Source organism: Kitasatospora sp. NPDC015121 (genome assembly GCF_055562955.1).
The window spans coordinates 115344-172089 of the sequence record NZ_JBVHEH010000018.1 but is presented as its reverse complement, the minus strand read 5'-3'; the positions used below and the strand labels follow the sequence as shown (position 1 = coordinate 172089).

The window sequence follows — 56746 nt, the reverse complement described above, 5'->3', positions numbered from 1 at the left end:
CGGCCGTGGCGAGGCGTTCGATCTCGGGCACCACGGTGGCCATGCCCTGCGGGTTGGTGGCGCCGTCCAGCAGCACCCGGCCGCGCCAGCCGTCCAGCCTGGCCTCGGCGAGCAGTTCGAGGCGGCCGGGCCAACGGGTGGCGGCCAGGGCCGAACGCAGCGGTCCGTCGGACGGCGGGCGGACGTGGCCGCGGTCGGCGAGCGCGGCGGCGGTGGCCAGGCCCAGGGCCAGGTTGTGGTGCTGGTGGGCGCCGGGCAGCGGGCAGGGCAGGGCGCGGTGCCCGCCGAGCGGGGTGGTGACGTCCAGGAGACCGTCGGACCGGTCGGTGTAGCGGACCTCCCGGTCGACCTGCCAGCGCGTCAGACCGCTGCGCCCGGCCAGCACCTCCTCGACGCCGGCCTGCGCCCGCGAGGACAGGCGGCCGAGGACGAGGTGCTCGCCGTCGCGCACCGCACCGGCCTTGGCGGCGGCGATCCGCTCCAGGGTGTCGCCGAGGATCCCGGCGTGGTCCAGGCCGATGCTGGTGATCACCTTGACGTCGAGGTCCAGGAAGCGGACCGCCGCGCCGCGCCCCCCGATGCTCGCCTCGGCCACCACCCGGGTCACCCCGGCCCGGCGGAAGTGCGCGGCGGCGACCGCGGTGCACATGGCGGCGGCGCCCAGCGGCAGCCGGTGCTCCCCGATCACCGCCAGCACCTCGCGGTAGGCCGCCGCGTACGCGTCCCGGCCGATCGGCCGTCCGCCGACCCGGATCCGCTCCCGCGGCTCCTGCAGGTGCGGACTCGGCATGCTGCCGACCCGCTCCCCGGACGCGGACAGCGCCGAGACCGCGAAGGCGGCGGTGGAACCCTTCCCGTTGGTCCCGATCACCATGGCCCCGCGCAGCCCGTCCTGCGGGCGGCCGAGCCCGGTGAGCACACCGGGGAGGTTCCGCCGCCGGGCCACCCGCTCGGCGGGGTCGAGTCCGTACAGCCCGGCGAGGTGTTCCGCGCACTGCTGGTAGTCCACGGGGGCCATGCTCCCACCGACCCCCCGGCGGAGCGGGGCGACAACGACCACGACCACCCGGACGGGCCACGCCTGGCGGCCCCGGCCCCGGCGCTCCGCCTGCGCGCTCTCCCCGCCGACCCGCCTTCGTGCCGCACCCGCCGCCGTCCGGGCAGGGCTCGGCCGCGCCCCGCGAGCGCCCGTTCCTCCGCGTCGGCCAGCCGGAAGCAGACCGGCGGCAGGGCGAGTTCGAGCACCGTCAGGACCACCTGGAACCAGTGCGCCCGGCACGCGCCCGGCACCGGCCCGCCAGGCGTGGCAGCCGGAACTGGCGACGCCCAGGACCTCAGCACGGCCGCTGGACGCCGGGCTGGCGGCGTGGGCGGAGGGGAAGTCCCAGCGGCGGGCCCTCACTTCCCCTCCCGCGCGAAAGAGGCTGCTGCCCGGCGCAGGACCTCCCCTCGGCCTGCCATTGGCGCGCGGCCTCGCGAAGCCGCGGGCTGTTCCGGGAAATCGACCCCGTCATCCGCGAACGCGTCCTCACGCTGCGGGTCACCCCGGGAGACCTCGTGGTGTTCACCCGGGCAGCCGCCCGCCGAGGGCGTACGACCTGTTGCCGCCTCGTGGCGCTTCGCCGGGCGTTTCCTCCCTGTGCTTTCTCCGGTCCCGGGGTCGGAGTCCTTCGTCGACGTGCCCTCGGCCTGTTGCGGGGTCAGTCGATGGTGAGGGTGGCGATGCTGTCGATCCGGGAGACCGTTCCCAGGCCGAGGGTGCACGCGAGGACGTCGGCCGAGGGGGCGACGAGCTGGTACACGGCGGTGTCGCCCGTGAACAGGCCGGAGGTGACCGTGCCCGTCACGGTGGTGGTGAGTGCGGCTCCGGCGAGGTTGACGGTCCTGGTTCCGGTGACGACGGTGGTGGCGCCGTTGTTCCAGGTGAAGCTGATGGTGGTGGGGGCGGAATTGAGGAGGGTGAGGCAGGAGTAGGAGGGGATGGTCACCTGGTGGACCGTCACGGGGGCCGAGTTGACGGCCGGCACACTCACCGAGGTACAGGTGTTCAGGTCCCGGGTGATGGTCACCGTCGTGGCGGCGGGTGTCAGACCCAGGGGCGGTGAGTAGGAGGAGGAGTCGTTGCTCGGCGCCGTGCAGAGGACGTCCCCTGCCGCTGCCTGGGCGGGCGGCCCGGCTGTGATCGTGGCCGCGGCCAGGGCGAGTGCGCCGAGCAGGCCGCCGATGACGGTGTGACGTCTCATCGCGGAGTTCCTTTCCTGGTTGTCCGATAGGGGGCGGGCGTTCCGGGTGGCGTGTTCTCCGGGCACCGCAGCGCGTCCGGCCACCACGGCGTTGTGTCGGGGGTGCCCGGCCCGGCGGCGCAGGCGGTGGGGTCGAGGATGCGGAAGAGGGCGGCCTGTTCGGCCCGGTGGCCGGAGAAGCGGCCGGCGGTGATCGTTCCGCTGCGGGCGGACGTGCCGGTGCCGTCGACGACGGTGAGGGTCACGGAGGGGGAGAGCGTGTTCGTCTGCCCGTCGTCCCAGGTGAGGACCCGGGTTCCCCTCAGCGTGGAGCGTGCCGTCGTGCACGGACGGGAGGGTTGTTGATGCTCTCGTCGTACCGTGCGGACAGCACGGTCGTGCCGACGGCGACGCGGAGGCCGGGCGAGCCGGCCCCGGCGCCCAGCGGCCCGAGCGCGCACACGGCTCCCGGGGCCGCGACGCCTGCCACGTTTCGAAGCGTATTCACGGACCGACTCCTCGGACTGCGTGCCGGGGCGAGAGGTTCCCCGTCCGCGGTACTGCGGGAAGGTCTCCGAAGCCTGGCAGCCCCCGAGCGCACAAGTACAGGAGGAATTCAGGACGAAAGAGATGTGCCTGGAAGGACGGTTGGTATTTCTGTGGGCCCGTTCTCCGGCGTGTTCGGCAACGACCGGGAAGGACGCGAGAATCCTTTCCGGCGCACCGCCCCGTGGCATTGTCCGGAAACGTCCCGCTCCGGTCGGGAGGCGGCCCGTCACCGTTTTTTTAACGCAGGCGTGAAACTGAACGAGAGCCCGTCCCGGTCCCCTGGTCGGCGGATCCTCGACGGGTCAGTATGGGAAGGTACGAGCAGCCGAGGTCCCGTCCCGCTCCTCCTGCTTCCTCCCGGGGCGCCGGAGCCCCGTCGAGCAGGTCGCGGCCGAGCCCCCCGCCGTCCGCGAGACGTGGGCCGACTTCCCGCCGCAGCGCGGGGGCGGTGACCCGCAGACCAGACCGGCCGTCACGTGCGCCGGTACCGGCACCACCACCTACACACCCGGACTGGCCGACACCCCCAGAACGTGGTCTGCGCGGTCCCGGAGCAGCCGTCCTCCGGCGCCTTCAACGGCGACTCCCCGGTCGTCGCCGACGTCTTCGTCAACGCCGACCTCACCGCGTGCGACAGTCCCGCCGGCCGCACCGGTCGCAGCGGACCCGCCGAGAGGCCGGTCTCGCGTCGCAGCCGCGCCTCCGGCCGGCGCGGGGCGCAAAGGCCGTCAACGCGCAGCGTCGCACGGCACCAGGTCCTGCGAACAGGAGAAGAAGATGCGCTTCATCAGCGGTGAGAACCCGCCGTACGAACTGACCTTCGCCGATGTGTTCCTGTTGCCCCAGGACTACACGGGGGGCTCCCGGCAGTCGGTGGACATCACCCCCACCGACCCGCTGCCCACCACCCTGCCGCTGGTGGCCTCCGACATGCTGGCGGTGACCGGTCGGCGCACGGCCGAGACGCTGGCCCGGCGCGGTGGGGTGGCGGTCCTCTCCCACGACCTGGCCGAGCGCGACGTGCGGGAGTGCATCGACTCGGTCAAGGCCGCGCACCCGTTGTGGCAGACGGCCCCGGCCGTGGGCGCCGACACCCGGGCCGCGGACGTGCGGCACCTGGCCAATGCCCACGGGCACGGCTTCACCGTGGTGACCGACGGCTCGGCACACGCGGTGGGAACGGTGCCCGCCGGCCGGCTGCGGGCGGCGCAGGGCCACGAGCGGCTGGGGGGCCTCGCCGTCGACACCCCTGTCCTCGACCCCGGTACCGCGCCCCGGGACGCCTTCGCGTTCCTGACCGAGCGGGGGGCCGACGTCGCCCTCGTGGACCGGCCCGGCCACCCGGGCACCATCGCCACCCCGCGCGGGATGGTGCGGTCCCTGGTGTTCGCGCCCGCCCTGGACGGCTCCGGCAGGCTGCTCACCGCCGTGGCGGTCGGCATGAGCGGTGACGCGGTGGGGCGGGCGGAGCGCTGTGTGGCCCACGGCGCCGACGTGGTGGTCCTGCACACCCCGCACGCCGCCCAGGCGCCCGCCCGCGAGGTGGTGGCACGCCTGCGCGAACGCATCGGCGACCGCGTCCTCGTTGCCGGTGTCGCCGTCACCGGGGAGGCCACGGAGGCCCTCATCGGCGCGGGGGCCGACGTCGTCAAGGTCGGCCTGGGTGGAGGCGCGATGTGCACGACCCGGATGATGACCGGCGTGGGCCGGCCGCAGTTCACCGCCGTCCAGGAGTGCGCCGAAGCCGCCCGTGCCCTGGGGCGGACGGTGTGGTCCGACGGCGGGGTGCGCCACCCGCGTGACGTGGTGCTGGCCCTGGCCGCGGGCGCGTCCTCCGTCATGGTGGGCTCGTGGTTCGCCCGCACCCTGGAGAGCCCGCCGCCACTGCTCCGCGGTGTCACGGGGGAGGCGTACAAGGAGTCCTTCGGCATCGCGTCGAGGAAGGCCGTGGCCGACCGGTCCGCGCACATGGAGCCGCTGGAGCGCGAACTGGCCTCCTACTTCGACGAGGGCCTGAGCACGAGCCGGCTCGGGATCGACCCGGAACGGCCGGGCCTGGAGGACGTCGTCGACCGCATCGCGGCCGGACTGCGCAGCGGCTGCACCTACGCGGGGGCCACCTCGCTCGCCGAGCTCCACGAGCGGGCCGTGATCGGCCTGCAGTCCGGCGCCGGATACGCCGAGGGCGCCGCCCTCCCCCACGGCTGGTGACGCGGTGCGACCGACCCGCCGCCTGGTCCTGTGGGACGTCGACTACACCCTGGTGGACGCGTCCGGCGCCACGCACCTCGCCTTCGCCCGCGCGTTCCGGGCCCTGTTCGGACGCCCCCTGGAAGCGCAGGTGGTGATGGCGGGCAGGTGCGAGGCCGCGGTGGTCCCTGATCTCCTCCGGCACAACGGAGTCCTCGACGCGGACCGGCACACGCCCGCGTTCCTGCGCGCCGTGCGGGCCGAGGCTGCCACGGTGCGGGCGCACACCGCGCGGTACGGACGGTTGATGCCGGGAGCCGACGAGGCGCTCGCGGCCGTGGCCGCCGAGCCGGGGACGGTGTCCGCCGTGGTGACCGGCAACTCGCGGACCGCCGCGGTCGCCAAACTGTCGGCGTTCGGCCTCGACGGCCGGATCCGCCTGGAGGCCAGCGCCTTCGGCGACGAAGCCGCCCGGCGCGGCGATTTGGTGCGTCTCGCGATCCGGCGCGCCGAGGACCCCGGCGCCGACGTGACGGGTGCGTGGGCGGTCCCCGCGGTCATCGGGGACACGCCCGAGGACGTGCGGGCGGCCCGCGAAGCCGGTGCGACGGCCGTGGGCGTGGCCACCGGCGTGCACGACCGGGCCGAACTGGAGCGCGCCGGTGCGGTGCACGTCCTCGGAAGCCTGCGGGAGCTGGAAGCGCTGAGGGCGATCGTGCGGCTTCCCGCAGTCGGCTGAACCGACGACGACCGTGCTCCACGCGGCCACCCGCGACGCTCGGCCCCCTCTCGGCGGCCCCGCCCCGCTCCCGAGCACGTCGGAAGCGGGGCGGGGCCGCCGGGCGGGCTCAGGGCAGGATCGACAGGGTTGCCGTGCCCGTCTGGGAGGACACGCCGGCGCCGGCGCAGGCCGTCAGGCTGAGCGCGGGCAGCACGATGACCCGAGTGGCCTCGCTTCCCTGGCCGAGGCCGGCGGTGACGGTGCCGAGCGAGGTGACGGTCGTGGTGCCGTCGACGGCACGGACCACGTTGCTCACGCCGAAGGTGATCGTCGAGGTGGCCGAGGTGTTCCACGTGTAGGTGGTCACCGCGGTGTGCGCGGGCTGGGCGGTGAGCAGGCACCCGGCGTCCTCGGCGAAGACGGCGCTGGTGCTTCCGCTGCTCACTCCGGTCGACAGCGACGTGCAGCTGTAGTTCTCCGTGATGCTCGCCGACGTGGGCTGCGTGGTGTTGGTCATCGCCGGGCTGTAGGAGGCGGTCTGGCTTCCTACCGCGCAGGTGATGTCCACCGGCGAGGCATGAGCGGTCGTGGAGACGCTCAGCACGCCTGCCACCAGGCCGACGGCGAGCGAGGAGGCGACTGCTGTACGCGGCAGGAGTGTCATCTTGACCTTCTCTTCGAGGGGGGAGGAACACGACGGGCGAAAGCCGACGGGAACGGGGACGGGGCGTCCTGACGCCCGGTCGGCTCGGTACCGGGTGTCGCCGGGGACCGGGTCCTTCGGCGCGGGTGGGTCAGGGGGCAACGGAGGGGGTCAGGGTTTTCCGCCGTCGATGACGATCTCGGTGCCGGTCAGGTAGCTCGCGGCGGGTGAGAGGCAGAAGGCGGCGGTGCGGCCGAACTCCTCGGGACGGCCGTGGCGGCGCAGGGCGGTGGCCGCGGGGCTCTCGCCGGGCCCGAGGGGCGCCCCTTCGGTGGGGAAGCGGCCGGGGAGCAGGGACAGGACGCGGATGCCGCGGGGGCCCAGTTCGGCGGCGAGGCTGCGGGCGGCCATGGCCAGGCCGGGGCGCAGTCCGGTGGAGAGGGCGAAGCCGGGGAGCGGGGCTCTGGCGGAGGTGGACAGGAGCAGGCCGAGGGCGCCGTCGGCGGGGAGTGCGGGGGCAACGGTCCTGGCGCACCGCAGCACCGCGAGGAACAGGAGTTCGAAGTGGGTGCGCCAGTCCTGGTCGGTGGCGTCCAGGACGGTGCCGCGGCCACTGCTCCCGGTGCCGAGCAGGCCTCCGTCGAGTCGGCCGAAGACCCGGTGGGCGGTTCGGACAAGTAGGTCGGGCGTGGCCGGGTCCAGCAGGTCGGCGGCCACGCCCGCCGCGTGCCCAGGGGGCAGCTGGTCGACGGCCCGGTGCAGGCGGTCGGGGTCGCGTGCGCACAGCACGACCTTGGCGCCGTCGTCCACCAGAGCCCGCGCGGCGGCGAAGCCGAGTCCGCTGCTCGCACCGGTGAGCAGGTAGCAGCGGCCGGAGAGTCCGAGGTCCACGGTCTCAGCGGTCCGGGTCCGCGACGGGGGCGAAGCGGTGTTCCTCCCCGTGCCGCCAGGGGAAGTAGTGCAGGGCCCAGCGGCGCAGGCAGTTGACGTAGAGGGCGAGGGCGGCCGTCACCGATCGGAACTCCTCCTTGGTGCGCAGGCCGGGCAGGACGCGGTGGGTGCGGTGCACGAGGTCGTGGAGGTCGTGGAAGCCGCAGTGGCCGAGGAAGTCGGTCTGCATGGCGGTGAGCCGGGGCAGCAGCGTGCGCAGCGCGCCGAGGGGGACGTCCGGGTCGAAGGTGGCGGCGACGAGCGGGTTGAGGGTGGTGGAGCCGAGCAGACGCAGTTCGCCGTTGACGTAGACCAGGGTGGAGAAGTACTGGCCGCGGCTGCCGAGCGGGACGTCTCCGCGGTGCAGGGCGAGGAGGTCGGGGGGTGGGGTCAGCCAGGCGCGTTCGGTGTGCGCGTGGAGGTCGTCGAGCAGGGCTTGGGCGTCGGGGTCGGTGACGCCGGGCTGGCGGGGCAGCCGCCAGTGGTCGGCGGGCTCGCCGTGGCGGGTGACGCGCACTTCGAGGACCCGCTTGGTGCGGTAGACCGATTCCCAGGATCGTTCGGCGACCTGGCGCAGGGTCGCGAGGTCCTCCTCGGGAACGCGGGCGACGCGGGCGCAGACGGTGGGTTCGAGGAGCGGCGCGTACTTGATCAGCAGGTGTTGGAGGCGGGAGAGGTACACACTGCCGTCGGGGGCGAGGCTGCGGTCCTCGGGGGTCCGGTGCGGTGCGTGGACGGGTTCGGAGCCGGGGGCCAGGTGGTAGAAGTGGCCGTCGGCCACGACGGCGTGGCTCTGGACGCTGCGGTAGGGGAGCATGTCCCACCAGACACTGGCGAGTTCGGGGTTGAGGTCTTCGGTGAGGATCGCGGTGACCTTCGCATCGAGCGCGGGCCAGGCGATGTCCACGCGTTTCACGGCTTCCTCCCGGGGAGGCGGGGCCGGGGCCGGCGGGCGGGCCGGAGCTCCGGCGTGTCGGTCAGAGCAGGTGTCGGGGGCCGAGGGCGGCCAGGACCCGGGAGGGGCCCCGGAAGACGCTGGCACGGCCGGAGCGCTGGGCGGGGTCGTCATCGGAGGTGCGCGCGCCGGGGAACCGGAGGGCGAGGGTGGAGAGCAGGGTGTCGGCCAGGGCGTACACGAGTGGCACGCCGACGCAGCGATGGGCTCCGTGGCCGAACTGGAGGTGGCGGTTGGGGGTGCGCTCCAGGTCGAGGCGCGCGGGGTCGGCAAAGACGGCGGGGTCGCGGTCGGCCAGGGCGAGCGAGACGATCACGATGTCGCCCGTCGCGATCGGGACGCCTGCCAGGACGGTGTCGGTGCGGGCGAAGCGCCACACCCCGCGCACGATCGGGCCGTCGAACCGCAGGTACTCGTCGGTGACCAGCCGACGGTTCCGCGGTGTGCGGCAGTACGCCGACCAGCCGTCCCGGGAGAGCACGCCCAGCAGCAGCGTGGCGAGGAAGTCGGCGGTGCTCCGGCGCCCGGCCCCGTACATCTGCAGCAGGACGTCGGCCCACTCGTCCGACGGCGTGTCACCGCGCAGGCCCGGGGCGCTCTGATCGCCGGACCCCGACAGCGGTGCGGTGCGGACGTGCCGACGCAGTGTCAGGCGCGCTTCGGTGATCCCGGCCCGCGCGCCGGCGCTCGTCATCGGGCGCAGGAGGTGGTCGGCGTGGGCGCGCAGTGCGGTGTCGGCCTGGTCCGGGAGGCCGAGGAACGCCGTGGTGGTCTCGTCGACCAGCGGCTCGATCAGGTCGGATAGGAGGTCGGTGGTGCTCCCGGGGGCCAGGGCATCGACGAGTTCCGCGCACCGGTCCGCGGCGTGCCGACGGAAGGCCGGCAGGGTGCCGCCGGAGGAGGCACGCAGGACTTCGGCGCGCAGCCTGGTGTGGTCGGGCGGGTCCTTGTCGATCAGGCCCAGGCGCATGGGCGACACGTGCGCGGCCAGGTCCGGATGGACGTGCCGTTGGTCGCTGGCGAGTTCGGGGGCGCTCAAGGCGGCGACGGCGGCCGCGTACGTGGTGACCCACCAGACGTCGAACCGTTCGTACAACCGCACGCGGACGACCGGTCCGACGGTCCGCAGGCGTTCCAGCACCGGGTAGGGGTCGATCAGGGACCCGGGGTCGTCGGACAGGTGGCGGACCGGGCACCGCTCATCGCGGTCCGCCTGACCACCTGTCGTCTCCTGGCGCATGAATGATCCCGTCGAGGATAGGGGACGGAGCCGAGCGAGCCGTCGTCCACCAGTGGTGCGCCGGGTACCCGCTCGCCTTCCCGTCCGTGCTGACGGCTCCGTCGTTCGCTGTCGACGGCGGAATGGAACCCTCCCGCCGCCTGCGCGCTTCTCCGAGCGGAGGGTGTTCGGTGGTGCTGTTCAACTGACCCCCGCGATCGAGACGGGTGCTGAATTCCCGGGTGCCGCAAGAAGCCCCCGCGCACGGGCCGGGAGCCGCGGGGTCGGCCGGGTCGGGTGGATCCGCCCGTCGCGCGGGTGCCCAGGAGGCCCGATGTGGTGCTCGCCGTTCGTCGCGACCGGAAGGACGTTCCCATGGTCACTCCTCCAGCGGCCGGTGACCAGCGGTCCGGGGCCGGATCCTCGCTAAGTTCTACGAGGGCGTTAAGGAGCCGCTCTCGTACTGGTTCCGGTGAGCGCCAGTCCGATCAGGACGACGCGGCGCTCGCGCCCTGCGACCGGGCGCAGGTGCGGGCGGGGGCTCGGTGGCCGGGGCGGTGACGTGGGGGCGGACAACGAGGCCCGGGGCGCCGACCGGCGATCAGCCGTCCTCCCGTCCTGCGGGAACGCTCCCCGGGCTGCGGGGAGCAGGGAGTCGGAGTGGGTGCGGGGAGGTGACCTGCCCGGGTCGGCGGCCGGTGGGACGCCGTCGACCAGGGCGAGGGTCCGGGTGGCGTCGTTGGCGTTGGCGGCGGTGGTGACCAGATGGAGCGGGACGCCGCCGCCGTCGCTGGTCAGGTGGTGTTCGCTGCCGCTCTGGTGGCGGTCGACCGGTGACGGGCCGGCGGCCCCGTCCTGCTCGTCAACTCCCCACTCCTGGAAGGCCGTCCGTGCGGCCTGCTGTCCCAGCGCAGCTGGGCGTGGCAGCGCGCCGACCCGCGCCGCACCGGCCTGCTGCCGCCCGCGCTGCGCGCCGACGTCAGCGCCGACGACATCGTCGACTGGGCGCTCGGCATCCCGCTCATCCACTACCGCACCGCCGACGGCCGCTACCACCGCGCCCCCGGCGGCACCTTCGCCGACCTGCTGCGCGACGGCCTGGACGACGGCACCGGGCCCACCGCCGCGCACTGGGCCGCCCACCTCTCCCAGCTGTGGACCGACACCAGGGTGCGCCGCACCCTGGAACTGCGCGCCGCCGACGGCCCGCCCGCACCCCACCTCGCCGCCCTGCCCGCGCTCTGGACCGGCCTCAGCTACCACCCCGAATCCCGCGAAGCCGCCTGGGAGTTGACCCGCGACCGGAGCGCCGAGGAACACCGCGCGGCCCGCGCCGAACTACCCGCCCGGGGCCTGGACACCCGCTTCGGTGACACCCCCGTCCGCCCGCTGGCCGTCGAACTGCTCCGCCTCGCCCGCACCGGCCTGGAGGCCCGCGTCACCGCCGGACTGGAACCCCCGCACGTCCCGGCGTACCTCGACCCGCTGGACGAGATCGCCGCCACCGGCCGCACCTTCGCCCACCAGCACCTGGAACGCTGGCACGGCGACCTGCGCACCGACCCCGCCCGCCACGTCGCCGCCCACCGCGTCTGACCCGGGAGCCCGCCGCCGGGCCGGTTCATCCCGCGGCGAGCGCGGCGGCCGCCCGCGGAGCGGCTCTTTCCGGGACGGGGAGGGAGCGGACGAGTGCACCGGCGGAGGCGAGGGAGAGCGCTGACGGCAGTACGCACCACCTGGGGCTGCTGGTCGAGTCCGGTGGGCAGGAGGAACTGCAACAGCCAGTCGTCGTACAGCAGGGCCGCGGTCGCCGGCAGCCCGGTCGCCGCGGCGCGGCGGCGCCTCCGCGCCCGGGGCTTAGCGACCACGCCGCCGGCCCAGGTTGCTCACGGCCGGCAGATCAGCCCCGCCCACCGCGCCCCCCCCGGCCGAACGCATGACCGCCCGGGCTCCGTCCCCTCCGTCGACCCAACTCCGTTGCGCCGTACGGTCGGACGAGGCCCGACTCCCGTCCGCTACGCCGCGCTCGGGGCGGTGACGGGCGGGGGGAGGGCTTCGCCTTCGCCGAACGGGTCGGCAAGTGCAACGGCCGCATCCGTGCCGTCGCCGCCGAAACGTGCCGTCCCCTGTCGCCCTTCGAAGTGGCCGACACGGCGGTCGAGTTCACCGCCGCCGAGCACACCTGGGATGGCACCCGCCCCGATCCCAACGGTGGGATCCGGGGCGCGGCCGCGTTCGCCGGCGTGCTCGCCCGCCGCTACGCTCCGGACATGCTGCGGGTGCGTACCAGCAGGGCGCCGTGCGGGTGGTTCGTGGTGGGCCCGGTCGAATTCCGGCCGTTGGCGACACGCCCGGGTCAGGGGGCCACGGGTGTTGCGGACATGCCCACAATGCGCCTAGCGTGAGCGGCCGTTGATCCACTTCCATGAAATGACCCTTGGGGCTTGGAGGGGCACGACCTGATGATCCACCACGTCAGAACGACCCTGCGGGCGGCGCTCGCGGCCGGTCTGCTCGTCACCGGCGCGCTGGCCGGGACGCCGGCCGCGTCGGCCGCCGCCGCGGCACCGACCGTGCTGAACGCGTCCGCGTACACGCTCAGCGCCGACTACCACCAGTTCGACGCGCTCAACTCGGCCCTGGTCTCGACGCTCGGGACCTCCCCCGTCCACACGGTGATGGACAACGCCAACCACGACCGGCAGGGCATGACCTCCGGCTTCTCGGTCGCCGGACTGTCCACCGGCTTCCGCTTCGACGACGGCGACGACTCCGACTGCCAGAGCTACCCCCAGGGCATCACCACCAGCCGGGACGCGGTCGGCACCGCGAACAGCGGCAACTACGACGGCCACCAGCTCGTGCTGGTCAGCTGGTACACCAAGGACGCCTGCGGCAGCAAGCAGCACGAGCGCAGCCGGATCACCCTGGCCGACTGGGACGCCACGTACCCCAACAAGTACCGCAAGATCCTGCTGGTCGAACCGACCGGTACCACCGCGGCACCGAGCTTCAAGGACATCCCGATCCACGCGGGCGGCGTGTCCTGGTACGGCGACTACCTGTACGTCGCCGACACCGGGGTCGGCATGCGGGTCTTCGACATGCGCAAGATCCTGAACACCGACACCGGCGGCACCGCCGACCAGATCGGCCGGTCCGGCTCGGTCTACTACGCGCACAACTACGCGTACGTGCTGCCGCAGGTCGGCACCCTCACCGCGCAGGCCGCCGGCACCGACAAGCTGGCGTGGTCGACGATCTCGCTCGACCGGGTCAGCAAGTCGATCGTGATGACGGAGTACACCTGCCCGGCCGGCTCCGGCTGCACCGACTACCCCAACCGCCCGCCACGGGCCGTCCGCTTCCCGTTCGCCTCCGGGGCGACCACCTTCGCCGCGACGACGACCGCGAGCCAGGCCCTCCAACTGCCCTGGTACAAGCTGAACGGCGTCGCCTCGCACAACGGCCGCTGGTGGTTCAACTCCTCCGGCCAGAAGCAGCTCTACTACTGGACGCCGACCGCGGGCCCGTCCACCTTCGCCTGGGTCGGCGGCGGCGAGAGCATCTCCTACTGGGAGGACGCCACCGAACCCGACCTGCTCTGGTCCCTGCAGGAGACCCCGGGCAGCCGCAACGTCTTCGCCGTCACCCAGGCCACCTACGGCGGCGGCTGAGCCCTCCCGGAACAGTGAGGCGGAGCCCCGGCCTCACCGACATCCGGACCGGCAGGCGGTGGCGCAACGGGTGGCACTCGCCGCCCAACGGCCGGAAGCCGGCACCTCCCGTCCACGCGGAGGTACCGGCTTCCGGCCCGTCGCCTCACCCGCGCGAGGACGACCGCATCCACACAGCCGACCGCCTGTGCGCAGGCGTGAGCACCCGCACGATCGCCGCCGAGCCGGGCCGCAGTCCCCCACCGTCAGCCGCGGGATGCGCCGCGACGGCCCGTCCCCGCGCGGAGACGGTTCCCGCCCCGCCTACCGGCCCCACACCGCCCACCGCCGCGCAGAACACCGCCGCCCGCGCCCCAAGCCCGGCAAGATCGCCCAGAACCCCGAGCTGCGGGACTTCACCCAGCAGCTCCTGGACCAGGGCGCCGAGATGGCCGGCCACGCCTCCTTCACCGCCGCCACCGCGTCCCGGTCCACTACTGCGACCCGGCCGGTCCGGGACGTTCCTCTTCCACGCCCTGGTGAACGTCGCCCGCCTCGTGTTCGCCGCCCGCAAGGTGCCGGAGACCGGAGGCCGTTCCCTGGAACAGATCGAGCAGGCGCTGCGCGGCCCGCTGCCCTTCGGGAGAGCTCGGGAAGGCCCCTGAGCGGACCGGGGCCCGCCCGACCTCGGTGGTCGGACGGGCCCCTCGTGTTCAGGCGGTCAGCGGTCGGACGGGCTCAGCAGGAGGTCTTCCAGGCCCACACGCCGGGGGCGCTCAGCCCGTTCCAGCCGGTGGCGGCCAGGCCGATCGCGATGCAGCGGTGGTAGTAGTACGCCTTGCTCGCCATGTGCTGGACGTAGCCGGAGTAGGCCAGGCCCGCCAGGGCGAAGCCCGCGCCGAACGGTCCGAGCAGCGCCACCCCGGCCCAGATCGGGCCGTAGATGTAGTGCGCGTTGCGGCCGATCTTGCCGGTCCAGGCGCGGTTGAAGTAGAAGACGACCTTGCCGGTGTAGCGCAGGCCGCGCCAGCCGAAGTGCGCCTCCAGGTGCACCCAGACGTGCCCCCACGAGTACCAGCGGGTCTTCGACCAGCTCCAACGGCCGTCCAGGTCGTACGTGTTGACCGGGTCGGCCGGGTAGCTGTACGCGGTGGCGTTGCCGCCGGGCACCGGGTCGAGCTGCAGGAAGCGGCCCAGGTTCGGGTCGTACAGGCGCGAACCCATCAGGACGATGCCGCTCGCCGCGGTGGTCTCCCGCTGCTCGCCGCCGACCCAGCCGTAGCCGGCCGCCGGGTCGCCCAGGTTGACGCCGTACTCGTCGAAGCTGCGCACGACGGGCGACTGGGCGGTGTCCAGGGGCAGTTGGACCGACACGTCGCCGTGCAGGTTCGTCAGTTGGAGCACGGTGCTGGTGGCGTCGGTGCCGGTGATGGCGACCAGGGTGTCCGCGAGGTCGGAGACGTTGCGGGCCACCGCGCCGTTGCCGGCCCTGGACCAGGTCGGGTTGTCGCAGCCGCAGCCGTAGTGGTTGAGGCTGGTGGCGGTGGTGCTCCAGGTGCCGTCGCCGGCCTGGGTCTGGGCGGTGCGGGAGGCCAGGCGGCCGGCCGCGTCCAGGGTCCAGGTCGAGCGCTGGGCGCCGGCGGTCTCGCCGCGCACCAGGTCGTTGGCGTAGTACTCGAACTGGGCGCCCCCGGGCCGGGTGGTGGTGCGGCCGAAGGCGTCGTAGCCGGCGCCGGTCAGGCGGTCGCCGCCGTCGTAGCCGTAGGCGGTGGTGGTGCTGGTGGCGTCGGCGGTGGCTGCGTCGCAGTCGTCCGTGGTGGTGGTGCGGCCGGTGCGGTTGCTGTTGCCGTCGAAGGCGTAGGTACGGGTGGTGCAGCCGGCCGCGGTGGTGTCGGCGGCGCTGGTGAGCCGGCCCGTCGCGTCGTAGCCGAAGGTGGTTCCGGTGGTGCCGCCGGCCGTCAGGGCGTGGCCGGCCTGCTGGCCGTGCACGGTGAAGTCGGCGTAGTCGGAGAGCACCACGGTGCCGTCGGCGGCGGTGTAGACCTTGCCGGTCAGGGTGCCCTGGGTGTCGTAGGTCTGGTTCAGGACGTAGCCGCCGGGCAGGTTCTGCCGGGTGAGGCGCCCGTCGGCGTCGTAGCTGGCGGTGACCGTGCCGGCGACCGAGTCGGTGAGCGACTGCGGGCGGCCGTACTGGTCGTAGCCGAGGGTGGTGGTGGACGGTGCGGAGTCGGTGGACTTCACCGGGCGGTCCGCGATGTCGTACTCGGTGGTGGTGACGGATCCCGCGCCGTCGTCGTAGCGGACGGTGCGGCCGAGCTTGTCGTAGCCGACGGTGACGGTGGCGGTGCCGTTGGAGGTGGTGAGCACCCGGCCGGTGGCCGGGTCGTAGCCGGTGGTGGTGCTCGGCACGGCCGTGCCGGTCCCGCCGGTCACCGCGACCGTGGTCGGGCGGCCCGCGTCGTCGGTCGTCGTGGTGGTGGTGCGGGTGACGCCGTTGGCGCTCTCGCGGACGACGGCCTGGTGGCCCCAGCGGTCGTACTCGACGGTGCTGGTGGGCAGGGCCGCCGGGTTGGTTCCGGCGTCGGCGACGGCCGAGGCCGGGCCGGTGGAGCAGGGCAGGTCCGCCCACTCCGGGCGGCCGGCGCAGGCGCCGGTGCCGGTGGCCGACCAGTAGGTGGTGACGGTGGTCCCGGCGTCGGTGCCGTTCGACTTGGGCAGCGAGGTGCTGACGGCGCGGCCCTGGGCGTCGTACGTGGTGGCCCGGGTGAGCTTGAGGCCGGCGGAGTCCTCCACGCTGCGGGTGGCCTGGCCGGTCGCCCAGTCGTAGCCGGTGGAGGTGGTGCGGGTGTCGGCGTCGGCTGCGTAGCCGTCGATCCGGGCGCCGACGGTGGCCGTGGTGGGCTGGTTGCTCACCGAGGCGTCGGCCGGGCGGCCCTCGTCGTAGGCGGTGGTGGCGTGGGTGCGGGCGGGGAGTTCGGTGCCCGCGGCCAGCGCCGGCTTGGTGCCGGACGCGGCGAGGGCGTGCTCCAGGGTGACGGTGTGCAGCGGGCCGAGCTCGTCGGTCTGCCGCTCGCCGTCGGCCGAGTAGCCGGTCAGCGTGGACAGCGCCTGGGCGCGGTCGGCGGTGCCGCTCTTGTCCAGGCCCAGCTCGCGCAGGCGGGCCAGGCCGTCGCCGGAGGCGGCCAGCGCCAGGGCGCGGTTCTCGGCGGTGAGTCGGCGCACGGTGTTGCCGAACGCGTCGTACTCGGTGGTGCTCACACCGCCCGCGGCGCCCTCGTTGACCTGGCGGCCGGAGGCGTTGGTGTAGGTGATGGTGGCCTTGGCGAAGTCACCCGCGCCCAGCATCCGGCCGTCGTGGCTGGCCGGCGGCGCGTCCGCGGGGAAGATCGCGGTGGCGTCGGTGGGGGCGTTGGTCTGGCCCCAGGCGGCGACGTCGGCGACGCCGAGCTGGAAGGGGGCGCCGGAGCCGCTGAGCGCCACGTCGTAGACCAGGTTGGTCATGGCGGTGCCGTTGACCTGGTCGGTGCTGCCCTGCTGGAGGGCGGGCCGGGAGACGCTCAGCAGCATGCCCTCGCCGGCGGTGGCCGCGTTGCCGGCCTTGCCGTAGGTGAACGTCCAGGGCAGTTCGCCGGGCGGGGTCAGGGTGATCACCCGGCCGGCCGCGTCGTAGGCGTACGCGGTCTTCAGCGCCGGGCTGGTCCGCGGGTCCCAGGTCTCGCGGAGCCGGGTCATGTCGTCGTAGCGGTACTCGGCGACGGCGACCGGGGTGGCGGCGGACGCGCCGGGCGCGGTGGACCACAGCCGGACCTGCTTGAGCTGGCCGTTCACGTCGCCGAGGGCGGCGGTGGTGGCGGTGGTGGCGGTCGCGTAGACGTACTCCAGCACCCGGCAGCCGGTCGCGGCCGGGTTGGTCGCGCAGGTCGAGGAGGCGACGGCGGTGGTCGGCGCGACCACGTACTTCGGCCGGGCCAGGGTCCTGCCGCCGACCACGACCTTCTCCGAGACCACGGTGGTGGTGGAGTTGGCGCTCGCGGTGGAGGAGGTGGCCACCTGCCAGGTGGTGGCGGCCGGGTCCACCTTGGCGAAGGTGGCGGTGGCGCCGTCGGCGTTCTTCAGCGCGAAGGTGCCGCCGAGCGAGCCGGTCAGGGTGAGCGTCTCGGCGCCCGGCTCGGGCTTCCAGCCGCCGCCGGTGGTGGCGGTGAAGCCGGTCTCGTGGCCGGTCGCGTCGACCACCGACACCGACGTGGCGGAGGTCTGGCGGACGTACGCCCAGTCGGAGGAGGTGAGTTCGGCCATGGTGCCGGAGCTCCACTGCGGGCCGAAGATCGCGGCCTGGCCCTCCTGGGAGGAGCCGTTCTCCGGGTGGCGCGAGGAGAAGGTGCGGCCGGTGCCCAGGCCGAACGCCGAGGCGTCGGTGGCGGCCAGGGTGAAGTCGCCGGTCAGGGTGTTGACCCGGCCGGGACCGGCCTCGGCGTCCGGGGCGTTGCCGCCGTTGCGGTCGACCGTGATGGTGGTCGCCTCGGAGGCGTCGACGGCGGTGCCGTCGGTGAACACCGCGCGCACGTCCACCGGGCCGTCGGCGGCCAGGGTGTCGGTGATGTTCCAGGTCAGGGGGGCGGGCTTGCCAGCGGTGACGGCGACCGGCCAGGACGCCACCGTGCCGCCCGCGGCGGTGGTGACGTTGCCGACCGGGACGTCCGTCCAGGCGTCGGTCTCGCCGCGCCGGTACTGGTAGCGCACACCGGTGGCGGAGGTCTGGCCCTCGGACTGCAGCGAGGTGCGGCGGGCCGGGCGTTCGCCGGCGCCGGGCGAGGTCAGGGCCGCGCCGTGGCCGGCCCTGAACACGTAGTTCGTGTCGGCGGAGACGTTGCCCGCGGCGTCCCGGGTGTGGGCGGTGACGGTGTGCTGGCCGCCCTTGAAGGTCAGCGCGCGGGTGACCGCCGCACCGGTGGTGGCCACCGTGGTCCAGGTGCCGCCGTCGAGGCGGTACTGGACGTCCTTCACGTCCGAGGACGGCGGGGTGAAGGTGAAGGTACCGGTGAAGTCGCCGTTCGCGTCCGGCAGTCCGGCCCACTGGCCGGCCGGGAAGTCACCGGAGGCGACCGCGGTGGCGGACGGCGCGGTGGTGTCGACGGTGAAGGTCTGCCAGGCGGACCAGGTGCCGTTGGAGGCCTGCCCGTCGGAGACCGTGGCTCGCCACTTGTAGGAGCCCGGGGCGAGCGCGGTGGTGGCCGTCCACGGGGCGTTGGCGCCCGAACCGACGAACGCCGACTTGCCGGTCTGCAGCGCGGCGGTGCCGTTCGCCGCCCAGATCTCGTACGTCAGCTGGACGGTGTTGCCGTCGGGGTCGGTCGCCTTGCCGGTCAGCGTCGGGGTGCTGTCGTTGGTGACGGCGCCGGACAGCGGGGACACCGGGGTGGCCGCGCTCGGCTTGGTGTTGTACGTGACCGACAGGTACGGCGTGTTGGAGGCGGCGTTGCCGGAGTTGAACTTCTTCCAGGCGTACTCGTCGGTCTCGTCGGTGGCCCGGATGCCCAGGGTGTTGGCCGAGTTGCCGTTGCCCGCCCAGGCCTGCACCAGGGAGGTGATGTCGGTGTTGGTCCAACCGGCCGCGCAGGAACTGGAGTAGCCCTTGGTCGCGGTGGTGGTCGCCCACTTCTTGTTCCAGCCGGGCTGCGCCGTCCAGCGGGTGGCGGTGGTGGCGGTGCCGGTGTCCCAGACGTCCCAGCTGCGCGCGGAGCAGGACCAGGCGTAGAACTCCCACAGGTTGAGCTTGGCCGCGGTGACCTGCTTGCCGCTGATCGCACCCATCGGGAACTGCAGGAAGGAACGGGCCACCTGGCTGGAGCCGTTGTTGCCGATCTTCAGCTCGGTCTGGCTGGAGACGTCGGTGCCGTAGCCCTGCTGGACGAAGGTGTCGAAGCCCACGCCGACGTTGACCGCCGGGTCGACGGTCACCGGGAACCGCGTCTTGGGGTCGTTCAGGAACGCCTGGTCGGGAGTGAGCGTCAGGTCGACGGCGTCGCCGTGCTGGACGACCTTGAGGCCGACCGGGGCGGTGCGCCGGTGGTCGCCGGTGTGCGGGTCGACCTGGGCGTCCCACATCACCGGCGCGGGCAGCAGACCCGCTTCGCGCCCGGACTTCGGATCGACGAAGGACACCGAGTCGTCCGGGTTGGCGCGCGCGGTCAGGCCCTTGGCGTTCAGGGTGAGGGTGACCGAGCCGTTGGCGGCCACCGCCGAACGGTCCTTCAGCTCCAGGTACTGCTCGAAACCGGTGCGGGTCGACTCGATCACCAGGTCCGTCGCGGTCAGCGCGTCGGCGTAGCGGGCCTTGGTGCCCTCCACCGAGGGGGCGGGCAGGGTGCCGCGCCAGGAGAGCTGCACCTGGTCGCCGCCCGCGCTGCGCAGCGAGAGCAGCGGGCTCGCGGTGCCCGCGCCGCTTCCCCCGCCGTCGGCCGGGGCCCCGCCGGGCTTCGATCCGCCCTTGGCGGTGGGCGTCGGTCCGGCCAGGGTCAGGCCGTAGGGGTGGGCCTTGGCCTTGACGGAGCCGTCCGGCTGCTTGGCGAGCGAGACGTCCACGTCCTGCCACCGGCCCGCGGCGTCCTTGAAGCGCAGCGGGCCGGCGGCCAGGTCCTGGGTGGTGGTGCCGTCCGGATTGGCCCAACTGGTGGTGGACTCGGTGCGGGCGTCCAGGATCTCGATCGGGCGCTTCTGCAACTGCGCCTTGAGGTGGGCGGACGCGGCGTCCTGGGCGCTGGCCGGCCCGAGCGGGGCCTGCTGCGCGGTGGAACCGCCCTTGGCCGACGCGACGGCCATCGCCTGGCCGGTGGACAGGACGACGGCCGCGGACTCGGCCGCGAGGACCACGGACAGGGCCAGTGCGACCTTGGGCAGAACACCCCGCGGCGCGGGTATCTGCCGGAGCCCGGCCGGTGGCCGGGCGGAACCGCCGAAGCGGCGTGCCATGGGAACTCCTTGATGAGGATCTGACAAAACTCGGAGCCGGAGGATCCGGTCCGCGGTACGGGGGCGTTTCGGGCAGTGGGCGAGACGGAGCGGCGGGCGAGACGGAGCGGTGCCGGGCCGCCGGAGGATCGCGGGCGACGATCAGGGGTGGACGGTGATCGGGACGTCGAGTTGCCCCCGCGCCGCCAGTGCGCGCACCAGCAGCGACCGGGCACTGGCCGCCGCGTCGGCGCGCGTCCCGGCCCGCACGTACGCGACGATGCCGATCCCCTCGGCCGTCACGCGTGCCCTCACGTGCTCCAGGCCGTGTTCCGGCCGGGCGTGGGCCCACAGCGAGTCATGGACCGCTGCGGCGTCGGCCGGACCGGGCCGACCGACGCCGCAGGGGCCCAGGACGAGGTGGATGGCGAACACGATGTCGTCGCCGTGCGGGGTCCGCGCGCTCAGGGACGGACGGTCTCGAACTTGTCCCAGCCGATCCCGTCCCCGGCGGGCCGGGTCAGGGCGGAGACGTGGGAGCGGGCCGGGGCCGGGGAGGGTGCGGGGTGGAGGGCCGGGGCGGCCAAGGCCGCCGCGACGGCGAGCAGCAGGGCGATACCCAACGGGCGGGTGGAGGTGGACACAGGGGTTCCCCGTTCGCAGTGCAGGTGGTGGTGCGCTGTCAGGTGACCATCATCGCGACCGCGGGGGCTGCTGAGGAGTTTCGGAGGACGGCACCAAGTGGACTGTCACCTTGCTGCCGTGACGCCCGATCAGGTTCCGCAGAAGATTCGGAGAAGGCTTGCAGGTGCACGGTCAATAGTGTGAAGATCGTGCCCGCTCGGTTGGAGCCGGTCGGTACGAGCCTGGGGCAGGGGCTGCGGGAATGCTGGAACTTCTGGGACTCGATCCGGTGTCCGAAGCCGTCTATCGCAGCCTGCTGGCAGACTCCCGCGGCGGCGTCGAGGAGCTGTGCAGACGTCTGGGCCGCCCTGAACGGGAGATCCGCGCCGCCCTCGACCGGCTTGCCGACCTCACCCTGCTGCGCGCCTCCCGCGACCTGCCGGGCCAGCTGACCCCGGTCAGCCCGGAACGCGGCCTGGAACTCATCCTGCGCCGACAGGAGGAGGAACTGCTGCGCCGCCAGCGCGAACTGACCCTGGGGCGGGCCGCCGCCGCCCGGGCCGTCGCCGAGTACGCCGACCTGCGCACCGAGAGCAGCCCGGGAACCTCGGAGCGCCTGGTCGGCCTCGACGCCATCCAGGCGAAACTGGAGGTCCTCACCGAACAGCTCACCGACGAGTGCTTGTCCGTCATGCCCGGCGGCGCCCAGTCCGCGGCCAGCCTGGACGCTTCGCGCCCCCTGGACCTGGACGCCATGCAACGCGGCGTGCGTCTGCTCACCCTCTACGAGAACAGCGTCCGCAACGATGCCGCGACCTTCGACTACGCCCGCTGGATGACCGGCCTGGGCGGAAAGGTCAGGACGGCCCCCCTCCTGCCGCCGCGGCTCCTGGTCTTCGACCGCCGCGTCGCGATCGTCCCCCTCGACCCCGCCAACACCCGGGCGGGCGCCCTGTGCACCTCCGAGGCGGGCATCGTCGCCTCCCTGGTCGCCTTGTTCGAACAGGCGTGGGCCACCGCCATCCCCCTGGGAGCGGACCGGAACGCGCCCGACAGCGGCCTGACGACTGCCGAACGCGACCTGCTCCGCCTGCTGTCCACCGGCATCACCGACGAAGCCGTCGCCAAACGCCTCAACGTCTCCCTGCGCACCGTCCGCCGGCAGATGGCCGGCCTGATGGAACGCCTGGAGGCCGCCAGCCGCTTCGAAGCGGGCCTGAAGGCCTCCCAGCGCGGCTGGCTCTGAGAGGACGTGCCCCGGGAAAGCCCGACGCGGCGCCCCGGTCGGCGGGGCGCCCCATCGCGGCGGCGGGTCAGGGGGTGACGACGGCGAAGTCGGGGGCGGTGAGGTGGCCGTCGAAGGTGATCTCGAAGGCGTCGAGTGCGGCCTTCCAGCGGGTCGTCCGGCTTGAGGGGCATGGTCGCCGTATAGACGCACTTCAGGGCGGCCTGCTCGTTCGGGAAGTGCCCGCGCGAGCGCACGGCCTTGCGGATCCGGGCGTTCACCGACTCGATCGCGTTCGTGGTGCGGACGACCCGCCGGACCTCGGCGTCGAAGCTGAGGAACGGCACCAACTCGGCCCGGGCGTTCTCCCAGAGCCGGACAATCACCGGATACTTCCCGCCCCAGAGCTCGGAGAACCCGACCAACCGCTCGAGCGCGGCGTCCTCCGTCGGCGCGGTGTGGACGGGCTTGAGGGCCTTGGAGATCTTGCCCCGGTCCTGCCGGGCCGCAATAGCGGAACGAGGCCCGGATCAGGTGGACGACGACGTGCTGCCCGGACCTGACCTGGCAGCGTTCCCACAGCGCGTGCACCATCGTCGGCCCGGCGCACGCCAGGGACATCGCGGCGAGCGGATCGATCGCGGGGCCGATCCGGACCACGGTGGTGCCGGCCTCCAGGACGATGGCGTCGGCCCAGGCTCCGGCGAGGGGGCGGCCGGTCGCGGTCGGGCGGTTGACGCCGTAGGTGCGCCGGGCGGTGCACAGTGTGGGCTCCCGCAGCATCCGGCAGGCTATCCGTAGGATTCCAGCAGCAGTTCCCTCACACCCCTCTCGGGATTCTCCACCGCTCCGGCACGGCGGACGGACTCGCGCTGGCTCGGCACGTAGACCGTCTGCAGGACGGCTGTCCTCCCGTCCACCAGAGCACCCAGGCCGACAGGCAGGGACGTCCCCTCCCGCCCCAGCGTCCGCAGAACCGCCGCGGCTTTCCCGACACTCTGTGATCCCGGTACGCGTCCCATCGGCACCTCATTTCGTGAGGGGCGGCATTGCGTACGGTCACTGTGCCCCTGGCAGCGGTCGAGCGTGGGCGGAGCAGCGCCTGTCCGGCGCACTCGGCTTGTCCCTTCATCCCTCCGGCCGTCTGCTTGAACAGATCACTGCGGGGGGGATGGCCACAGCCCGACTTCCGGACACTCCTCATTCTCCTTAGGACGGTCTTCATGACGGTTGCCACGGCCGTTGGCGCCAGTGCGGTCCGCGTTTCCCAGCCCCGGCTGCTCGATGCCCGGGGCCTGGAGGACGGCGACAGGGTCCTGCAGCCCGGCCAGGCCGACACGGCAACCCACAGCCCGGCAGTCGCGGTACGCGGCGCGGACCTCGTCCAGCGGCCCTGGACCGAGCGCACCGACGGCAAGGAGCGGAAGGATCGAACGGTGTCCGCACACCGGGCCGACGCCGCGGAAGGCGGTCGGAGGTGACCGCCGCCGCGCCCGCCCCCAAGCACCTGCTGGTCCTGCAGTTCGCCCCGGGCCGGGTGCTGGCCGTCGATCCCGCGGACGGCCGGGTCCGCACCCTGGTGGAACAGGCCGGCCCCGCCCCGGACGGCGTGGTCGCCACCGGCGGCACCGTGTACTGGACCACGATGGGCGCGCCCGCCACCGACCCCCGCGCACCGGGTGAGCAAGGCTACGACTTCTCCCGGCGCAACGGCGGCCTCCACGCCTGGACCCCCGGAGGCCCACCGCGCGACCTCCTCCCGCCCGGAGCGACGACCACGGGCAAGCAACTCGCCACCGACGGCGCCGGCACCCTGTACTGGTGCGACCGCGAGGGCCACCGGATCAGCCGGGTGGGCACCGACGGCAGCGGCCTGGCCGACCTGGTGGTCACCCCCGCCGAGGAGGGGATCATGGGCGAGTGCGTCGGCATCGCCGTCGACCCGGCCCACGGCCACCTCTACTGGACGCAGAAGGGCCCCGCCAAGGGCGGCCGGGGCCGCATCCTGCGGGCCGGTTTGGAGATCCCCGCCGGGCAGAGCGCCGAGCACCGCACCGACGTCGAGGTGCTCTGGGACCACCTGCCCGAACCGATCGACCTGCACCTCGACGGCGACACCCTCTACTGGACCGACCGCGGCGCGGCCCCCGACGGCAACACGCTCAACCGGGCGCCACTGCCCGGCCCCGGCGAGTCCGGCACGCCCCCGCAGATCCTGGCCGCCGGCTTCACCGAGGCGATCGGCCTCGCCGTCGACAGCGCCGCCGGCCTCGCCTACGTCGCCGACCTCGGCGGGCACATCCGCGAGGTCCCGCTCCCCGGCGGCCCCGCGGACGGCCGGGCCCCGCGCGAGGTCGTCGCGCTCGGCACCCCGCTGACCGGCCTGTGCCTGCTGCCGTGACCACCCCGCCCGTCCCCGCCCCGCACCACCCCGGAAGGAATCGCACCGCCATGGCCTTCACCCTCCCCACCCGCGTCGAGTCCCGCCCCGTCACCGTGATCGGCGCGGGCACCCTCGGCCGCCGGATCGCCCTGATGTTCGCCACCCGCGGCGGCGAGGTCCGGATCTTCGACCCCAACCGCGCCGTCGCCGAACAGGCCGTCGCCTACGTCGCCGAGCACATCGCCGAGGTCGCCGCCACCGTCGAGGGCGGCCGGCCCGGCACCGCGGCGGCCCACGACGACCAGGCCGCCGCGCTGGCGGACGCCTGGCTGGTCGTGGAGGCCGTACCGGAGCACCTCGACCTGAAGAAGCGCGTCTTCGCCGACCTCGACCGGCAGGCCGAGCCCGACGCGGTCCTGGCCAGCAACTCCTCCTCGTATCCGACCAGCCAGTTCGTCGACGGCGTCACCCACGTCGAACGCGTCGTCAACATGCACTTCTACATGCCGCCCCAGCAGAACGCCGTCGACCTGATGTCCGACGGGAGCACCGACCCGGCGGTGCTGGCCTTCCTCAAGGAGGAACTGCCCAAGTACGGCGTCTTCCCGTTCGAGGCCCACAAGGAGTCGACCGGCTTCATCTTCAACCGCATCTGGGCCGCCATCAAGCGCGAGGCGCTGGCCGTGGTCGCCGAAGGCGTCTCCACCCCGCAGGACGTCGACCGGATGTGGCAGATCAACATGGGCCTGAAGGCCGGCCCGTTCCGGATGATGGACCAGGTCGGCCTCGACGTCGTGCTCGACATCGAGAACCACTACGCCGCCGAGAACCCGCACCTCCCCGAGGGCCCACGCAAACTGCTCCGGAGCTACGTCGACGCCGGGCACCTCGGCGTCAAGACCGGCCGGGGCTTCTACGACGACTACCCCGCCCCCACCGCGTAGAACGGGCCGCGGCCGGCTCCTGCAGTGGCCGGGGCCGGCGGCCACGACAGCCGAGCCCCGGTGTCGGCGTGAGGTACAAGCCGGTCTTCATCGGCCGGCTCCCGGCCGCGCTCGTCCATCTGCGCCACCGCGTCACCCGCGACGTCGTGGCCCGCTGGTTCGGTGTGGACCGCTCCACGGTCACCCGCGCCGTCGGCGGGATCCGCCCGCTGCCGGGCGGCCGCCCCCGCTTCGTCCCGGGCAAGGGCCGGACAACGCCGTGAAGGCGCTGGTGATGACCGATGACCGCGGCCGGACGCTGTTCCGCGGGAAGGTGCGGGCCGGATCGGTCGCCGGCATTACCCGGGCCCGTGGCGCCGGCCTCATCGACCTGCTCGCCGACACCATCCACCTGGAGATCCTCGCGGACGCCGGCCACCGGGGCCCGGGCGTCCGGACCTCGCACCGCCTGCCGGTCGACCACGGCATCGCCCGCCTCAAGAGCCGGCGCACCCTCGCCCGGCACCACGGCCGCCGCGACCGCCTGTCCGGAACCGTTGCCGGGCTCCTCCCGGACCGGTACGCCCCGTGGATGAGCCGCCCGAGCAACAAGGCCGGCACCTCGCCAAGCACGCGCTTCCGCCAACCGCGCACGAGGCCGATGGGAAATTCCCTCCAAGAAACTCGTGCTTCCGGGGAGCCTCTTTGGCGAACGGTCCCGACTTGGAAAAATCTGAAAAAATGCAAAATAATCGCCCGGAAGAACCATCCATTCGGAGGCGTTTCTGGCGATTCCGTCCGCACCTGATCCGAAGCGCGGGTATCACACATCCATGTCGTCGTTATATCGCTAGGAGGCGGGACACATGGTCGGTCGGACTTCGATCACGGAAGAGTTCACGGCTGCGATGTCCCTCGGCGATGAGGTTATGGTCCTGTCGAGCTTCTGGCACCCTGAAAGAGGCATGGTGACTTCCCCGGCCGCCCCGCTGCTGGTGGCATGGCTGCGGCGACGCCAAGTCGCAGCAACCCTGGACTCGCTGCCGGCTGCCACCGCCCTGCGCAGGACGCAGGACGGCGAATCCAACCTGATTGCCACCACTTTCCTCTCCGCCGACGGCTCGGCCATCGGCCTGGCGGTGGCCGCGAACGAAAAAATGCTGCCCCGCGCGCGCATCGCCGTCACCGCGTGGTCCGCCACGCTGCGCACACGGCGAGTGCTCCTGCCCGTCACCGCGGAGCCCTGCGGGACTTTCACCCAGCCTGTTCCGCACCTTCCCCGGGCGCGCGCCGCGGCCCGACCGGGCGACGACTGCCCGCACGTCCGGCACGCATTCGACTCCGTCCGACAGTTCCACGAACGAGGGGACGAGGTTCTCCTGATCGGCTCAGGCCCTCAACGACCACGTGCCGTGGAAGCCCTCGGCATCCGTACCGTCGCGGTGCCCTCTTCCGTGGCTGCCCGGACCCTGCGGGTGGCCGATCCGAACGCGCTCTCCTTCGTCCTGCGCCCGTGCACCCCGGTCGAGGACGCGGCCGAGATCCTCACCATCTTGCGCGATCGCTTTCCCCGACTGCGCGGGCAGCACCCCGAGCAGTGGTGCCACCGCACCTCCGCCACCCGGTGGGCGCACCGGGCGGTCGCCGCGGCGAGCGACCTGACCCTCCTGCTCGGCGGTGCCGAAACAGAGCTCCTTGCCTCGGGAAAGGGTCCCGTGCGCCGGATCGACGGCCTCGTCGACCTGCGGCCGGTCGAACTGGCCGCTGCCGCGACCGTCGGCCTGATCCCAGCCGGACCCCGGAACGGCGCGAAGGACTCGCTGCTGGACGACGTCCTGCGGGCGCTCACCGGACTGGGCCCGCTCAGCATCGTCGAGCACCGGGTCCAGACCGAGGCCGTCGCCACCCCGACCGCCCCGCGCCACCGCCTCCCCGCACCGGCGTCCGATGGACCGCCGACCGGGCGTCAGCCCGGTCGCGACCCTCTGCGTCCCAGCTGATCCGGCGCTCGTGAGACACCGTCAGGGACGGTGTCTCACGAGGCCCGTGCGGAGCGTTCGCGCCGTGCCGCGCAGGCCGCGGCGTTGAAAATGGCAGCCCGCTGAAACCGCCGCTCACCCGGACCGCCCGCCTCCGCACCTGGTCACCGCCGTGACCTGTGGCAATCTCCGGTACTCGGCACTGCCCGCGGCGGAGCGTGCCCGCCTGACATCGCGGAGCCGGCCGTGGCACCATGCGGCCGGGAAGCGGTAAAGAGACTCTCGTGCGCCCGTACGTGGAGGGAGGACGTCCATGACACCGCCGCGCCGTCCGAACGATTCGCTGCGGGCCCTGCTGACAGAGGCCGACTGGAGCGCCGCCGAGTTGGCCAACGAGGTCAACCGGGCCGGACGGGAGGCCGGAACCCCCCTGACCTTCGACCGTTCGACCGTCGCGCACTGGCTCTACGGCACCCGACCGCGCGGCAGCACGCCCCAGCTGATCGCCGAAGCCCTCTCACGCCGACTGGGCCGAACCGTCACCCCCGCTGAAGCGGGCATAGACACCGCCGCGCCCGCCGCACCGACCCGGCCCACCGCCCCGGACGAGGCGGTCGACCTGACGCTGCGCCAGCTCGCCGGCCCGGGAGGGAAGACGGGACAGCGCTCCGAGGAACTCGCCGCCTACTCCATCGCCCTCCTCGACCTGCCGGCACTCAACACCACCGAACGAACCGGCCGCCCGGACCTCCCGCGCCTCCCGGGACCACGGACGGCGGCCCCGGGGCGCGCCGGTCGGACACCGCACCGCGCAGTGGACCGGTACGACGTCGAGGCGGCGGAGACCCTCGCCCGGCTCTTCCACTCCTGCGACCTCACCTTCGGCGGCGGGCACAGCCGCACCGCCCTGGTCGGCTACCTGGCCACCGACCTCGGGCCGAAACTGCGCCGCCCGGCCTCGCCCGCGCTGCGCCGCCGCCTGCTCGGCGTCGCCAGCCAACTCGCCTACCTGTGCGCGTTCATGCACTTCGACGACAACCTGCACGTCGCCGCCCAGCACTACTACCTGGTGGCGCTGCGCCTGGCGGTGGAGAACAACTCGCCGCTCGACTACGCGGTGGCGCTGCGCGGCATGTCGGTCCAGGCGGACGCGCTCGGGCACAGCGCCGAGGCCGCCACGCTCGCCGAACGGGCCCTGGAGACCCTGCGGCGCGACCCGCTGCGGCAGGCTTTCGTGCACGGGCAGCTCGCCGTCGCGCGGGCTCACCTGGACGCCCGGACGGAGGCCATCCGTGAGCTGGGCACAGCCGGGCAGCTCCTGGAGAACCACTCCGAGACCGGGGACGAGCCCGCCGTCCGCTACCACCGCGCCGCGCTGCTACGGCAGCGCGCCGCGGTGCTGGAGGCGTTCGGCGACATCGCCGGCGCGCTGGCCGCGATGGAGGGCTCGCTCCAGTTCCGCCCGCCCGAGGAGCGCCGCGCGCGGGCCATCGTGCTGGCCGACCTGGGCCGCCTGCACCTGCAGACCGGGCACCTGTCCGAGGCGCTCGACAGCTGGCACCAGCTGCTCGACGAGTACCCGGCGCTGCGCAGCCGGCGAGTGGACCGGGCGCTGGCCGACCTGCGCGGGCGGCTGCGCCCGTACGCCGCCGACGCCCACGTGCGGGGCCTGCTGCACCGCCTGGCCGACCCCCGGGTCCCCGTACCGCAGCGCCCCTGACGGCCTTTGGACCGACGAGCCATCAGGAGCTCGCGTTGCGGCACTACCGGGAGCGGAAGTGCCGGGAGGGCGACTTGACGATGGTGCTGACGTAGTCGGCGCCGGCGAGCGGGGAACCGGAGAGTTCGACGAGCTCGGAGAACGCCTCGGCCAACTGGGCGGCGTGCGGGGTGAGCCGGCCGGCCAGGGAGTCCAGGGCGGGCTCGATCGCGCCGACCTGCGCGGGCGTGAGCAGGCCCCGGGCGACCAGCCAGGGGGTGCGGCGGCGCAGCTCGTCGAGCGCGTACACGGCGGTCAGGTCCTGCGCCGCCGTCCGGGCCGGGCCGTCCGGGAGCCCTTCGACGGCGGCGAAGGTGGCGGCGAGTATCTGCCGCTGCCCGTGCGTCTCGCCGAGGGTGCGCAGCGCGGCCGTGTGCGGGTTCCAGGCGTCGAACGCCTCGGTGCCGGCGGCCTCGGCGGCGGCGACCTCCCGGCGGATCTCCAACGCCATGGTGCGTTCCTGGACGGCGAGCAGGTCCGCCAGCAGGCGGGGGTCGTCGACCGGGCGGGCGGAGGCGTTGTCCGTGGTCGAGACGCGTTCCACGGGCTCGGTGTCCTGGTCGGGTGTGGCGCCGACGATGGCCCGGGCCACGTCCATCACGATCAGCAGGTTGTCGCCGCCGCCGGCGTTGAGCATGTGCCCCAGGCCCTGGTAGGAGAGGAAGCGGCTGGCGGAGAGCGCGCCGAGCACGCCGCAGCGCAGCCGGCACTCGGCGGTGGTGGCCTCGGTGGCCCACGCGGTCATCGCCTTGGTCAGGGCGAGCGAGGCGTTGATGTCGGCCCAGGGGGCCCAGGTCATGGTGCCGGTGGGGGTGAGGTCGGCGGACCGTCCCTGACGCCAGGAGGCGATCAGGGCACTCCGTTCGGCCTGGGCCTGGTGGGCGCGGCAGCTGACGGCCAGGGCGGTGGCCAGGCAGGAGAACAGCGGCCGCTGCTGGGAGAGGTGGTCGATCAGCGGCCGGGCGGTGCCGATCCGGGCCAGCGTGGTGCGCCGGGTCGCCAGGTGCAGCGCGGTGGCGGCGCTGGTGCGGGTGACCTGGGCGAGCGCGCCGGTCATGCCCGCCCAGACGTTCTGCACGGCGGTCAGCGAGCGGGCCAGCCGGCGGTCGCCCTCGTGCGGGTCGTGGAAGGTGCCGTCGGCGTCGACGGACGCGCCGTCGCCGAGCCAGGCCGAGTACGGCAGGCGGACGTGGTCGAACCGGGCCAGCGCGTAGTCCAGCGGGACGACGTCGGCGGGAACGGTGGCGATCTCCACGCCGGGGCGGATGCCGTCCTCGTCCTCGAGCTCGACCAGGAAGGAGAACGCGCCGCGGTCCAGGCCGCCGACGATCAGCCTGGCGTTGACGATCGCCAGGCGGCGCAGGCCGGGCATGCCGATGTTGCCCATGAACTTCTGCGCGGCGTCGTCCGGGGTGTGCAGGAGGAAACCGCCGGTCGCCGGGTCGTGGGTGACGGTGGTTCGAACGCTCAGCTGGCTGTTGCCGCTGCCGAGTTCGGTCACCAGCAGGTGGCCGATGGCGCGGGCGGAGGCCAGCGCGTCGCGCGCCTCGGCGAGATCGGGGGAGTCGGGGGCGAGGTCCTCCAGGAAGGACAGCGCCAGCCCGTGGTGGATGATCATGATGACGGCGAACGACGGGTCCACCACGGCCGCCGCGCTGATCAGCGCGAACATCAGCTCCGGGTCCCGCGCCAGGTTGGTGCCCTCGGGCAGGAGTTCGCTCACCCTCCTGGTGCGGGCGTAGGCGAGGCGGCAGGTCTCCTCCAGGGACAGGCCGGTGCGGGGCCGGAAGACCTCGTCGGCCATCACGGCGGCGGCGATCCGGTGGTGGTCACGGGTGGGTCCGCCGCGCAGCAGCTCGGCCAGGGCGGGAACCAGGGTGGGCTCGGACAAGGCAGCCTCCAGGAGTCGGGGCGCCGCGCCGGTGCACGGCACGGTCGCTTTCGCCTTCGATTCAAGTCCCGCCCCGGCGCACCTGTCCCGAGCGGTCGCCTCCGGTCGCGTTGAATCGCCACCGCTGCTGAAAACCCCGCCCCGGGCGGCCTTTCCGGTTGGCGCCGTTTTCAGTGCCGTCGTGATTTCAACGCACTCGTCGCCTGAATCCCTTGGCCGCGGCGCAGATCCGGCAGTGAATCGGAAGTACGGGCGAACCGCGTGCTCCCGCCCCCTCCTGTCCGCCCCACCCCTGGAGGCACCTCCCATGACTCTCTCCCCGCACCACCTGGCCACCCCGATCGGCGTCCTGGGCACCGGCAGCTACATTCCGTCCGCCGTGCGGTCGAACGAGGACGTCGGCCGAAGCGCGGGCGTCAGCGCCGACTGGATCCTGGAGCGCACCGGAGTGAGCCGACGCCACTACGCGGCCCCGGACCAGGCCGCCTCCGACCTGGCCGCCGCGGCGGTCCGCGACGCCCTGCGAGCCGCCGGTGCCACCCCCGAGGACCTGCGGCTGGTCGTCTGCGCGACCTCCACCCCGGACGAGCTCGGCCCGGCCACGGCCTGCCGGGTCCAGGACCTCCTCGGTGCGAAGAACGCCGTGGCCTTCGACGTCTCCGCGGCCTGCTCGGGCTGGCTGTTCGCGGCGAAGGTCGCCTGCGACTGGCTGTCCTCGGAGGAGCGGCCCGGTCTGGCGGCCGTGGTCGGGGTGGAGGCGTACTCGAAGTTCGTCGACCCCGCCGACCGGGGCACGGCGGTGCTGTTCGCCGACGGCGCGGCCGCCACCGTCCTGGGCCCGGTCGAGGCGCCCGGTGGCTTCAGCCACTTCCGGCTCGGCTCGGACGGCACCCTCGCGGACCGGGTGCTGATCCCGGCCGGTGGCAGCCGGCGGCCCGCCGACGAGCAGAGCGTGCACGACGGCGGCCACCGCATCCACATGGACGGACGGACCATCAGCCGCTTCATCCGCTCCTCGTTCCCCGAACTGGTCGCCGGCACCCTGGAACGCAGCGGCCTGCGGCTGGCCGACATCGACCACTTCGTCACCCACCAGCCCAACCCCGTGCTGCTGCGCGAACTCGCGGCCGAACTCGGCATCGCCCAGCGGATGCCGATCGTCGGCGACCTGGTCGGCAACATCGGCGCCGCCAGCGCCCCCTACGCCCTGGCCCGTGCCGACGCCGAGGGCCGCCTGCACCCGGGCGACCGCGTCCTGCTCACCGTCTTCGGTGCCGGAATGACCTGGGGCAGCGCCCTCCTGCAGTGGTCCGGCCCCGGGCGGTGACCTGACACCGCTGCCCGGCACACCAGCCGAACGACGGGACGGCCGCGCAGGAGAGCAGGCGCCGGCCCGGGGCCGACGACTTCGCCGATCGGCCGAGTATCCGACCCTCGGGGGGCTCAGCGGTTCGCCGCAGTTCGCCCTTCCGCCAAAGCGCCCGAGGTGGTGCGGATCTCGGCCCCGCCGTTACCGCACAGGCATTCGGCCGCGTTGCGGGCCAAAGCGCTGCCCGGTCCGACCTCGGTGAAGTCCCGGAAACCGTCTGCGGCCAGTACGGCGAGCGTGCCGGGCAGGTGGGCGGAGCGGATCAGGCAGTCGGCGAGGCGGGCGGGCAAGTCGTCGTCGGGACCGTAACGGCGACGGGCGACGGCCGAGTAGACGGGAAGGCGGGAGGCACCCGGCGGCCGGGCCCGCAGCGCTGCGGCGAACCGTTCGGCCTGCCGCTCCAGCGACGGGTGGTGGGAGTTGAAGGGCAGCCGCAGGCGCACCGCCTCCGTCCCGGTGCGCAGGGCCCGCCGCTCCACCTCGGCGAGTTCGTCGACCGGGCCGGAGAGCACGCACTCCGTGGGCGAGTTGACGCAGGCCAGCGCCAGACCGGCGGTGCCGGGGCCGGCGATCAGCCGCAGGGCGTCGGACTCGGAGCAGCCGACCAGAGTGAGGCCGCCCGGCGCGGAGGCCAGGACCTGAGCCAGCGCGAACGCGGCGGCCGCCCCGTCGCAGACGCTCCACGCCCCGACCGCGGTGAGGGCGGCGATCTCACCGAAGCTGAAACCCAGTACCGCCCCCGGCGTGCCACCCTCCGCGATCAGGGCCCGATGGCAGCTCACCGCGGTCCCGAACACGGTGAGCTGCTGCGTACCGGTGGGGGCTTGGGCGAGTTCGCGCCCGCTCGGCGCCGTCGACCCGAGCAGCCAGGGCGCCAGCGGGGGAACACCGCGGTCGGCGGCCTCACGGTCGATCTCCCCGAAGACCGCGGCCGCGGCCGCGCGCAGCGCCGGGTACTCGCCGAGCGCCTGGTGGAACAGCCCGACGGGGAAGTCCCCCTGGCCTGGGAACAGATGGACGGATTCGGACATCGATGCCTCCGGCGCGTCGAGGGGCGGTAGCGGACGAACGAGTGCTCGCGATCTGAGGCTGTCCGCTCCACCTTTCGGAGACGAGGTGTAGCGGCGGGCGGAGCGCTGAAACGGGCGCGATGCTGAAACCGGCACCGCCCCTGTTCGCGACTTCCTCCGGCTCCGTGCCGCTCGCCTGGGCAGGGAGGGCGCGCGAGGTTTGTTGCGCGCCCCATGTGCTCCCCAGCCGCCGCCAATGCCCCCGTGCCCCCTGCTTCCCAAGCGATCGGCGGACTCGCCCCCATGACTTTGGCGTACAGTGCGCCGAAAACGGACTGCCTTTTCCTTGAAGGCAGTTGGAAAAACGTTTTTTCACGAGAGATGTGATCACATGGATCTGGAGAGCCATCGCCCACCAGCACCCCGCACCTCCCTCCCCGTCCCGACCACCGCGCCGACCGGCGCCCCGCCGCCGGCCGGCCCCGCGCCACTCGACGCCGGCGACGTCGAGCGTGCCGAAGCCGCCCTGCTCGCCTTCCACCGATCCGACGCCGCCCACGGCGGCGGCCCAGGCCGCCGCCAGATCGCCGCCTACCTGGCCCGCGAGATCCTGCCCTGCCTGCGCAGGCCCGGCCCGGACGCCGTACGGCTGCGGATGTACCGCACCGCCGCACAACTCGCCTACCTGTGCGCCTTCATGCACATCGACGACGGCCGGCAGCAGCCCGCCCAGCAGTACTACGCGGCCGCGCTGCGGCTCGCCGTCCTCGGCGGGGTACCCGCCGACCGCGCCCTGGTGCTGCGTGGCATGTCCGTCCACGCCCTCACGCTCGGCGACGGTCCCCGCGCCCTGGACCTGGCCCGGGCCGCCGCCGACTGCGCCGCGCCCGCGGGCCAACAATCCTTCCTGCTCGGCCAACTGGCCGTCGCACTGGCCCACACCGGCGCCCGGCACGACGCCCTGCGGGCACTCACCGCGGCCGAGCACTTCATGGACCGGGCCACCGGCCCCGCCGACGCCGCGGTCGGCGCCTTCCACCAAGCCATGCTGCTCCACCAGCAGGCCATGGTCCGCGAGTTCCTCGGCGACGAGGCCGGCGCGGTGAGCGCCCTCCAGAACTCGCTGCCGCACCGCCCGCCGCTGGAGGCCCGCTCCCAGGCCGTCGTCCTCGCCGACCTCGCCGCCTTGCTGGAACGCACCGGGCGGCTCACCGAGGCCGCCGCCACCTGGAACGACTTCCTCGACCTGCGCCCCGGCCTGGCCAGCGCCCGGGTCGAGCAGGCGTTCACCGCCATGCGGACCCGTCTACGCCCCCAAGCCGCGCAGCCCGCCGTCCGCGACCTGCTGGAGCGCGCCGCCCGGGCCTGAACCGCCGGGCCCCGCACCGTCGCCGTCCGCTCGAAGCAGCACCATCCGCTTCGAGCGGACGGCGACATCCCCTCGGTGACGTCGATGCCGGCCCAGGGCGTTCCGGTGCCCCTGCCTGAGGTGAGGCCGCCGTACGCCGACGCCGACCGCGCCGTCGGCGCGCAGACGGACACCCGGCCGATACGAGTGCGGCGTCCTGCCGGGCGAGGCTGGCCGCCACCAAGCGCCCGGAGACCGGGGTCGCGGGTTCGGCGAGGCCGTAGCCGCGCGCCCGGCGAGCTTTCAACAGGACCCCGCTTTCAATGACGGAGACCGCCCGAAGCCGGTCCGACGGGCCGGACCGGGCTCACAGTGGAGGGTGTTCCAGCCGTTCCCGGCCACCGATCCGCCACCGGATTCGGAGTCCTCCCCACGCCCACTCGGCCCCTCCAGCGGAAAGGACCGTGATGCAGCCCGATGGCACCGTCAGCGTCATAGCCGGCCTCGGGGCCTGCCTGCCCGACCGGATCGTCGACAACGACGCCGTCGTCGCGCGCGGCGCCCTGCGCACCGACGACACCTGGATCCGCGAGCGCACCGGCATCGTCCGCCGCCGCTACGCCGACCCCGGCACCAGCACCGGCGACCTCGCGGTGGCGGCGGGCCGGGCCGCACTCGGTTCCGCCGCCGGTCCCGCGCCCGACCTGCTGGTGCTCGCCACCACCACTCCCGACCACCCCTGCCCGGCGACCGCGCCCGAGGTGGCGCACCGGCTCGGCCTGGGAACCATCCCGGCGTTCGACCTGTCGGCCGTCTGCTCGGGCTTCCTGTACGCGCTGGCGACCGCCGACGCGATGGTCCGCAGCGGAGCGTGCCGCAGGCCGCTGGTGATCGGCGCCGAGACGTACACCTCGATCCTCGACCCGACCGACCGCGCCACCGCGCCGATCTTCGGCGACGGTGCCGGCGCCGCACTGCTGCGGGCCGGCACCCCGGACGAGCCGGGAGCCATCGTCGCCGTCGACCTCGGCGCGGACGGCAGCGGCCGGCACCTGATCACCGTGCCGGGCGGAGGCTCCCGGCACCCGCGCCACCTGCCCGCGCCCGAGGCCGGCGCGCACTGGTTCACGATGGAGGGCAGGACGGTCTACGCCCACGCCGTCCGGCGGATGACCGCCTCCGCCACCACCGTCCTGGACCGGGCGGGCTGGAGCGCCGACTCGGTCCGCGCGTTCGTCGGCCACCAGGCCAACCAGCGCATCCTCGACTCGGTGGCCGACCGGCTCGGCATCGACCCCGCGCACCGGTTCGGCAACATCCGGGAAGTCGGCAACACCGCCGCCGCGTCCATTCCGCTGGTCCTGGCCGACCCCGACGTCCACCAGGCCGTCGAACCCGGTCGGCGCACCCTGCTCACCGCCTTCGGCGGCGGCCTCACCTGGGCCTCCGTCGCCCTCACCTGGCCCGCCGCCGTCCCCGGCAGCGAGCCGCCGGCCACCGAGCTGAACACCTCCCCGCTGTGCACCTCCGACCTGTCAAGGAGCCACCGATGGAGCACCGCCTCCACTCCCACCTCGTGACGGCCCTCACCGGCAAGTTCGAGGTCCCCGTCGAACGGATCACCCCCGACACCACGCTGGGCGAGCTCGACCTGGACTCCCTCGCCGTCGTCGAACTCTTCGTCACCCTCCAGGAGGAGCTGGGCGTGCCGCTCGACGACTCCGGAGCCACCGGCGAACTGACCGTCGGCGAACTCGACGACACCCTGCGGCACCTACTGGCGCAGCAGACCGAGGCGGCCGACCGCTGATGGACCGGGAGATCGCCGTCACCGGCCTCGGCCTGGTCACCCCGGGCGGCCCCGACACCGACGCCACCTGGAGGGCGCTGCGCGCGGGCCGCTCCACGGCCCGAGCGGAGCCGGGGCCGGACGACGAGCCCGGGTACCTGGCCTGCCGGGTGCCGCCGCCTGCGGGCCCCGCCGCCGGCCGGCTGTGGCGCTTCGACCGCAGCACCGTCTTCCTGCTGTCCGCCGCCCACCAGGCGCTGACCGCCGCCCGGCTGGACCGGGACACCTGGGACCCGAGCCGGGTCGCGGTCGTCGTCGGCACCGCGGCCGGCGGCGTCGGAACCCTGGAGACCCAGCACGCCCGGCTGCTCGCGGGCGGTCGCGAGAAGCTGTCCCCGATGACCCTGCCGGCCTTCCTGCCGAACATGGCCGCCGGGCACCTCGCCCTGGAACTCGGCGCCACCGGGCCCTCGTTGCAGACCTCCACGGCGTGCGCCTCGGGCGCGACGGCGATCATCACCGCCGCCCTGCTGCTGGCGGCGGGGGCCTGCGACATCGCCGTCGCGGGCGGCACCGACGCCATGGCGACGCCGCTGTGCACGGCCGCGTTCGACAAGATGGGCGCCCTGTCGCGCCGGCTGGACGACCCGGCCGCCGCCTCCCGCCCCTTCGACCGGGACCGGGACGGCTTCGTGATCGCCGAGGGCAGCGGCGTCCTGGTGCTGGAACGCCGGGCCCATGCCGCGGCCCGTGGCGTGCGCCCGCTGGCCCTGCTGGCCGGCCACGGCTCGACCAGCGACGCCCACCACCCCACCGCCCCGCACCCGCAGGGCGCGGGCCTGCGCGCCGCGACCGCCGCCGCCCTGGCCATGGCCGGCGCGGACCCCGCCGACGTCGACCACGTCAACGCGCACGGCACCAGCACCCCGCTCAACGACGCGGCCGAGGCCGCGGTGATCCGCGGCCTGTACGGAAGCCGGGGCCCGACCGTCACCTCCGCCAAGGGCGTGCTGGGCCACACCATGGGCGCGGCCGGCGCGATCGAGGCCGCGCTCACGGTGCTGACACTCGTCCACGGCACCGTCCCGCCCACCGCCAACCACACCGCCCCCGACGAAGGCACCGAAGGCCTCGACCTGGTCACCGGCGCGCCCCGCCCGCAACCCGTCCGCCTGGCCCTCAGCCACTCGCTCGGCTTCGGCGGTCACAACACCGTCCTCGCCCTCGCCCGGCCCTGAGAAGCGATTCCCCGAGCAGAGGCAGGGGGCCGTTTTCGCAGGTGAGGTGGGCGGCCGTCGCTCGGCGGGCATGCTCGGACCGTCGTATCGGCGCGGCATGCGGTCGGAGGTAGCGGACACCGTCGGTGGTGGGGGGCGGGGCGATCGCCGGGGGCGGGGCGAGCCCCGGCGGGCCAGGAGTCGAGGGCCGGCCACGTCCCGGCGCCGTTGACCTGATGTTCTGCGGCGTCGCGGCGCTGCCGGCGGCGAGGTTGCCCGCGTGGCGGTGGATGGCGCGGGCGTGCGCACGCTTGCCGGGCGCGTCGGCCCCGGTCCCGGTCTCAGTCGAACAGGGTGCGGCCGAGCGGGTGCCAGCCCGCGGGGCCGGGGAGCTCCGCGGCGGGCTCTGGGCCCCAGCTGCCGGAGCGGTAGCGCAGTGGCGGGTCGGCCGGGTCGAGGACGGGATCGACGATCCGCCAGCACTCCAGGACGGCGGGGTAGAAGGCGAACGGCTCGGGGTCGCCACTGACCGCCCCGCCCAGGATCGTCTCGTAGGGCTGTTCGAGGCGGCCGAAGAGTTCGGTGTAGTCGACGCCGATCGGCACCCGGACCGGCCCGTGGCCGTCCGTGCCCTTGGCGACCAGCAGGTCGGCGCGGATGCCCGTGTCGCCGTCGATCCGGAACCGGACCAGGTTGGGCGGTGCGGGGCCGTCCTGGCCGCGGAAGAGCTCCAGCGGCGGCCGGCGGAGCTCGACCACCACCTCGGTCGCCGAGACGGCCAGCGATTTGCCGCTGCGCAGGTGGAAGGGGACGCCGGCCCAGCGCCAGTTGTCGACGTACAGGGTGGTGGCGAAGTAGGTCTCGGTGACGGAGTCCGGCTTCACCCCGGGTACGTCGAGGTAACCCTCGTACTGGCCGCGCACCGTGGCGGCCGGGTCCATCGGGCGGACGGAGTGCAGGACCCGCCACTTCTCCAGGCCCTGGGCGGCGTAGTTGTCGGTGCTGGGCGGGTCCATGGCGAGCAGCGCGAGGACCTGCAGCAGGTGGTTCTGGACGACGTCGCGCAGGCAGCCGACGGCGTCGTAGAACGAGCCGCGGTCGGCGACGTCGAAGTCCTCGGCGAGGCTGATCTGCACGTTGTCGACGTAGGAGCGGTGCCAGATCGGGGCGAGCAGGGTGTTGGCGAAGCGGGCCACCATGAGCGACTCCACGGCGGCGTTGCCGAGGAAGTGGTCGACCCGCAGCAGGTGGTCGTCGTCGAAGTACCGGCCCAGCTCCCGCTGGAGCTCGCGGGCGGAGGCGGAGTCGTGGCCGAAGGGCTTCTCGACGACGAGGCGGGCGTCGCGGTTCAGTCCGGCCCGGGCGAGGGCCGCGGCGACGGTGGTGAACAGGCCCGGCGGGATCGCCAGGTAGTGGGTGGCGAAGCCGCGCCCGGCCAGGGCCTCCTTGAGCCGCTCGAAGGTCGCGTCCTCGGCGAAGTCGCCGGTGACGATGGACAGTCCGGCGGCGAACCGACCGAACACCTGCTCGTCGACGGTGGTGCCGGTGGCCTCGACGGCCGCGCGGGCGTGCCGGCGCAGCCGCTCGTCGTCCCAGTCGCCGACGGCGACGCCGACCACCGGGCAGGGGAGCCGCCCGGCGGCGCTGAGCTGGTAGAGCGCGGGCAGCAGCATCTTGCGGGCGAGGTCGCCGGTGATGCCGTAGAGCACCAGGACGTCGGAGGGTTCGAGCCGGGAAGGGGGCAGTGCGGTGGTGGTCATGCGGACGGGTCCGTTCTGATCGGGCCGGCGGGCGCGGGGGAGGGGGTCAGTGCCGTTCCGCCGGGACGGGCGCTTCGTCGTCGTGGCCGAAGCGGTGGGCCAGGTCGTCCTGGATCTGCTCGCTGTCCCGGCCGCGGGTCTCGGGCAGGTAGCGCTGAACGAAGACGAAGGCCGCGGCGCAGATCGCGGCGAAGATCCAGAAGGTCTGGCCCTGGCCGAGGCTGTTGGCCAGCGGCAGGAAGGCCAGGCTGACGACGAAGTTGGACACCCAGTTGACGGCGGTGGAGGCGCTGGAGCCGGCGGCCCGCACGGCGGGCGGGAAGATCTCGCCGATCAGGGTCCAGAACACCGGGCCCAGACCGCCGGCGAACGCGGCGATGTAGACCACCATGAACAGCAGGGTCAGCCCGGAGGCCAGGTGCGCGACGAAGGCCAGGCCGAGCAGGAACACCGAGGCCGCCATCGCGGCCAGCGAGACCAGGACCAGCGGGCGGCGGCCGACCCGGTCGACCAGCCGGATCGCCACCAGGGTCATCAGCAGGTTGATCACGCCGATCGCCACCGAGTAGAAGATCGAGTTGGAGGCGTTCAGGCCGGTCTGCTCGATGATGGTCGGCGCGTAGTAGATGATCGTGTTGATGCCGCCGAACTGCTGGACGGCGGCCAGGGTCAGGCCGACGACCAGCGCGGGGCGCACGTCCGGGGCCCGCAGCCCCTGTCCGCCGTCGCCGGCCGCCTGCTTGGCCCGTTCCTCGGTGATCCGCCGCCGGGCCAGTTCGACCACCTGGTCGGCGGTGTCGGCGTCGGTCACCCGGGCGATCGCGGCCCTGGCCTGTTCGATCCGCCCGCGAGCGATCTGCCACTGCGGGGACTCCGGCAGGAACCACAGCGCGGCGGCCACCAGGACCAGCGCGGGCACTGCGCCGCAGGCGAACATCTCCCGCCACCGGCCGCCGCTGGAGAAGGCCAGGTTCACCAGGTACGCGACCAGGATGCCGATGGTGATCATCAGTTGGTTGAGGGTCAGCAGCCGGCCCCGGATCGAGGTCGGCGAGATCTCCGACAGGTAGACCGGGACCAGCGCGGAGGCGGTGCCCACCGCGAGGCCCAGCACGATCCGGGCCACCAGCAGCATCGCGTAGCCGGTGGAGAACACCGCGATCGCGGTGCCGACCAGGAACACCACGCCGACCACGCCGAGCAGCCGGCGCCGCCCCCACCGGTCGGCGAGCCGGCCCGCGCCCAGCGCGCCGATCACCGAGCCGATCAGCAGGACGCTGACCACGCTGCCCTGCTCGAAGGAGTTCAGGTGGAAGTCGTCGCGGACGTACAGCAGGGCCCCGGACACCACGCCGGTGTCGAAGCCGAACAGGAAGCCGCCGACCGCGATCGCGGCGGCCCACCACTGGATCTTCCGGAGGCCGGCCGGCGGGACCGCAGTGAGCGGCCCGTGCGTGCCGGGTTCCCGGGAGAAGCCCTGAACCATGTGTGCCCTTTCTGCGGGCCCGGCCGGTCAGCCGGGCAGGACTCCCCAGGAGCCGGTGTACGACTCGCCGGGCGCGAGCCGGATCAGGTCGGTGCCGCTGGCGAACGCGTCGGGCGGGCCGGTCATCGGCTCCACGCCCAGGCCGCGTCGCCACCGGTCGTCCGGCACGTTGTCGGCCGTGTACACCTCCAGCCACGGCTGGGAGCGGTCGGACCAGAAGCGCACGGCGCGCCGGGAGCCGGCCAGCCGGACCCAGGCGCGGCCGTCGCCGTCGCGTTCCAGGTCGGTGAAGGCGCGGTCGATCGGCAGGTCGCCGATCTTCCGCGGCGCGGTGAAGTCGTAGGGGGTGCCGGCCACCGGCTGGGTCGGCCCGTCGGGGAGCATCCGCTCGTCCACGGGTTGGAACCGGCGCCCGGGCAGGTGCAGCTCGCAGTCGTCGACGGCCTCGCCGACGGTCAGGTACGGGTGCATGCCGTGCGCGTAGGGAGCGGTCCGGGTGCCGGTGTTCCGGGCGGTGAGGCGGACGGTGAGGCCGGTGCCGGCGTCCAGGGCGTAGGCGGCGGTCAGGTCGAGGCGGAACGGGTAGCCGGTGGAGCCGGTCAGCCGGTGGGTCAGGGTGACCCGGTCGGGCCCCTGCTCGGCGACCTGCCAGGGCGCCCACCGGGTGAGCCCGTGGATCGCGTTGCCGAGCTCCGGCTCCGACAGGTCGAGCTGGTACGTCCGCCCGTCGAAGGCGTAGCGGCCGTCCCGGACCCGGTTGGGCCACGGGATCAGCAGCTGCCCGAACGCCGCCGGGGCGGGCTCGTCGGGTCCGTAGGAGAGCAGCAGCGGCTCCCCCCGGTGCAGGAGCTCGCGCAGCCCGGCGCCCGATTCGGTGACGGTGGCATGGAAGTCGCCGGCCACGAGGCGGTACTGCGCCCCGCTGGTCTCTGTGCTCATGGCTGGATGGATAGCCGGTGCCCGCCACGACACGACCTGCTCGTCCGAGCGGCCCCCGGGTCGAGTGAACCCCTTGGCCCGACCGGTCCCCACCGGGTGTGGGCCGGCGGCGGACGCGGGACCTGTCCGGTTCCCCGCACCGGGACGGGGCGGTGGGTCTGGAGGGGCGTCGTGGGCGGGGTGCGGCAGCGGATGCGCGGGCAGTTGTGGCCGGTGCTCCAGCAGGCGGTGGCGTGCGCCCTGGCCTGGTGGGTGGCGAGGATGCTGTTCGACCACCACCTGCCGCTGTTCGCCCCGATGGCGGCAGTGGTGGCGCTGAACACCCCGCTGGGCGGCCGGGGCACCAACGCGGTCCGGGTGGTGCTCGGCGTGGTGGGGGGCGTACTGATCGGCCAGGGCGCGTACACGCTGTTCGGCCACCACTACGGGGCCCTCGCGGTGGGCTGCGCGGTGCTGCTCTCCCTGCTGGTGACGCTCGCGCTGGACGGCGAGCGGGTGACGATGGCCCAGGCCGCGGCCAGTGCGGTGATCGCGCTCGCCTCCGGCCGGGAGGCCGGGATCGACCGGGTCCTGGACGTGCTGGTCGGGGCCGGCGTCGCCCTGGTGTTCAGCCAACTGCTCTTCCCCGCCCACCCGTTGAAGCTGCTCCGGGCCGCCGAGGCGGAGACCTTCCGCGGGCTGGCGGGCCTGCTGCGGCTCGGCGCGCGGGCCGACGCGGGCGACCCGGACCTGCTGCTGCCGCTGGAGTCGCACGCGCTGTACCGCCTGCTGACGGACGTGGACCGGGCCAGGACCGACATGGTCGAGGTGGCCCGGCGCACGCCCCGCTGGCGGCGGCAGCGGCACTCGGTCCGGGCGTCGAGCGGCGCGGCCCTGCGGCTGGGGGTGCTCACCCACAGCTGCTTCACCCTGGCCCGGTTCACCGCCGACGCCGAGGGGCCGGACCGGCAGGCCCTGCTGCCCGTGGTGGACGCCCTGGCCCGGACCCTGTCGGCGTACGCGGCGGCGGAGCCGGGACGGGCCGCCCGGGAGGACTGCGTGCGGGGCGCGCTCGCCGCGGCGGCCCAGGCACCGCCGCAGCAGGGCCCGCCGACCGAGGCGGTGCGCCTGGCGGTGCGCGACCTGCTGGTGGTGGTCGGGGTCGCCGTGGACGCCGCCGCGACGGCCGTCGACACCCGGGCCCCGGACGCGCCGCAGGCTCCGCCTGTGTTCTGACGGCCGCGAGTGCCTCCCGGCGGCCCCGGCGGCTCGGGCCGCGGGCGGCCGTCGCGGACCACGGCTGGAAGTCTGATGAGGATCCTTGGTGCGCTACGGGTTGCCGCTGCCAGGGGGTGGGCCAGGGCGGTAGGTCGTGTGGGAGAAGCCGCCGCTGACATCCCGTCCGGTTCCGGTGGAGCAGGGCGTTCACGACCTCGCGCAGATCGCAGGAGCCCGGGTTGCCGACCGCGACAGCCGCTCCTGCTCCCAGGCGGTGACCAGCTGCTCGACCAGGGCCCACTGTCCGTCGGACAAGTCCGTTGCGTACGGCATCAGTTCCGTGTCCTGGCGTCACTATGCACACGACATGCAGGTCGACCCGAGTAACTCTGTGTGCACGAACGAGCGACGTCGGCCCGTCCAGAAACGGACTCAGCGCCACTTGGCGCGCACAATCGAGGCGGGACCGACCGGGATGGTTTTCAGCGCCCATGGGGATTCAACGTGAACCTAGGTCGCCGCATATAGCAAGCGGCGATGCGCCTTGAGATTATCCAGAGGTGGTCAATGCCGATCCCGGGCGGAAAATGCCCGGGTGTCGGATTTCTGAGAAGCAGTGGAATCGCCATGGTGATCGCGAGGAAATTCGGTGCGGTCGATCTGCGGCTACTCCTGCCGTGTCGAGTCGGACCAGCGTCCTTCACCGCGACCCCACACCATCGCACCACGCCACCCACGAACAGGCAGGAGACCCGCCGTGCCCTCCAACGCCCTGACCCGCAGCGCCTTCGAGGCCGACGTCCTGGCCTTCTACGAGGCCAAGCAGGAGGACCCCATCAACCTCGAGCTCGGTCACGCCGACGGCTACTACCACCACCACTTCGCCACCGGCGACTTCGACCGCACCGTCCTGGAACTGTCCGGCACGGCCCGGGAGCGGGCCATCGCCAAGGAGCTGCACCGCATGGAGACCCGGCAGGTCGGCAACCTGGTCGACCTGCTCGCCCCGCTCCCGCCGGGCGCCCGCGTCCTGGACGGCGGCTCCGGCCGCGGCGGCACCGCGATCCTGCTGCACCAGGCGCTGGGGTGCGACGTCGACGGCGTCAACTTCTGCGACTACCAGACCAAATTCTCCCGCGCCCAGGCCAAGAAGCACGGCGTCGCCGACCAGGTGCGCTTCCACCTGAGGAACATGACCGACACCGGATTCGACGACGGCGCCTTCGACGCCGTGGTCACCAACGAGACCACCATGTACGTCGACCTGCCCGAGGCGTTCGCCGAATTCGCCCGCCTGCTCAAGCCCGGCGGCCGCTACGTGCTGATGACCTGGTGCGTCAACGAGGCCGTCGCCGAGGACCCGGTCGAGGCCGCGAGAATCGACGAGCACTACGTCTGCCGGACCCACAGCCGCGCCGAGTACCTGCGCTCCCTCATGGCCGCCGGCCTGATGCCCTACCAGGTCGACGACCTCACCAAGGCCGCCACCCCCTACTGGGAGATCCGCGCCCACTCCGAGCTGGCCACCGGCATCGAGAAGCACTACCTCAACGGCTACCGCAGCAACCGCGTCAACTACATCCGCATCGCCGCCCGCAAGGGGGCCGCCCGGTGAACACCGCCCGGATGCTCCCGGGCCCGGGCACCGCCGCACCCGCACCGGCCGTCGTCGACCGGGCCCGCGCCTACGTCCGCCCCGCCCTGGAACAGGCCGTCGCCGAACTCCAGCCCGACCTGGCCCGCATCTGCGGGCACCTGTACGGCTGGTGGGAGACCGACGGAACGCCGACCGCCGGCCGGGGCAGCCGCACCCTGCAGGCCTGCATGGCCATGCTCGCGGCCGAGGCCCACGGCGCCGACCCGCAGGCCGCGCTCCCGGTGGCCGTGGCCATGGAGCTGCTGCACAGCTTCACCATCCTGCACGACGACATCATCGACGGCGACCAGGTCCGCCGCGCCCGCCCGGCCGCCTGGACCGTCTACGGCACCGGCCCGGCGATCCTGGCCGGCGACGCCCTGCTGACCGCCGCCTTCGACACCCTCTGCCGCCACGCCCCGGCCCGCGCGATCGCCCCGGCCGTCGCCGAACTCAGCACGACAACGGCCCACCTCATCGCCTCCGTCGCCAGCGAACCAGCCTTCGACCGCACTCCGGCCGCCGACATCGTCCTGGCCGACTACCTCACCGTCTGCAAGGCCAAGGGCGGCGCACTGCTGGGCACAGCGGCTGTCATCGCCGTCCAACTCGTCGACGGCAACGCCGAGATGGGCCGGGTACTGCGCCGCGCCGCGCACCACGCCGGCGCCGCCTGGCAGGCCACCAACGACCTGGAGAACATCTGGGGCGACGAGGCGCTGGTCGGCAAGCCGGGTCGGCAGGACCTGCGGCAGCGCAAGAACACCCTGCCGGTCATCACCGCCAGCCAATCCGCACGCCCCGGCGTCGAACGGCTCAAAGCCCTGATGGCCCGGCCGGAGCCCGCCGAAGCCGACCTGGCCGAGACCGCCGACCTGCTGGAAGAACTCGGCGGCCGGGCCGCCACCGAACGCGTCATCGCCCAGCAGCTCGGCCTGGCCCTGGCCGCGCTGGACGAGACCGCCCTGCCGCCCGACGTCCACGCCGATCTGGCCGACCTCCTCCACTTCACCGTGACCCGCCAGGTCCGCACCCGCTGAGGAGCCCGTGATGACGGCAGCCCGCGCAGCGGTCGCCTGGGCCCTGCGCCACCGCCTGGTGGAACCCGGTGCCCAAGCCGCCCGGCTGACCGCGATGCGGCTGGATCTGTTCGTCGAGTCGGTGCTCCCGCCCCGGAGCAGTGACCAACCACCGATGGCCACATGGGCGGCGCTGATCATCGCGCTCGACGACCTGATGGACCGCACCGCTCCCGACCCGGCCGCTCCCTGCCACGCGGACCGGACCACCCAGCTGATCAGCCCCTTGATCAAGGTGCTGGACGCCGATCCCGAAACCGGCACCACGACCGCAGCCCACTGCGGGAGCGCACCGGACCAGCACGCGGCCGCGACTGTCAGCGCCCTGGCCGACCTGTGGCAGCAGGTCGCCACCCCGGCCCCACCGGACTGGCGCGACCGCTTCCGCGCCGACTTCCGCGACTACGCCGACGCCGCCGTCCGGGAGGCCGCGCTGCGGGACAGCGGCGAAGACGTCACCGTGGCGGCCTACCTGCGGCTGCGCCGCCACACCGTCGTCGCCCTGCCCAGCCTCGACCTCGCCGAACAGCTGGCCGGCACCCCGCTGCCGGCAGCTCGGCGGGACGGGCCGGCCGCCGAGCTGCGCGCCGCGCTGGCCGACGTCCTGGCCTGGTCCAACGACCTGGTCTCCGCCCGTGTCGAAGCCGCACGCGGCCACGGCACCCTGATCGACGTCCTGGCCCGCGAACACGGCCTGGACCACACGGCGGCCCGCCACCAGGTCATCGCGATGCGGGACAGTCGGCTGCGCGACTTCGACACCACCGCACGGGCCTGGGAGCAACGCGCCCGACCGGACAGCCAGGAACACCAGGCGGTGTGCAGGTACCTCGCCACCGCCCGCGACTTCCTGGAGGGATCCCTGCGCTGGTTCACCCACACCGGCCGCTACACCCCGGAGACCGGCGCCGACTCCCGAACAACCACGAAGACTTGACGCACGAAAATGCGAGGTGACAGACCCGATGCCCGGCAAACCCCCCGGCACCGCCGCCGGACACGACCACGACGACGCCGATCCGCCCGACAGCTCTGATGCTGCCGATGCGGTCCGCGCCGCCCTGCACTGGAGCCGGGAACTGATCGACCCGACACTGCGCGCGGCCGTCGATCGGATGCCGGACCCGCTGCGCCGCATCTGCGCCTACCACTTCGGCTGGTGCGACGCCGACGGCGCCCCCACCCAGCACAGCCCCGGCAAAGCGGTCCGCCCGGCACTGGCGCTGCTGTCCGCCCGAGCCGTCGGCGGCCGGGCCGAGGACGCGCTGCCGGCGGCGGTCGCGGTGGAGCTGCTCCACAACTACTCGCTGCTGCACGACGACGTCATCGACGACGACCGTGCTCGCCGGCACCGCCCGACCGCCTGGACGGTGTTCGGCACCGCCCAGGCGGTCCTGGCCGGCGACGCCCTCCAAGCCCTGGCCCTCCAGGCCCTGGCGGAACACAGTCCGACCGGCGCCGCCCGGCTGGCCACCACCGGCGTCCAGCTGTGCCAGGGCCAGGCCGCCGACGTCGACTTCGAACACCGCACCGACGTCACCGTCGACGAATACCTGTCCATGGCCGCCGACAAGACCGCCGCGCTGGTCGGCTGCTCGACCGAACTCGGCGCGCTGCTCGGCGGCGCCACCCCGGACCGGGCCCGCAGCCTCGGAGACTTCGGCCGCGGCCTGGGCCTGGCCTGGCAGATCGCCAACGACCTGCACGGCATCTGGGCGGACCCCCAGGCCACGGGCAAGTCCGCGTACGCCGATCTGGCCCGCCGCAAGAAAACCCTGCCGGTCATCGCCGCCCTGGCCTCCGGGACCCCCGGCGGAGGCCGGCTGGCCCGGTTCTACGAACCCGGCGCCCCCGACGGTGACCCGGCCGTCATGGCACAGCTGATCCAGGACACCGGCGCCCGATCCTGGGCCGCACACCGGCTGCGGCACCACCTCGCCGAAGCACTCCACCACCTGGAACTCGCCTCCTGCCAGGACGGCCCCGCCCGAACCCTGAGGCACCTTGCCGATCTGATGGTTCAGATCAGCCCCTGAACCGATCGGAGCGGTATCCAGAAGGTGACCTGCAATCAGCGCCGTTCGCATGTGGACCGTTTCGCCGTGCCCCCGGCGCGCAAGGATCCCGGCTCGCGCCGTCCTTGCAGAGGAAGCCCGGTGAACGCTCCTTCGCGCCCCCAACCGATTCGCGACGCGCCCCGAACGGGAGACGAACTTCCCCCGTCCCGGACACCGAGCGCTGTCGTTGGCAGGACCCCGCGCGGCGAAGGCGCGCGCTCGGGGAGCCGATCCGCAGCAGCGGTCTGCTCGGGCGAGGGACCGTCACCCGTGACAGGTCCGGGGCAGGGGAAGGGACAGAGAGATCCACCGATGAGTTGTCCTGGGAGGGACGCATGCACAGCTCGCGGCTCACCGAACGCTTCCCGGCCCTGGCCGATGAGGGCCTCCTCGTACCGTCCTCCTTCGACCACCCCGAGCGCGGCCCGGTGCAGTGTCCCTCCGCGCCCCTGGTCTCCGCGTGGCTGGACAGGTGGGGGATGCCGAACAGGATCGTCGACTCCGTCAGCAGGCGGGAAGTCACCAAGGGGGCCGGAGCACACACGGGCAGGCTCGTCACCACCACCCACACGGATTCCGACGGCCGGACGGCGGGGATCGCCGTCCTCGCGCCGCTGCTCCTCGTGGAGGCGGCCACGACGGCCGTCTCCACCTGGAGCGCCTGCCTGCGCACCCGTCGACTCGTCGTGCCGCTGTTCACTCCCCAGTGCGACCGCACCATCGGCGCCGTGCCCGGGGCGGGGACGCAGCAGCCTCCGGTGCCGGACGGGGACGACTGCTGCCATCGTGCGAGCGTGCGGGCAACAGTCCTCGGCCATCGGGCGGAGCGGCGGACGGTCCTGGTGGTCGGGGCGCCCCTCGGCCGAACCGACGGCCTCGGAGCAGGGAGGGGACTGGTCCCGGTGCCTGACGTGGAGACAGCCGTGCGGCTCTCCGTCAGCGGTGCGCACGATCTCGCGTTCGTGCTGGCGCCGTGCACCGACACCCGCGGCGCCGACCGCATCGTCGCCGTCCTGCGGGAGCGCTTCCCCTCGCTGCGGGGCCAGCACCCCGACCAGTGGTGCTACCGCAGCACTGACAACCGCCACGCCCTCCAAGTCGCCGTCCACAACAGCGACCTCGTCCTGTCCGTCCCGGGGGCGCCGCCGGTCCCGCCCCGGGCGAGGAACGCGGTCGGCGTCCGTACGCTCGCCGACCTGCGGCCCGCCGACCTGGCGCCGGCCGCGACGATCGCTCTCCTGGGCCCGCCCACGGGATCGGTGTCCCGCCCGGGCGTCCAGCTCGCCGACCTGGTCGCGGTGCTCTCGGGCCTCGGATCCGTCAGCGTCGTCCACCAGCGCTTCACCAGCGACGTGAGCACCTGCGCTCGCGCCGACACCTGAACTCCGTTTCCGCACATAGCCGTTGACTTGGCCTCTTGGCCGAGACAGGGTGGCGATGCGTGATGCGGGCGCGGTGGTGCGCGCTTCCCGAACCGATCCTGCGTTGTGCAGCGATCGCTGGAGATCGCCCGGGGCTGACCATTGATAACCGGCTTGAGGCAAAGTCGTTCGGACGAGGACGGAAGCATGGTGGCTGCCCTTTCCATCCTGTCCCTCTTGGCGGTGGCCGTCTTTCGGCAGCTGGTAAGGGGCTCGGGCGCCAGATTGCTCTTGATCTCGGCGACGCCGCGGTGGGTCGGGAACGTCGTGGAGCGGACGCGCCGCGGCTGTGCGCGCCTCTGGTGGGGCGGAGTCCGGGTGTCCATTCCCGTAGGGCGCGCAGGGGTGGCCGGGAAGTCGCAGGTTCGATCGCCCGTGCGCCGGTCCGATCAGTCTTCCGGTGGGCCTGCCACCTGGCCTGGCGGGGCCTCGCAGGAAGCTGACGGGTGGTCAGTGAAGTCGACAAAAGGTCAGCATTCACCCACCCGGATCCTGCAAAACATGCCCGTAGACGGGAAACGGGAGGTCGACCGCGACTGCCCTCCAGTCCCTTGCCGGCAACGTTCGCCGGTGCAGGGGTCCTGGCCGAAGGCGGTCGTGGAGCGGCAGTCCCGCTCCTGCGGATGTGACCGCCCCGGCCATGGATTCTCGCAGGTCAGTGCCGGTTTCCGCGCGCTTTGAGGGTCACGTTCGGGAGCTCCGGGGCGGGCAGTCGGTCGCCCGGGTAGCCCTGGACTTCGCCGAACCGGACCGCCTGCTCCCAGTCGAGCCGTGCCTGTGCGATCTCCTCGCTGGATCGGCCGATGAAGTTCCACCACATATCACGTGATCGGCGTTTCCTCCCAGCTCAGGGGCATGATCAACCATCCAGGGTCAGCAAACGGTCAGCAAACCGGCCTGGGGGTCAGCAGCAGTGGCAACGATCAACCTCATCCGCGGCATGGGCAGCTTCTTCAAGGAGTGCGAGCATCCCGAGAGCCGGTGGCCGCGGTGCCCGCACGAGTACACGATCCGGTACCGCAGCGCGGCCGGGCGCCAGACCGAGGAGTCCGGGTTCACCACCTCGGAGAAGGCCAAGGCCCGGCTCGCCGAGATCTACCAGGAGCGCAAGTACAACCCGCACAACCAACGCAAGGCCGAGCGGATCCAGAAGTACGCCCCGATGCCGTTCCGCGAGTACGTGGGGGAGTGGCGCAAGTCCCAGCGCGCCCTCGGCCCTGCTTCGCTGCGCCACCTCGACTCTCTGCTGGAGCACCACCTGCTGCCGGCCTTCGGCAGCCGCCGGATGGGCACCTTCGACCACAAGGTCGTCGACGCCTTCGTCGCCACCATGGAGCGCAACGGCGTCGGCCTGGCTACCCAGGCGAACGTCTTCGACAAACTGCGCGCCATCCTGTTGGACGCTCACCGCCTCGAGCTGTACGACGACAACCCCATTGAGGGGGTCGTGCCGCCTCAGTACGACCCCGAGCGCGCCGTCATCCCGTCACCGGAGCAACTGGCCGGCCTCCGCCTCGCTGGTGACGACGTCTTCCGAGTGATCGCCGACCTGATGAGCGGCTGCGGACTGCGCAACGGCGAGGCGCTGGCGGTCAACGTCCGCAACATCGTCGCCGACGACGTCTACCGGATCACCGAGCAGGTCAACCAGACCACCCGTCAGTACGCGCCGCTCAAGCACCGCAAGGCGGGGGAGTACCGCGACGTGCCGCTGCCGGCCCGGGTGAAGGACACCATCGAGTGGTACGCCGACACCTACGGCACGGTCGACGGCTATCTGCTCCGCCACCCGCGGGACCTGTCCAAGCCGATGCCGACGTACCACCTGCAGAACCAGTGGCAGCGGCTCAAGCTTGCTGCGGTACTCGAGATGCCGGAGGGCATGGTGCTGTACGGATTCCGGCACTTCTTCGCCTCGAACTGCCTCACCCACAACATCCCGATCACCGACGTCGCCGAGTGGATGGGCCACCGCAGCATCGACGTGACCTTCAAGATCTACCGCCACCTGATGCCCGGCTCGATCAGTCGTGCCGCCCAGGTTCTCAACCTTGACCTGGTTGCCTGAAGCGGCAGGGGTTCTGCCCGCCATTCTCGGAGGGCGGACAGAACTCCTGCCCGTTACTCAGGAACGCGCTGCTGCTTGATCCAGGCGTTCACCTCGGACACCCTGAACTGGATCTTGGCGTTCCGGCCCCGTCCGAACCTGTAGGGGATGAGGCCCACGCCTGCTGCCTCCCGATACAGCCAGGACAGCGAGACGTTCAAATACTCGGCCGTCTGCCTGGCATCCATGAACTGCGAAGCCATCGCTTCCACTAGCCTTCCAATGTTCCAGAGCGGGGTCGAGCCTGGATGATCGCGTTCTCGTAGGGGTTTGGCCGTGCCGGCAGCTGGGTGATAGCCGAGGGCCTGGATCGGGCCGGTTGTCTGTCAGGGCTTCGCTGTCAGGACACCACTGATGTCGTGCTGCGCGGCCTTGAGGGCTTGGCGGGTATGGTGGCGCCGAACAAGGACGATGTGCTGCGCAAGCGGCGCAACCGCTGCAGACGGCCGGAATCGTTCGGCCTGTATCTTCCGGGGCTGTACGAGCCGGTGACGGGCGACTGCGTCACGGCTGAACGCCTGTGGGGCCGGCACATGGAGTGGCACGGCACGGTGCCGAAACGGGCAACGATCAACAACCGGCCCTGCGGTACTCGGTGAGCGGGCGGATGCGGTGCCCCTACTGAGGCGGCGGGATGCAACTGCTGCTGTGGGCGAAGAAGATGCGTCGGCCCGAGATGTGCAGGCGGCCGCACCGTGCGACGTGACGTGACGGTGCCGAAACCAGTCTGAACTCGACAACTGCCCCGGGGCTGGCTACGGCAAGCTGAAGCACATCGAGACCCGCCTGGTGGCGTGGCTTCGCGAGCAGGCTGACGCACCCCAGGGCGCCGTCGCCGCCGCGGTCGCCGCCGAGGGGGCCGACCTCGCCGACTGGTGGGAAGAAGAGCTGCGGGCGGAGCTCGCGGACCTGATCATCCAAGGGGACGAGATCACGAACGTCGTGCCGGCACGGGCGGTCGACTATGAGGCGGCGCGGCAAAAGCAGGAGCGCATCGACAAGCAGCGTGCCGAACTCATGGCCGAACTGATGGAGTTGGAAGAGGCACGGACGGAGATGATGCGGCACCCCGGGCGGTCCTCGATGCCCGGGACGACGCCACACCGGCGCGGCGCAACGCCATGATCAAGGAGATGATCCGCCACATCGCTGTTCGCAAGGGCCGGGGTCTACGCCTGGACGTCAAGTACGGGATCACCGCCACCTGGAACTCACTCCAACAACCTTGACAGCCATGCTGGTCAGTACCTGTCGGCGAGAAGTTGTGGGCGCCGGGCCAGGTCCATCGTGAGGCATGTAGCGGTACGGGGAGGACCCGGAAAGTTGTCGGCGGTCGGGGCTAGAGTCAGCTCATGGCAGTCCGATTCCGTCGTCTTGAAACCCTCTTCGGTGGGCCACTCGACCAGATCACCTATGCGAACTTGGTGGCCTTGATCGGGAATCCGGAGGCGTGCGAGGACGAGGACCTCGACTACAAGGCCACCCACTATGAGCAGGACAGGAAGGCCGAACTGGCCAAGGATGTGGCAGCGCTGGCGAACACCGTCGGCGGGGTGCTCGTACTCGGCCTCGCTGATGACCGGAGGTCTCGCGTTCCGACAGCGGTTCGGCCGGTCGAGCTGACCGACGGCCGGCTCCGGCAGATCAGGGCGATCGTCGCCTCCAATATCCGGCCCGCTCCCCGAATCGAACTGATCGCCAAGGAGGACACGCCGGGGTCGACCCAGGGAATCCTCCTGATCGTCGTTCCGCGGAGCCCTGATGCTCCGCACGCCGTGATCGAGCACAATCAGGACCACCGGCTCGCCTATCCGCAACGTAGCGGAGACACCACCCGGTGGCTGACCGAATCCGAGGTCGCCACCGGCTACCACCGACGCTTCCGGCAACTGGCGGATCGGGCGGACCGCATCTTGCAAGTCGACCAGGACATCGAAGCGACCGCGAAGGAACTCAGGGGCTACAGCGAGCCTCACGGTGCGGAATGGGCGCTCCTGGCGATCACTCTGGTGCCGGACGTACCGGGAGAGATGGCCATCGACAGCCGGAGCGTCCGGGGCGTCACGGAACAGGAACTCCGGGCCACGCCGGTACTTGGCCGCGACAGCGCGGCTTTCAGCGAGTCACGAGTGGGGCCACGCAGGATCGTTCTGCTGGACGGAGTGCCGACGAGCCGGGCCGTCGAACTGCATCACGACGGATCCGCGGGCTGGGGATGGTTCTTGGACACCTACCCCGCCCTGCCGAACCAACCTCACGTAGTGAACACCGACGAGATCGTCACCGTAGTGCTCTCCGCGCTCCGGCACTTGGCCGAGCATGCCGTCAATCGCACGGGTACCTCGGGCACGGCAGCGATCCGGGCCCGGCTGGTCAGCCGGACCAGACCCGCCATGAGCGTTATTTCGTTCCCGGAGCGGTCTGAGCCGGTTCGTCTCGGCAGACTCCACACTGCCTCGCGGAGACTCCTACCGGCGGGGAGCACCGCCCGACGAGTCGCGACCGGGGAAGCCCACGCCTTGCTCGACGAACTCGCGGAAGGTGGTACCGGCATGGTCCAAGCGGCCTCCCTGCTGCTCGGAGACCTCTTCCAGCACTACGGGCTAGCAGAGGCCCCCCACCTCAGCCGCGAAGGGGCGATCAACCTCGCAGCCTGGGACGCTCCGCACCACCTGTTCGTCAAGAAGTGGGCAGAGGGGAACGGAGTAGCGGTCGGCTGAACTGGGGCGATTGGTCGCAGCCTGCTGCGCGTCGGGCTCTGCAGCTGTCGTGTGATTGCCCACTAAGACCGTGTCCTATGTGGTGGTGGCTCGTTGGTCGGGGCATGGGGCGGGGTACGTGGAGTTGGATTGTTCCGGAGGGGTTGTGGGAGTTGGCGAGGCCGCTGATCCCGCCGGATCGGGTGCGGCCTCAGGGCGGCGGGGCGCAGAACACGCCTGACGAGACGCTGTTCGCGGCGATCGTGTACGTGCTGGTCAGCGGGTGCGCCTGGCGTGCACTGCCGCCCTGCTTCGGGGTCTCCAAGTCCACCGTCCACCGCCGCTTCCTGATCTGGTCGCGGGCCGGGGTATGGGGCCGGCTGCACGAGGCGGTTCTGCAACGCCTCGGCGACGCCGGCCTCTTGGACGTCTCCCGCATCGTCCTCGACTCCGCCCACGTCAGGGCCAAAAAAGGGGCGGACTCACCGGTCCGAGCCCCGTGGACCGGGGCAAGCCGGGTTCCAAGATGCACGTCCTGTCGGATGCGGGCGGACTGCCCCTGGTCGTCGCCGTCACCGCGGGCAACACCCACGACAGCAAAGCGCTGAAGCCCATGGTCGAGGCCTGCCTGATGAGACAGGACACCTGGGGCGAGCGCTACCGCAAGCCCGGCCGCCTGCACGCAGACAAGGCCTACGCCGTCCCTCATCTGCGGAAATGGCTGCGCGGTAAGCGGATCGGCGTCCGCATCGCCCGCAAGGGCATCGAGTCCAGCGAGCGCCTCGGACGCCGCAGATGGGTCATCGAGCGGACGATGTCCTGGCTGACCGGCTACCACCGACTCCACCACCGCTACGAACGCGATCCCCGCAACTACCTGGCCTTCCTCGGCCTCGCCGCCACGCTCTGCTGCTACAAACGCCTGATCCGCCCCACCACATAGGACACGGTCTTAGGCGGGCCACCGCGTTCGACCGGAGATTCGCTGTGTTCATGGCGGGTCGGCCCCGACCGCTCTCACCTCACCGTGACCGGCGGACACATGCGCTGGCAGGGGCTTTGAGACGGCCGGTGCGCCCGATCGCCCCCCGGGGCGATCGGGCGCACCGGCTCGTTCCACGGTGATGGCCGGGGTCAGGGCCCGTCCCAGCTCGTGGCCTGGCTGTCGAGGTCGATGTCGAGCGTCTCGAGGAAGCGGGCGGTCATGATGTAGTGGCCGGCTAGGAGGGTGATGGTGGCGGCGGCCTGTGTGCCCAGTTCCTTGACGGCCTGGTCGAAGCTGTCGTCGGCCTTGGGGTGGTCGTACAGGTCGTCGGTGAGGCGTAGTGCGGCCGCCTGGCCGGGGGTCAGGGTTTCGTACTTTCCTGCTTCGACGGCGTCGATCTCGGCTTCGGTGATGCCGACGGAGCGGGCGATGTCGATGTGCTGCATCCGCTCGTAGGCGCTGTTGTTCAGGGTGCCGATGCGCAGGGTGACCATCTCGCGGATTTTCTCGTCCAGGGGGGAGTCGTGGAAAGCTCCTCCCAGCGACAAGTAGCCCTGGGTGACCTCGGGGGTGATGCGCAGAAGGCCGCGGGTGAGGTTCGCGGGGAACGTGTCGTAGGCCTTCTTCTCGGCTGGGGACATGTTCTCCGGGGTGGGGAGGTCGATGCGCGCCATGGTGGTTTCAGCCCTCCTGCGATTTGACGTAGTTGCCTTTTCGGGCGTTTTCGCGGGCGATGCCGACCGCTTGGGCGATGGGCATGTGCAGCGGGTCGCCGTGGCCGGGCAGGATGTACTCGGCGTCGAGGACTTCGAGGGTGTCGAGCGCTTTCAGCGCGTCCTCCAGCGAGTGGGCGAAGAACCAGGGGCAGGGCTGCGGGCCCTTCAGGGTGGAGACGGCGTGTCCGGTGACCAGGGCGTCTCCGGTGATCACGGCCTTGGAGTCGGGCAGGTGGAAGGCGGCGTGCCCGGAGGTGTGGCCGTGGGTGGACACGGCGAACGGGCGGCCCGGCATGTCCAGGGCCCCTTCGCCCACGGGCTTGACGTCCTCGATTTTCAGGTCTTGGGACGCGCCGACCTTCTGGACCTTCTCCGCCCACTGCATGGTCTGCGGCATGGGGCCGTGCCTCACGTTTTCCTCGCTGGCCTGTTCGAGGTATTCGCGGCGGGCGTGGTGGACCTCGATCGCATCGGCGTAGACGGGGGTGCCGAAGCGGCGGTTGAAGGACTCGACCGCGCCCATGTGGTCGATGTGGGCGTGGGTCAGGAGGATGGCCTGTACGTCCTCGGGCCGGCGGCCGATCGAGCGGATGGACTCCTCGACCGCGTCGACGTCGCCCGGCCATCCGCCGTCGATGAGGGTCAGATCGTCCCCTTCCCTCAGCAGGACCCAGTTGACTTCGGTTCCAGCGAAGCAGAAAACATCCTTGGTCACTTCGGCCATGACTGCCACCTCTCGATTTTATGCAGAAGGGCTGCCGGACGATCGAATACGGCCTGCGGGATTGCTTTTCTCTCTGTTCTCCTTCTTGCGGGAAAGGCGCGAAGGAAAGCCCGTCCGATCCTCCTCGGCAGGGCCTTCGAGCAGTTTTGCGGACTGTCCGGGCAGCCGCAAAAGGAGCTTTCGACCGGTTCGGGTTTTCGGAATCCGGCCCGACGGGGGCGAGCCGGTGTGCCGCTTCGGTCCCGCACGGGGCTCCTGGCGGGGCCTTGTGGTGCGGAGGTCCGCGTCGGCGGCCTGGTGCAGGGGCGCGGCCCGGACGCCCGCTGCGGCCCCGCCCCACCATCTGCCTCGCCGGACTCCGCCCCGCAGGCTCCGTCCGGCTGGCGGGGC

47 protein-coding genes and 3 pseudogenes (1 of these 50 running past the window's edge) are annotated in these 56746 nt (G+C 72.8%); 30 read left to right on the top strand and 20 right to left on the bottom strand.

Annotated features, from left to right (window positions below; all coding sequences use genetic code 11):
• The 3 genes from ACZ3J7_RS26785 to ACZ3J7_RS26775 all read right to left on the bottom strand — a co-directional run.
• Positions 1–1018, bottom strand: the 5' portion of a protein-coding gene (locus ACZ3J7_RS26785; RefSeq protein ID WP_465625501.1) for a bifunctional folylpolyglutamate synthase/dihydrofolate synthase. It extends 314 nt beyond the left edge of the window; 1018 of the gene's 1332 nt are visible here — the first part of the coding sequence; the start codon lies at positions 1016–1018; its stop codon lies beyond the left edge, outside the window.
• A gap of 682 nt (positions 1019–1700) precedes the next feature.
• On the bottom strand, positions 1701–2243 hold the full coding sequence (locus ACZ3J7_RS26780) for a hypothetical protein (protein WP_465625499.1): 543 nt from the start codon (positions 2241–2243) through the stop codon (positions 1701–1703).
• On the bottom strand, positions 2240–2488 hold the full coding sequence (locus ACZ3J7_RS26775) for a hypothetical protein (RefSeq protein WP_465625498.1): 249 nt from the start codon (positions 2486–2488) through the stop codon (positions 2240–2242). Before ACZ3J7_RS26775 ends, ACZ3J7_RS26780 begins: the two co-directional genes overlap by 4 nt.
• 1060 nt (positions 2489–3548) lie before the next feature.
• Here ACZ3J7_RS26775 and ACZ3J7_RS26770 point away from each other — a divergent pair.
• On the top strand, positions 3549–4982 hold the full coding sequence (locus ACZ3J7_RS26770; protein WP_465625496.1) for an IMP dehydrogenase: 1434 nt from the start codon (positions 3549–3551) through the stop codon (positions 4980–4982).
• A 4-nt stretch (positions 4983–4986) separates the two neighbouring features.
• Positions 4987–5700, top strand: a complete 714-nt coding sequence (locus tag ACZ3J7_RS26765; protein ID WP_465625494.1) for an HAD family hydrolase — start codon at positions 4987–4989, stop codon at positions 5698–5700.
• 109 nt (positions 5701–5809) lie between these two features.
• On the opposite strand, the gene ACZ3J7_RS26760 is transcribed toward ACZ3J7_RS26765, so the two are convergent.
• From ACZ3J7_RS26760 to ACZ3J7_RS26745, 4 genes are all read right to left on the bottom strand, one after another.
• A complete protein-coding gene (locus ACZ3J7_RS26760) occupies positions 5810–6346 on the bottom strand; it encodes a hypothetical protein (protein WP_465625493.1) in 537 nt (178 codons plus the stop codon).
• Positions 6347–6496: 150 nt separating this feature from the next.
• Complete coding sequence (locus tag ACZ3J7_RS26755) at positions 6497–7216, bottom strand: SDR family NAD(P)-dependent oxidoreductase (protein WP_465625491.1); 720 nt, start codon at positions 7214–7216, stop codon at positions 6497–6499.
• Positions 7217–7220: 4 nt separating this feature from the next.
• Positions 7221–8171, bottom strand: a complete 951-nt coding sequence (locus ACZ3J7_RS26750; RefSeq protein WP_465625489.1) for a cucumopine synthase-related protein — start codon at positions 8169–8171, stop codon at positions 7221–7223.
• A gap of 61 nt (positions 8172–8232) precedes the next feature.
• Positions 8233–9450, bottom strand: a complete 1218-nt coding sequence (locus ACZ3J7_RS26745) for a cytochrome P450 (protein WP_465625488.1) — start codon at positions 9448–9450, stop codon at positions 8233–8235.
• Between the two features lie 834 nt (positions 9451–10284).
• Here ACZ3J7_RS26745 and ACZ3J7_RS26740 point away from each other — a divergent pair.
• The 4 genes and pseudogenes from ACZ3J7_RS26740 to ACZ3J7_RS26725 all read left to right on the top strand — a co-directional run bounded on the left by ACZ3J7_RS26740 (position 10285) and on the right by ACZ3J7_RS26725 (position 13750).
• Positions 10285–11025, top strand: coding sequence for a glutamate-cysteine ligase family protein (locus ACZ3J7_RS26740; RefSeq protein ID WP_465625506.1), 741 nt, complete (start codon positions 10285–10287; stop codon positions 11023–11025).
• Between the two features lie 848 nt (positions 11026–11873).
• Positions 11874–13106 carry a hypothetical protein gene (locus ACZ3J7_RS26735; RefSeq protein ID WP_465625486.1) on the top strand — a complete coding sequence of 411 codons (1233 nt, stop codon included), beginning with the start codon at positions 11874–11876 and terminating at the stop codon, positions 13104–13106.
• Between the two features lie 38 nt (positions 13107–13144).
• Positions 13145–13518 (top strand): annotated as a pseudogene (locus ACZ3J7_RS26730) (IS30 family transposase); the annotation flags it as partial.
• A gap of 106 nt (positions 13519–13624) precedes the next feature.
• Positions 13625–13750 carry a hypothetical protein gene (locus ACZ3J7_RS26725; RefSeq protein WP_465625510.1) on the top strand — a complete coding sequence of 42 codons (126 nt, stop codon included), beginning with the start codon at positions 13625–13627 and terminating at the stop codon, positions 13748–13750.
• A gap of 73 nt (positions 13751–13823) precedes the next feature.
• Here ACZ3J7_RS26725 and ACZ3J7_RS26720 read toward each other — a convergent pair whose 3' ends face one another.
• The 3 genes from ACZ3J7_RS26720 to ACZ3J7_RS26710 form a co-directional block, all read right to left on the bottom strand.
• On the bottom strand, positions 13824–20054 hold the full coding sequence (locus ACZ3J7_RS26720; protein WP_465625485.1) for a DNRLRE domain-containing protein: 6231 nt from the start codon (positions 20052–20054) through the stop codon (positions 13824–13826).
• Positions 20055–20195: 141 nt separating this feature from the next.
• A complete protein-coding gene (locus tag ACZ3J7_RS26715) occupies positions 20196–20468 on the bottom strand; it encodes a hypothetical protein (RefSeq protein WP_465625483.1) in 273 nt (90 codons plus the stop codon).
• Positions 20469–20497: 29 nt separating this feature from the next.
• The gene (locus ACZ3J7_RS26710) at positions 20498–20677 is read right to left on the bottom strand and encodes a hypothetical protein (RefSeq protein ID WP_465625481.1); all 180 of its coding nucleotides are present in this window, start codon (positions 20675–20677) and stop codon (positions 20498–20500) included.
• Positions 20678–20919: 242 nt separating this feature from the next.
• Here ACZ3J7_RS26710 and ACZ3J7_RS26705 point away from each other — a divergent pair, with 242 nt between their 5' ends.
• Positions 20920–21903 (top strand): helix-turn-helix transcriptional regulator, encoded by a 984-nt coding sequence (locus ACZ3J7_RS26705; protein ID WP_465625479.1) that lies wholly within the window; start codon positions 20920–20922, stop codon positions 21901–21903.
• Between the two features lie 67 nt (positions 21904–21970).
• Here ACZ3J7_RS26705 and ACZ3J7_RS26700 read toward each other — a convergent pair.
• Positions 21971–22482: pseudogene (locus tag ACZ3J7_RS26700) on the bottom strand (transposase); the annotation flags it as partial.
• Between the two features lie 623 nt (positions 22483–23105).
• On the opposite strand from ACZ3J7_RS26700, the gene ACZ3J7_RS26695 reads away from it, so the two are divergent.
• The 7 genes from ACZ3J7_RS26695 to ACZ3J7_RS26665 all read left to right on the top strand — a co-directional run bounded on the left by ACZ3J7_RS26695 (position 23106) and on the right by ACZ3J7_RS26665 (position 28887).
• Positions 23106–23363, top strand: a complete 258-nt coding sequence (locus ACZ3J7_RS26695) for a hypothetical protein (protein ID WP_465625477.1) — start codon at positions 23106–23108, stop codon at positions 23361–23363.
• A complete protein-coding gene (locus ACZ3J7_RS26690; protein WP_465625475.1) occupies positions 23360–24283 on the top strand; it encodes an SMP-30/gluconolactonase/LRE family protein in 924 nt (307 codons plus the stop codon). Before ACZ3J7_RS26695 ends, ACZ3J7_RS26690 begins: the two co-directional genes overlap by 4 nt.
• Positions 24284–24333: 50 nt before the next feature.
• Positions 24334–25209: a 3-hydroxyacyl-CoA dehydrogenase family protein gene (locus ACZ3J7_RS26685; RefSeq protein ID WP_465625473.1), complete on the top strand. Its 876-nt coding sequence runs from the start codon at positions 24334–24336 to the stop codon at positions 25207–25209.
• Between the two features lie 68 nt (positions 25210–25277).
• Positions 25278–25472 carry a transposase family protein gene (locus ACZ3J7_RS26680; protein ID WP_465625472.1) on the top strand — a complete coding sequence of 65 codons (195 nt, stop codon included), beginning with the start codon at positions 25278–25280 and terminating at the stop codon, positions 25470–25472.
• Entirely contained in the window at positions 25469–25996 is a 528-nt protein-coding gene (locus tag ACZ3J7_RS26675) for a hypothetical protein (RefSeq protein WP_465625470.1), read from the top strand. The genes ACZ3J7_RS26680 and ACZ3J7_RS26675 overlap by 4 nt, the downstream gene beginning before the upstream one ends.
• Before the next feature lie 58 nt (positions 25997–26054).
• Entirely contained in the window at positions 26055–27188 is a 1134-nt protein-coding gene (locus tag ACZ3J7_RS26670; protein ID WP_465625468.1) for a hypothetical protein, read from the top strand.
• A 292-nt stretch (positions 27189–27480) separates the two neighbouring features.
• Positions 27481–28887 carry a hypothetical protein gene (locus ACZ3J7_RS26665; RefSeq protein ID WP_465625466.1) on the top strand — a complete coding sequence of 469 codons (1407 nt, stop codon included), beginning with the start codon at positions 27481–27483 and terminating at the stop codon, positions 28885–28887.
• Between the two features lie 43 nt (positions 28888–28930).
• Here ACZ3J7_RS26665 and ACZ3J7_RS26660 read toward each other — a convergent pair whose 3' ends face one another.
• Complete coding sequence (locus ACZ3J7_RS26660; protein WP_465625464.1) at positions 28931–30817, bottom strand: acyl-CoA dehydrogenase family protein; 1887 nt, start codon at positions 30815–30817, stop codon at positions 28931–28933.
• A gap of 307 nt (positions 30818–31124) precedes the next feature.
• Here ACZ3J7_RS26660 and ACZ3J7_RS26655 point away from each other — a divergent pair, with 307 nt between their 5' ends.
• On the top strand, positions 31125–32144 hold the full coding sequence (locus tag ACZ3J7_RS26655; RefSeq protein ID WP_465625462.1) for a 3-oxoacyl-ACP synthase III family protein: 1020 nt from the start codon (positions 31125–31127) through the stop codon (positions 32142–32144).
• A gap of 116 nt (positions 32145–32260) precedes the next feature.
• Here ACZ3J7_RS26655 and ACZ3J7_RS26650 read toward each other — a convergent pair whose 3' ends face one another.
• Positions 32261–33217 (bottom strand): acyltransferase domain-containing protein, encoded by a 957-nt coding sequence (locus ACZ3J7_RS26650; protein WP_465625460.1) that lies wholly within the window; start codon positions 33215–33217, stop codon positions 32261–32263.
• Between the two features lie 370 nt (positions 33218–33587).
• Between ACZ3J7_RS26650 and ACZ3J7_RS26645 the strand changes: the two genes are divergently transcribed.
• The 4 genes from ACZ3J7_RS26645 (at position 33588) to ACZ3J7_RS26630 (ending at position 37571) form a co-directional block, all read left to right on the top strand.
• Positions 33588–34565: a hypothetical protein gene (locus ACZ3J7_RS26645; RefSeq protein WP_465625459.1), complete on the top strand. Its 978-nt coding sequence runs from the start codon at positions 33588–33590 to the stop codon at positions 34563–34565.
• Positions 34566–35011: 446 nt separating this feature from the next.
• Positions 35012–36124, top strand: a complete 1113-nt coding sequence (locus tag ACZ3J7_RS26640; RefSeq protein ID WP_465625505.1) for a beta-ketoacyl-ACP synthase III — start codon at positions 35012–35014, stop codon at positions 36122–36124.
• Positions 36094–36354 (top strand): acyl carrier protein, encoded by a 261-nt coding sequence (locus tag ACZ3J7_RS26635; RefSeq protein WP_465625457.1) that lies wholly within the window; start codon positions 36094–36096, stop codon positions 36352–36354. The genes ACZ3J7_RS26640 and ACZ3J7_RS26635 overlap by 31 nt, the downstream gene beginning before the upstream one ends.
• Positions 36354–37571 carry a beta-ketoacyl-[acyl-carrier-protein] synthase family protein gene (locus ACZ3J7_RS26630; protein WP_465625455.1) on the top strand — a complete coding sequence of 406 codons (1218 nt, stop codon included), beginning with the start codon at positions 36354–36356 and terminating at the stop codon, positions 37569–37571. Before ACZ3J7_RS26635 ends, ACZ3J7_RS26630 begins: the two co-directional genes overlap by 1 nt.
• Positions 37572–37891: 320 nt before the next feature.
• Here the strand turns inward: ACZ3J7_RS26630 and zwf are convergent, their stop codons facing one another.
• The 3 genes from zwf to ACZ3J7_RS26615 are packed head-to-tail and all read right to left on the bottom strand — an operon-like array spanning position 37892 to position 41735.
• Positions 37892–39310 (bottom strand): glucose-6-phosphate dehydrogenase, encoded by a 1419-nt coding sequence (gene zwf, locus ACZ3J7_RS26625; RefSeq protein ID WP_465625454.1) that lies wholly within the window; start codon positions 39308–39310, stop codon positions 37892–37894.
• Between the two features lie 46 nt (positions 39311–39356).
• Positions 39357–40796 (bottom strand): sugar porter family MFS transporter, encoded by a 1440-nt coding sequence (locus ACZ3J7_RS26620; protein WP_465625452.1) that lies wholly within the window; start codon positions 40794–40796, stop codon positions 39357–39359.
• 27 nt (positions 40797–40823) lie between these two features.
• The gene (locus ACZ3J7_RS26615; RefSeq protein WP_465625451.1) at positions 40824–41735 is read right to left on the bottom strand and encodes an aldose 1-epimerase family protein; all 912 of its coding nucleotides are present in this window, start codon (positions 41733–41735) and stop codon (positions 40824–40826) included.
• A gap of 171 nt (positions 41736–41906) precedes the next feature.
• On the opposite strand from ACZ3J7_RS26615, the gene ACZ3J7_RS26610 reads away from it, so the two are divergent.
• From ACZ3J7_RS26610 to ACZ3J7_RS26585, 6 genes are all read left to right on the top strand, one after another.
• Positions 41907–42950, top strand: a complete 1044-nt coding sequence (locus ACZ3J7_RS26610; protein WP_465625449.1) for an FUSC family protein — start codon at positions 41907–41909, stop codon at positions 42948–42950.
• A gap of 739 nt (positions 42951–43689) precedes the next feature.
• On the top strand, positions 43690–44547 hold the full coding sequence (locus ACZ3J7_RS26605) for an SAM-dependent methyltransferase (protein WP_465625447.1): 858 nt from the start codon (positions 43690–43692) through the stop codon (positions 44545–44547).
• Positions 44544–45608: a polyprenyl synthetase family protein gene (locus tag ACZ3J7_RS26600; RefSeq protein ID WP_465625445.1), complete on the top strand. Its 1065-nt coding sequence runs from the start codon at positions 44544–44546 to the stop codon at positions 45606–45608. The genes ACZ3J7_RS26605 and ACZ3J7_RS26600 overlap by 4 nt, the downstream gene beginning before the upstream one ends.
• 10 nt (positions 45609–45618) lie before the next feature.
• The gene (locus ACZ3J7_RS26595) at positions 45619–46584 is read left to right on the top strand and encodes a terpene synthase family protein (RefSeq protein WP_465625443.1); all 966 of its coding nucleotides are present in this window, start codon (positions 45619–45621) and stop codon (positions 46582–46584) included.
• Positions 46585–46612: 28 nt separating this feature from the next.
• The gene (locus tag ACZ3J7_RS26590; RefSeq protein ID WP_465625441.1) at positions 46613–47683 is read left to right on the top strand and encodes a polyprenyl synthetase family protein; all 1071 of its coding nucleotides are present in this window, start codon (positions 46613–46615) and stop codon (positions 47681–47683) included.
• A gap of 356 nt (positions 47684–48039) precedes the next feature.
• The gene (locus ACZ3J7_RS26585; protein ID WP_465625439.1) at positions 48040–49086 is read left to right on the top strand and encodes a hypothetical protein; all 1047 of its coding nucleotides are present in this window, start codon (positions 48040–48042) and stop codon (positions 49084–49086) included.
• Positions 49087–49780: 694 nt separating this feature from the next.
• On the opposite strand, the pseudogene ACZ3J7_RS26580 reads toward ACZ3J7_RS26585, so the two are convergent.
• Positions 49781–49945 (bottom strand): annotated as a pseudogene (locus ACZ3J7_RS26580) (pirin family protein); the annotation flags it as partial.
• A 93-nt stretch (positions 49946–50038) separates the two neighbouring features.
• Here ACZ3J7_RS26580 and ACZ3J7_RS26575 point away from each other — a divergent pair.
• Positions 50039–51193, top strand: coding sequence for a tyrosine-type recombinase/integrase (locus ACZ3J7_RS26575; RefSeq protein WP_465625437.1), 1155 nt, complete (start codon positions 50039–50041; stop codon positions 51191–51193).
• Positions 51194–51246: 53 nt separating this feature from the next.
• Here the strand turns inward: ACZ3J7_RS26575 and ACZ3J7_RS26570 are convergent, their stop codons facing one another.
• Positions 51247–51435 carry a helix-turn-helix transcriptional regulator gene (locus ACZ3J7_RS26570; protein WP_465625435.1) on the bottom strand — a complete coding sequence of 63 codons (189 nt, stop codon included), beginning with the start codon at positions 51433–51435 and terminating at the stop codon, positions 51247–51249.
• 156 nt (positions 51436–51591) lie between these two features.
• On the opposite strand from ACZ3J7_RS26570, the gene ACZ3J7_RS26565 reads away from it, so the two are divergent.
• From ACZ3J7_RS26565 to ACZ3J7_RS26550, 4 genes are all read left to right on the top strand, one after another.
• Entirely contained in the window at positions 51592–51831 is a 240-nt protein-coding gene (locus ACZ3J7_RS26565) for a hypothetical protein (RefSeq protein ID WP_465625433.1), read from the top strand.
• A 190-nt stretch (positions 51832–52021) separates the two neighbouring features.
• Positions 52022–52357: a hypothetical protein gene (locus tag ACZ3J7_RS26560; protein WP_465625431.1), complete on the top strand. Its 336-nt coding sequence runs from the start codon at positions 52022–52024 to the stop codon at positions 52355–52357.
• Between the two features lie 227 nt (positions 52358–52584).
• Positions 52585–53952: an AlbA family DNA-binding domain-containing protein gene (locus ACZ3J7_RS26555; RefSeq protein WP_465625429.1), complete on the top strand. Its 1368-nt coding sequence runs from the start codon at positions 52585–52587 to the stop codon at positions 53950–53952.
• A 104-nt stretch (positions 53953–54056) separates the two neighbouring features.
• Positions 54057–54874 (top strand): IS5 family transposase gene (locus ACZ3J7_RS26550; protein WP_465625428.1). Its coding sequence is split into 2 segments (ribosomal slippage): positions 54057–54414 and positions 54414–54874, totalling 819 coding nucleotides; the frame shifts between segments, so codons are not numbered across the junction.
• A 191-nt stretch (positions 54875–55065) separates the two neighbouring features.
• Here the strand turns inward: ACZ3J7_RS26550 and ACZ3J7_RS26545 are convergent.
• Together ACZ3J7_RS26545 and ACZ3J7_RS26540 are read right to left on the bottom strand one after the other, a co-directional pair.
• Positions 55066–55557 (bottom strand): carboxymuconolactone decarboxylase family protein, encoded by a 492-nt coding sequence (locus ACZ3J7_RS26545; RefSeq protein WP_465625426.1) that lies wholly within the window; start codon positions 55555–55557, stop codon positions 55066–55068.
• A gap of 40 nt (positions 55558–55597) precedes the next feature.
• Entirely contained in the window at positions 55598–56356 is a 759-nt protein-coding gene (locus ACZ3J7_RS26540) for an MBL fold metallo-hydrolase (protein ID WP_465625424.1), read from the bottom strand.
• Between the last annotated feature and the right edge of the window lie 390 nt (positions 56357–56746).

Bases quoted from the DNA above. Each gene is read 5' to 3' on its own strand.
- ACZ3J7_RS26780 (WP_465625499.1), bottom strand. From the start codon at position 2,243: ATGAGACGTCACACCGTCATCGGCGGCCTGCTCGGCGCACTCGCCCTG.
- ACZ3J7_RS26770 (WP_465625496.1), top strand. From the start codon at position 3,549: ATGCGCTTCATCAGCGGTGAGAACCCGCCGTACGAACTGACCTTCGCC.
- ACZ3J7_RS26760 (WP_465625493.1), bottom strand. From the start codon at position 6,346: ATGACACTCCTGCCGCGTACAGCAGTCGCCTCCTCGCTCGCCGTCGGC.
- ACZ3J7_RS26745 (WP_465625488.1), bottom strand. From the start codon at position 9,450: ATGCGCCAGGAGACGACAGGTGGTCAGGCGGACCGCGATGAGCGGTGC.
- ACZ3J7_RS26720 (WP_465625485.1), bottom strand. From the start codon at position 20,054: ATGGCACGCCGCTTCGGCGGTTCCGCCCGGCCACCGGCCGGGCTCCGG.
- ACZ3J7_RS26705 (WP_465625479.1), top strand. From the start codon at position 20,920: ATGCTGGAACTTCTGGGACTCGATCCGGTGTCCGAAGCCGTCTATCGC.
- ACZ3J7_RS26695 (WP_465625477.1), top strand. From the start codon at position 23,106: ATGACGGTTGCCACGGCCGTTGGCGCCAGTGCGGTCCGCGTTTCCCAG.
- ACZ3J7_RS26685 (WP_465625473.1), top strand. From the start codon at position 24,334: ATGGCCTTCACCCTCCCCACCCGCGTCGAGTCCCGCCCCGTCACCGTG.
- ACZ3J7_RS26670 (WP_465625468.1), top strand. From the start codon at position 26,055: ATGGTCGGTCGGACTTCGATCACGGAAGAGTTCACGGCTGCGATGTCC.
- ACZ3J7_RS26665 (WP_465625466.1), top strand. From the start codon at position 27,481: ATGACACCGCCGCGCCGTCCGAACGATTCGCTGCGGGCCCTGCTGACA.
- ACZ3J7_RS26655 (WP_465625462.1), top strand. From the start codon at position 31,125: ATGACTCTCTCCCCGCACCACCTGGCCACCCCGATCGGCGTCCTGGGC.
- ACZ3J7_RS26650 (WP_465625460.1), bottom strand. From the start codon at position 33,217: ATGTCCGAATCCGTCCATCTGTTCCCAGGCCAGGGGGACTTCCCCGTC.
- ACZ3J7_RS26645 (WP_465625459.1), top strand. From the start codon at position 33,588: ATGGATCTGGAGAGCCATCGCCCACCAGCACCCCGCACCTCCCTCCCC.
- ACZ3J7_RS26640 (WP_465625505.1), top strand. From the start codon at position 35,012: ATGCAGCCCGATGGCACCGTCAGCGTCATAGCCGGCCTCGGGGCCTGC.
- ACZ3J7_RS26635 (WP_465625457.1), top strand. From the start codon at position 36,094: ATGGAGCACCGCCTCCACTCCCACCTCGTGACGGCCCTCACCGGCAAG.
- ACZ3J7_RS26630 (WP_465625455.1), top strand. From the start codon at position 36,354: ATGGACCGGGAGATCGCCGTCACCGGCCTCGGCCTGGTCACCCCGGGC.
- zwf (WP_465625454.1), bottom strand. From the start codon at position 39,310: ATGACCACCACCGCACTGCCCCCTTCCCGGCTCGAACCCTCCGACGTC.
- ACZ3J7_RS26620 (WP_465625452.1), bottom strand. From the start codon at position 40,796: ATGGTTCAGGGCTTCTCCCGGGAACCCGGCACGCACGGGCCGCTCACT.
- ACZ3J7_RS26615 (WP_465625451.1), bottom strand. From the start codon at position 41,735: ATGAGCACAGAGACCAGCGGGGCGCAGTACCGCCTCGTGGCCGGCGAC.
- ACZ3J7_RS26595 (WP_465625443.1), top strand. From the start codon at position 45,619: ATGACGGCAGCCCGCGCAGCGGTCGCCTGGGCCCTGCGCCACCGCCTG.
- ACZ3J7_RS26590 (WP_465625441.1), top strand. From the start codon at position 46,613: ATGCCCGGCAAACCCCCCGGCACCGCCGCCGGACACGACCACGACGAC.
- ACZ3J7_RS26585 (WP_465625439.1), top strand. From the start codon at position 48,040: ATGCACAGCTCGCGGCTCACCGAACGCTTCCCGGCCCTGGCCGATGAG.
- ACZ3J7_RS26570 (WP_465625435.1), bottom strand. From the start codon at position 51,435: ATGGCTTCGCAGTTCATGGATGCCAGGCAGACGGCCGAGTATTTGAAC.
- ACZ3J7_RS26555 (WP_465625429.1), top strand. From the start codon at position 52,585: ATGGCAGTCCGATTCCGTCGTCTTGAAACCCTCTTCGGTGGGCCACTC.
- ACZ3J7_RS26545 (WP_465625426.1), bottom strand. From the start codon at position 55,557: ATGTCCCCAGCCGAGAAGAAGGCCTACGACACGTTCCCCGCGAACCTC.
- ACZ3J7_RS26540 (WP_465625424.1), bottom strand. From the start codon at position 56,356: ATGGCCGAAGTGACCAAGGATGTTTTCTGCTTCGCTGGAACCGAAGTC.